This window comes from Microcoleus sp. AT9b-C3, from assembly GCF_036705485.1.
Taxonomy (GTDB): Bacteria; Cyanobacteriota; Cyanobacteriia; order Cyanobacteriales; family Microcoleaceae; genus Microcoleus.
This window is the reverse complement of record NZ_JAUBUR010000008.1, coordinates 1-53,857: the sequence shown is the minus strand read 5'-3', so window position 1 is coordinate 53,857 and position 53,857 is coordinate 1. Positions and strand designations below refer to the sequence as shown.

The 53,857-nt window shown below is 44.9% G+C and carries 40 protein-coding genes; 17 read left to right on the top strand and 23 right to left on the bottom strand.

Annotation, left to right across the window (positions count from 1 at the left end):
• Positions 1-227: 227 nt before the first annotated feature.
• Positions 228-1,337: a 23S rRNA (adenine(2503)-C(2))-methyltransferase RlmN gene (rlmN, locus tag QUB77_RS09795; protein ID WP_333171810.1), complete on the bottom strand. Its 1,110-nt coding sequence runs from the start codon at positions 1,335-1,337 to the stop codon at positions 228-230.
• A gap of 357 nt (positions 1,338-1,694) precedes the next feature.
• Between rlmN and lgt the strand changes: the two genes are divergently transcribed.
• From lgt to QUB77_RS09775, 4 genes are all read left to right on the top strand, one after another.
• The gene (gene lgt / locus QUB77_RS09790) at positions 1,695-2,588 is read left to right on the top strand and encodes a prolipoprotein diacylglyceryl transferase (RefSeq protein ID WP_333171808.1); all 894 of its coding nucleotides are present in this window, start codon (positions 1,695-1,697) and stop codon (positions 2,586-2,588) included.
• Between the two features lie 120 nt (positions 2,589-2,708).
• The gene (cobM, locus tag QUB77_RS09785) at positions 2,709-3,545 is read left to right on the top strand and encodes a precorrin-4 C(11)-methyltransferase (protein ID WP_333171806.1); all 837 of its coding nucleotides are present in this window, start codon (positions 2,709-2,711) and stop codon (positions 3,543-3,545) included.
• Positions 3,546-3,616: 71 nt separating this feature from the next.
• The gene (locus tag QUB77_RS09780; RefSeq protein WP_333171804.1) at positions 3,617-4,453 is read left to right on the top strand and encodes a dienelactone hydrolase family protein; all 837 of its coding nucleotides are present in this window, start codon (positions 3,617-3,619) and stop codon (positions 4,451-4,453) included.
• A gap of 152 nt (positions 4,454-4,605) precedes the next feature.
• Positions 4,606-5,088 carry a flavin reductase family protein gene (locus QUB77_RS09775; RefSeq protein ID WP_333171802.1) on the top strand — a complete coding sequence of 161 codons (483 nt, stop codon included), beginning with the start codon at positions 4,606-4,608 and terminating at the stop codon, positions 5,086-5,088.
• Between the two features lie 242 nt (positions 5,089-5,330).
• Here the strand turns inward: QUB77_RS09775 and QUB77_RS09770 are convergent, their stop codons facing one another.
• Positions 5,331-5,909, bottom strand: a complete 579-nt coding sequence (locus QUB77_RS09770; RefSeq protein WP_445251728.1) for a pyroglutamyl-peptidase I family protein — start codon at positions 5,907-5,909, stop codon at positions 5,331-5,333.
• Between QUB77_RS09770 and hisH the strand changes: the two genes are divergently transcribed.
• Entirely contained in the window at positions 5,899-6,534 is a 636-nt protein-coding gene (hisH, locus tag QUB77_RS09765; RefSeq protein WP_333171800.1) for an imidazole glycerol phosphate synthase subunit HisH, read from the top strand. The genes QUB77_RS09770 and hisH overlap by 11 nt on opposite strands.
• A 408-nt stretch (positions 6,535-6,942) precedes the next feature.
• Here hisH and glgX read toward each other — a convergent pair whose 3' ends face one another.
• The gene (gene glgX / locus QUB77_RS09760; RefSeq protein WP_333171798.1) at positions 6,943-9,141 is read right to left on the bottom strand and encodes a glycogen debranching protein GlgX; all 2,199 of its coding nucleotides are present in this window, start codon (positions 9,139-9,141) and stop codon (positions 6,943-6,945) included.
• A 231-nt stretch (positions 9,142-9,372) separates the two neighbouring features.
• A complete protein-coding gene (treZ, locus tag QUB77_RS09755; RefSeq protein ID WP_333171796.1) occupies positions 9,373-11,196 on the bottom strand; it encodes a malto-oligosyltrehalose trehalohydrolase in 1,824 nt (607 codons plus the stop codon).
• A 394-nt stretch (positions 11,197-11,590) separates the two neighbouring features.
• Between treZ and QUB77_RS09750 the strand changes: the two genes are divergently transcribed.
• The 9 genes from QUB77_RS09750 to hpsP all read left to right on the top strand — a co-directional run bounded on the left by QUB77_RS09750 (position 11,591) and on the right by hpsP (position 20,183).
• Complete coding sequence (locus QUB77_RS09750; protein WP_333171794.1) at positions 11,591-11,815, top strand: hypothetical protein; 225 nt, start codon at positions 11,591-11,593, stop codon at positions 11,813-11,815.
• 230 nt (positions 11,816-12,045) lie between these two features.
• Positions 12,046-12,588 carry a 16S rRNA (guanine(966)-N(2))-methyltransferase RsmD gene (gene rsmD, locus QUB77_RS09745; RefSeq protein WP_333171792.1) on the top strand — a complete coding sequence of 181 codons (543 nt, stop codon included), beginning with the start codon at positions 12,046-12,048 and terminating at the stop codon, positions 12,586-12,588.
• A gap of 256 nt (positions 12,589-12,844) precedes the next feature.
• Positions 12,845-14,305: a phosphoglucosamine mutase gene (gene glmM / locus QUB77_RS09740; RefSeq protein WP_333172116.1), complete on the top strand. Its 1,461-nt coding sequence runs from the start codon at positions 12,845-12,847 to the stop codon at positions 14,303-14,305.
• Between the two features lie 190 nt (positions 14,306-14,495).
• Positions 14,496-16,163, top strand: a complete 1,668-nt coding sequence (locus QUB77_RS09735) for a glycosyltransferase family 39 protein (RefSeq protein ID WP_333171790.1) — start codon at positions 14,496-14,498, stop codon at positions 16,161-16,163.
• A gap of 18 nt (positions 16,164-16,181) precedes the next feature.
• Positions 16,182-17,156 carry a hormogonium polysaccharide biosynthesis glycosyltransferase HpsN gene (gene hpsN, locus QUB77_RS09730; protein WP_333171788.1) on the top strand — a complete coding sequence of 325 codons (975 nt, stop codon included), beginning with the start codon at positions 16,182-16,184 and terminating at the stop codon, positions 17,154-17,156.
• Positions 17,157-17,183: 27 nt separating this feature from the next.
• Positions 17,184-18,353 (top strand): hormogonium polysaccharide biosynthesis glycosyltransferase HpsO, encoded by a 1,170-nt coding sequence (gene hpsO, locus QUB77_RS09725; protein WP_333171786.1) that lies wholly within the window; start codon positions 17,184-17,186, stop codon positions 18,351-18,353.
• A gap of 44 nt (positions 18,354-18,397) precedes the next feature.
• Positions 18,398-18,745, top strand: coding sequence for a hypothetical protein (locus QUB77_RS09720; RefSeq protein WP_333171784.1), 348 nt, complete (start codon positions 18,398-18,400; stop codon positions 18,743-18,745).
• Entirely contained in the window at positions 18,742-18,921 is a 180-nt protein-coding gene (locus tag QUB77_RS09715; RefSeq protein WP_332977946.1) for a hypothetical protein, read from the top strand. The genes QUB77_RS09720 and QUB77_RS09715 overlap by 4 nt, the downstream gene beginning before the upstream one ends.
• Positions 18,922-18,968: 47 nt before the next feature.
• Complete coding sequence (hpsP, locus tag QUB77_RS09710; RefSeq protein WP_333171782.1) at positions 18,969-20,183, top strand: hormogonium polysaccharide biosynthesis glycosyltransferase HpsP; 1,215 nt, start codon at positions 18,969-18,971, stop codon at positions 20,181-20,183.
• A 96-nt stretch (positions 20,184-20,279) separates the two neighbouring features.
• On the opposite strand, the gene QUB77_RS09705 is transcribed toward hpsP, so the two are convergent.
• The 3 genes from QUB77_RS09705 to QUB77_RS09695 form a co-directional block, all read right to left on the bottom strand.
• Complete coding sequence (locus tag QUB77_RS09705) at positions 20,280-20,840, bottom strand: TerD family protein (RefSeq protein WP_333171780.1); 561 nt, start codon at positions 20,838-20,840, stop codon at positions 20,280-20,282.
• Between the two features lie 233 nt (positions 20,841-21,073).
• Positions 21,074-21,499 carry a DUF4359 domain-containing protein gene (locus QUB77_RS09700; protein ID WP_333069643.1) on the bottom strand — a complete coding sequence of 142 codons (426 nt, stop codon included), beginning with the start codon at positions 21,497-21,499 and terminating at the stop codon, positions 21,074-21,076.
• Positions 21,500-21,724: 225 nt separating this feature from the next.
• Positions 21,725-22,690, bottom strand: coding sequence for a M48 family metallopeptidase (locus tag QUB77_RS09695; protein ID WP_333171777.1), 966 nt, complete (start codon positions 22,688-22,690; stop codon positions 21,725-21,727).
• Between the two features lie 266 nt (positions 22,691-22,956).
• Here QUB77_RS09695 and QUB77_RS09690 point away from each other — a divergent pair, with 266 nt between their 5' ends.
• On the top strand, positions 22,957-23,508 hold the full coding sequence (locus tag QUB77_RS09690) for an acireductone dioxygenase (RefSeq protein ID WP_333171775.1): 552 nt from the start codon (positions 22,957-22,959) through the stop codon (positions 23,506-23,508).
• 62 nt (positions 23,509-23,570) lie between these two features.
• On the opposite strand, the gene QUB77_RS09685 is transcribed toward QUB77_RS09690, so the two are convergent.
• A complete protein-coding gene (locus QUB77_RS09685; RefSeq protein ID WP_333171773.1) occupies positions 23,571-25,190 on the bottom strand; it encodes an NAD(P)/FAD-dependent oxidoreductase in 1,620 nt (539 codons plus the stop codon).
• 199 nt (positions 25,191-25,389) lie between these two features.
• Here QUB77_RS09685 and QUB77_RS09680 point away from each other — a divergent pair, with 199 nt between their 5' ends.
• Complete coding sequence (locus QUB77_RS09680) at positions 25,390-25,995, top strand: chorismate lyase (RefSeq protein WP_333171771.1); 606 nt, start codon at positions 25,390-25,392, stop codon at positions 25,993-25,995.
• Between the two features lie 188 nt (positions 25,996-26,183).
• Here the strand turns inward: QUB77_RS09680 and QUB77_RS09675 are convergent, their stop codons facing one another.
• The 6 genes from QUB77_RS09675 to QUB77_RS09650 all read right to left on the bottom strand — a co-directional run bounded on the left by QUB77_RS09675 (position 26,184) and on the right by QUB77_RS09650 (position 41,998).
• Positions 26,184-27,482 (bottom strand): cytochrome P450, encoded by a 1,299-nt coding sequence (locus tag QUB77_RS09675; protein WP_333171769.1) that lies wholly within the window; start codon positions 27,480-27,482, stop codon positions 26,184-26,186.
• Between the two features lie 390 nt (positions 27,483-27,872).
• Positions 27,873-31,757 (bottom strand): GAF domain-containing protein, encoded by a 3,885-nt coding sequence (locus QUB77_RS09670; protein WP_333171767.1) that lies wholly within the window; start codon positions 31,755-31,757, stop codon positions 27,873-27,875.
• Between the two features lie 990 nt (positions 31,758-32,747).
• Entirely contained in the window at positions 32,748-35,921 is a 3,174-nt protein-coding gene (locus QUB77_RS09665) for an ATP-binding protein (protein WP_333171765.1), read from the bottom strand.
• 12 nt (positions 35,922-35,933) lie between these two features.
• The gene (locus tag QUB77_RS09660; protein ID WP_333171763.1) at positions 35,934-37,274 is read right to left on the bottom strand and encodes a response regulator; all 1,341 of its coding nucleotides are present in this window, start codon (positions 37,272-37,274) and stop codon (positions 35,934-35,936) included.
• Positions 37,275-37,316: 42 nt separating this feature from the next.
• Positions 37,317-39,197: an EAL domain-containing protein gene (locus tag QUB77_RS09655; protein WP_333171761.1), complete on the bottom strand. Its 1,881-nt coding sequence runs from the start codon at positions 39,195-39,197 to the stop codon at positions 37,317-37,319.
• Positions 39,194-41,998: an ATP-binding protein gene (locus QUB77_RS09650; RefSeq protein WP_333171759.1), complete on the bottom strand. Its 2,805-nt coding sequence runs from the start codon at positions 41,996-41,998 to the stop codon at positions 39,194-39,196. The genes QUB77_RS09655 and QUB77_RS09650 overlap by 4 nt, the downstream gene beginning before the upstream one ends.
• Positions 41,999-42,762: 764 nt before the next feature.
• On the opposite strand from QUB77_RS09650, the gene QUB77_RS09645 reads away from it, so the two are divergent.
• On the top strand, positions 42,763-42,987 hold the full coding sequence (locus QUB77_RS09645) for a hypothetical protein (RefSeq protein WP_333171757.1): 225 nt from the start codon (positions 42,763-42,765) through the stop codon (positions 42,985-42,987).
• 364 nt (positions 42,988-43,351) lie between these two features.
• On the opposite strand, the gene QUB77_RS09640 is transcribed toward QUB77_RS09645, so the two are convergent.
• The 9 genes from QUB77_RS09640 to QUB77_RS09600 form a co-directional block, all read right to left on the bottom strand.
• Complete coding sequence (locus QUB77_RS09640; protein WP_333171755.1) at positions 43,352-45,400, bottom strand: ABC transporter ATP-binding protein; 2,049 nt, start codon at positions 45,398-45,400, stop codon at positions 43,352-43,354.
• Positions 45,401-45,664: 264 nt separating this feature from the next.
• Complete coding sequence (locus QUB77_RS09635) at positions 45,665-46,174, bottom strand: hypothetical protein (protein ID WP_333171753.1); 510 nt, start codon at positions 46,172-46,174, stop codon at positions 45,665-45,667.
• 476 nt (positions 46,175-46,650) lie between these two features.
• On the bottom strand, positions 46,651-46,917 hold the full coding sequence (locus QUB77_RS09630; protein WP_333171751.1) for a hypothetical protein: 267 nt from the start codon (positions 46,915-46,917) through the stop codon (positions 46,651-46,653).
• Between the two features lie 99 nt (positions 46,918-47,016).
• Positions 47,017-47,454, bottom strand: a complete 438-nt coding sequence (locus QUB77_RS09625) for a DUF3574 domain-containing protein (RefSeq protein ID WP_333171749.1) — start codon at positions 47,452-47,454, stop codon at positions 47,017-47,019.
• A 577-nt stretch (positions 47,455-48,031) separates the two neighbouring features.
• On the bottom strand, positions 48,032-48,379 hold the full coding sequence (locus QUB77_RS09620; RefSeq protein WP_333171747.1) for a hypothetical protein: 348 nt from the start codon (positions 48,377-48,379) through the stop codon (positions 48,032-48,034).
• A gap of 332 nt (positions 48,380-48,711) precedes the next feature.
• Positions 48,712-49,794, bottom strand: a complete 1,083-nt coding sequence (locus tag QUB77_RS09615; RefSeq protein ID WP_333171745.1) for an ABC transporter ATP-binding protein — start codon at positions 49,792-49,794, stop codon at positions 48,712-48,714.
• A 145-nt stretch (positions 49,795-49,939) separates the two neighbouring features.
• Positions 49,940-50,803: a carbohydrate ABC transporter permease gene (locus tag QUB77_RS09610; RefSeq protein WP_333171743.1), complete on the bottom strand. Its 864-nt coding sequence runs from the start codon at positions 50,801-50,803 to the stop codon at positions 49,940-49,942.
• 71 nt (positions 50,804-50,874) lie between these two features.
• Positions 50,875-51,783, bottom strand: coding sequence for a sugar ABC transporter permease (locus QUB77_RS09605; protein WP_333171741.1), 909 nt, complete (start codon positions 51,781-51,783; stop codon positions 50,875-50,877).
• Between the two features lie 345 nt (positions 51,784-52,128).
• Entirely contained in the window at positions 52,129-53,445 is a 1,317-nt protein-coding gene (locus QUB77_RS09600) for an ABC transporter substrate-binding protein (RefSeq protein WP_333171739.1), read from the bottom strand.
• Positions 53,446-53,857: the final 412 nt, after the last annotated feature.

Below are 53,857 nucleotides of genomic sequence, written 5' to 3'. Positions count from 1 at the left end.
AGATCGTAGCTTGTCGATTTTTGATAAAATCATGCAATCTGACGCACCCTACGATAATTTTACCTAACAGCTAGTAGGGTGCGTCAGATCGTAGCTTGTCGATTTTTGATAAAATCATGCAATCTGACGCACCCTACGATAATTTTACCTAACAGCTAGTAGTAGGGTGCGTCAGATCGTAGCTTGTCGATTTTTGATAAAATCATGCAATCTGACGCACCCTACGGCTAAACCTCTGAGGCCCGCAATTGTCCGCAGGCTGCATCTGCTTCTAAGCCGCGAGAATAGCGCACGCTAACTGCAATTTTCTTTTCCTTCAAAGTCGCAACGAAACTATTAATTCGATTGGGAGTCGGTCGCTTATATTCAGCTTCCTGAATCGGATTGTAAGGAATCAAATTGACGTGACACTGAAAACCGCGCAACTGACTTGCTAACTCGGCTGCGTGTTCCGGTAAGTCATTCACACCGGCTAAAAGTACGTATTCAAAACTCAATCTGCGTCCAGTCGATCGCACATATTCACGGCATTCTGCAATTAACTCACCCAAAGGATAAGGGCGGGCGCTAGGAATCAACTCTTCGCGCAATCTTTGATTGGAAGCGTGGAGGCTGACGGCGAGGGTAACTTGCAGTTGATGTTCGGCTAGTTGGCTGATGCGATTGCGAATTCCTACTGTGGAAATGGTGATGTTTCGCTGCCCAATTCCTACGTCTTGATTCAAACACTTGACAGCAGCTACAACATTATCGAAATTCAGCAGGGGTTCGCCCATTCCCATAAATACGATGTGGCTGACTCGGCGGCCGAAATCTTGCTGTACTGTCAAGACTTGATCGACGATTTCGTTTACTTCTAAATTGCGCTTGAAACCGCCTTTCCCAGTAGCGCAAAAGTCGCATCCCATCGCGCAGCCAACTTGCGCTGAGACGCACACAGTCAGCCGTTTATCGGTGGGAATGCCGACTGTTTCAATGATTTGACCGTCTGCCAATTTTAGGAGATACTTTACCGTGGCGTCTGGTGCGACCGATCGATAATGAATGGTCGATCGCCCGATCGGAATTTTAGCAACAGTCTCGCGCCACTGTTTCGAGAATACAGAAATGTCAGAGATCGATCGCGCACCTTTCTCATAAATCCACTGGTACAACTGCTTTCCGCGATAAGCAGGTTGCCCATTTTGCTGCACCCACTCCGTTAACTCAGCCAAACTGGCCCCCAGCAAGGGCGGAATTTTACCCGACTCAACAGCCAAAGCAGCAGTCTTGCGAGACTGATTCGCACCCTTGGAATTACCAGAAGAGTACACCTGAGAAACGGAAGTAGGAGACATAGGTCATTAGAAAATTTAAAGCCACCCTCTATCTTAAAACTTCTCGACCAAAGCTGCCCTTAATCCTCATAAAGAAGACCGGGCGGTTGAAACCGCGTCTCTACAGACAAAACCCGCCTCCGCAGGTTGAAGACCGGGCGGTTAAAATTACTTTGTTTTCTTCAGTCCGCGGAGGCGGACTTCGGTCGTGTAGACGCGGTTTCAACCGCCGTCTGGATGTGTCCGCAACAAAGTGAATTTTCGGCTAAATTCCCCAAATATTGCGTGTAAATGACCGCACCCACCTAAAATAAACTCTGGAGTTTGTGAAAGGGTATGCAAATTTGACAGCTTTCCATCACAATTAATGCAACTTTTATGGTGCTAAATATTCTTGCGTTGCCCTTAGCGTTTCAATTTACATCGCCGGGCCCGATTATCTTTCAACTTGGCCCCGTAGCCATTCGCTGGTACGGGCTGTTGATAGCTTCTGCCGTCTTGATTGGGGTCAGTCTCTCCCAATACTTGGCCCAAAAACGCCGCGTTAACCCGGAATTGCTGGGCGATTTGGCAATTTGGCTGGTTCTGGGCGCTATTCCCTGTGCTCGACTTTATTACGTGGCTTTCGAGTGGCAGCAATACGCCCAGAGGCCAGAGGATATTATTGCGATTTGGAAAGGCGGAATTGCCATTCACGGGGCGATTTTGGGGGGGACGATCGCAGCTTTAATTTTTGCGAAAATTCAGCGAGTTTCTTTTTGGCAATTGGCAGATTTAATCGCGCCATCGGCAATTCTCGGTCAGGCGATCGGACGCTGGGGAAATTTCTTTAACTCGGAAGCTTTTGGCAGTCCTACGGATTTGCCTTGGAAACTCTATATTCCCCCCAACAGCCGCCCGCCCGCCTACGCTAATTTTGAATACTTCCATCCCACATTTCTCTACGAATCTCTGTGGAATTTGACAGTATTTGGGTTGCTTATGACTTTGTTTTTCCGCGATTTGCAGGGAAAAATTCGATTGAAAATTGGTGCTTTATTTTGGATTTATATCGCAGCTTACAGTTCCGGTCGAGTATGGATTGAAGGGTTTCGAACTGATAGTTTGATGTTCGGGCCGCTGCGGGCGGCACAAATGGTAAGCTTGACTGGGATTGTTTTAGGCTTGGGTGGGTTAGCTTGGCTTTATTTACTCGATCGACCTTTACCCGATGTTGTCTCCCCCAATAACGATCGGGCAAAAATCACTCAGAAATTGCCAGAGGATCAATAAAAAACCCCAGAGAGGTTAGTCTCTAGGGTTCAAAACCAGGGTGCATCTACCATCTCTTACTTCCAACCAAAATAGGTACATCCGGAAGCGTTCGTAAATTTAGCAAATTTTTTAGCAGCCATGAGTTTGACAGAGATTGAATCCCTAATTCCAGGGGTATACATTGTAGGTGCAGGGCCGGGAGACCCGGATTTGTTGACTGTTAAGGCTCAAAAATTATTGGCTGCAGCCGATGTCATATTATTTGCTGATTCCCTAGTCCCAGAGCAAATTTTGCAGGGGGTGCGCGCGGATGCTGAAGTGATCCAAACTGCGGATAAGACCCTTGAAGAGATTGTACCTTTGATGGTGGAACGAGTGCGCGACGGGAAAAGCGTCGTCCGCCTCCATTCGGGCGATCCCTGTCTCTACGGGGCTGTCGGCGAACAAATGCAAGCTTTGGCTTCCGAGGGAATTGCTTTTGAGGTAATTCCGGGAATTAGTGCTTTCCAACTTGCGGCAGCTAAACTTAAAATTGAGTTGACAGTTCCGGGAGTTGTGCAGACAATTATTTTGACGCGAATTAGCGGCAGAACCGAAGTACCGGAACGCGAAGAATTGGCGAGTTTAGCGGCTCATCAAGCGAGTTTGTGTCTGTATTTGAGTGCCCGCCATGTCGAACAAGCTCAAGCTAAATTGATGGAACATTACCCATCGGATTTGCCTGTAGCCATTTGTTATCGGTTGGGCTGGCCCGATGAAAAAATTGTGCTAGTTCCCCTTGACAAAATGGCAGTTGCTACCCGCGAAAATAATTTGATCAGAACGACAATGTATGTGATTAGTCCGGCGTTGGGAAAATCAGCAGAAGGACGATCGCGCTTGTACCATCCAGAGCACGATCGGCTTTTTAGACCCTCGAAGGAAGAAGGAAGAAGGAAGAAGGAAGAGGGAAGAGGGAAGAAGGAGCAATTATGAAATAACCAATTACCAATTCCCAATTCCCAATTCCCCAATCTAAAATCTAAAATCTAAAATCTAAAATCGCCATGACTGATTTAACTCGCAGACAATTTATTACTGTCACCGCATTAAGCGCCGGATTTGCCTTAGCAGTTCATCCTATTGCCGCTGCCGTTATCAATACGGATGCTGCAGGTTTAATAGCAGGTGAGGTAAAAATTCCTGTAAAAGACGGCTCAATTCCAGCATACAGAGCCATGCCAGCTAGCGGCAGCAATTTTCCAGTAATTTTAGTAATTCAAGAAATCTTCGGAGTTCACGCCCACCTCCAAGATATTTGTCGCCGTTTGGCCAAATTAGGTTATTTAGCGATCGCCCCAGAAATGTTTGCCCGTCAAGGTGATGTTTCTAAACTCACCGAGGTTCAAGAAATTATTAGTAAAGTTGTCTCGAAAGTTCCTGACGCTCAAGTTATGTCTGATTTAGATGCTACCGTAGAGTGGGCACAAAAGTCAGGAAAAGGCAATACTAATAAGTTGGGAATTACAGGATTTTGCTGGGGTGGCAGAATTGTTTGGCTGTACTCTTCCCACAACCCGAAAGTCAAAGCGGGAGTTGCTTGGTACGGGCGTGTGGTGGGCAATTCTACGGATTTAACTCCCAAACAGCCGATCGACATTGCAGCCAGTTTGAAAGTGCCCGTATTGGGGCTTTACGGCGGCAAAGACACCTCAATTCCCAACGATACAGTCGAGAAAATGCAGGAAGTTCTCAAAACTGGCAGCAGCGGTTCCGAAATCGTGCTTTATCCAGATGCGCCGCACGGTTTTAACGCCGACTATCGCCCCACTTACCGGGAAAAAGAAGCTAAGGATGCTTGGAAACAAATGCAAGATTGGTTTAAAAAGCACGGAGTTTCATAATAGTTGTGGGTTGTTAATTGTCACTTAAAACTGGTGTCAAGTTTGGGCTCGCAAAAGGCAATATTAGCGAATAGCCCTTAAGACAGGTGGGTTTGTGGGCCCGACATTGGTAAACTGAGCGGTGTAGAATTATCGATCGAACAGGTAAGCCCGTGCTAGACGAACAAGCTAAAAAGACCATCTTGCGGAAAATCCCTCACGGATTGTACATCTGCGGTGTCAAAGACGGGGAGGAAGTCAACGGTTTCACCGCTAGCTGGGTGATGCAATCTTCCTTTACCCCTCCCTTAGTTGTCAACTGCGTCAAGCAAGACTCCAAATCCCACGCCATGATCAAAGCTAGCGGTGTCTTTGCTTTGAGTTTCCTAGAAGCAGGGCAAAAAGAGTTAGCCCAGAAATTCTTCAAGCAGCAGCGCCGCGTTGGCAATAAATTTGAGGATGTAGAATTTTATCCCGGCGCGGAAACTGGTTGTCCGATTATCTCGGATTCTCTGGGTTACGTCGAGTGCAAAGTTGTCGGTTCTGTGGAACACGGGGATCACACGGTTTATGTGGGAGAAGTTGTGGCTGCAGGCGTCCACCGAGAAGGCAATCCGTTGCTGCTAGAAAGCACCGGTTGGAATTACGGCGGCTAATGACTTGGCAGTTGGCAGTTGTTAGTAAAAAAAACTAACACTGAGAAACCCGGTTTCTTTAAAAGTCCGGGTTTCTGAATACTAAACAAATTTTTAAGTTAAATTAGACTTACATCTTGTAGTATTGTCAATAACAGGCAAGATGCCTGTTCCACAAAGACTGAGTTTTCTTGTGGGGTGGGCATCCTGCCCGCCCCTCCAAGACTTATTGACAATGGTGCAATATCTCAGATTAAAGCGACCTATTTATTAGCCGCTAGAGTTAGGCGTCGCATAACTAATAAAAAATTGGCGACAATCTTGTCGGTGTTTTCATCAGTTAAAATTGGTACGTGGACGAAAATACATTTAGCGGCTATTTGAGAATCGCAAATATGTTTTAAAACCGCATAATATAGGGCTTCGCATACAAATTTTCCGGCTTCGTGACTGATTTCGGTTGCAGCTAAATCAGCGACTAGCGGTTCGAGATTAACTGCTGTTTTCCGAGTGTCGCGAGCGCAACAAGCGCAAGATTCTACGGTTAATTTTTGCCGACTCTCGGCCATGCCGCAGCAGATAATAGTGTCGGGTTGGAGTTGGTTGATTTGGGCGATCGCCAAATTCGGCGCTTCCTGAAAATCTACTGGTAGTTTTCTCAAAAAAGTTAAGGAATAAGGCAAAAATTGAATTTGCGAAATCTTGGCTAATAAGTCGTCGGAAGAGTTGGATTTCTGATGAGGAAGCCACGTATCAAATGAGGTTAGCAGGATTTTCGCCGTCATATTTGTGCAATAATACTGATATTGATAATATAAGGCAAGTAAGTCAATGTCTGTCATTGCAGTAGTAGACTATGACATGGGCAATCTGCACTCAGTCTGTAAAGGCTTGGAAAATGTGGGTGCAGTGCCAAAAATTACAGATTCTCCTGCTATAATCGAGCAGGCTGATGCGGTGGTTTTGCCGGGAGTTGGTTCGTTTGACCCGGCAATGCAGAATTTACGATCGCACAATTTGATAGAACCGATAAAAAGTGCGATCGCCTCGGGGAAACCCTTTTTAGGCATCTGTTTGGGTTTGCAAATGCTGTTTGACAGTTCCGAAGAAGGTACAGAACCGGGATTGGGAATTATTGCCGGAAAAGTGCGCCGATTTCGATCGGAACCGGGGTTAACCATTCCGCACATGGGATGGAATCAATTAGAATTTACTCAACCCCATTTGCCACTTTGGCAAAATCTTTCATCTCAACCTTGGGTTTATTTAGTGCATTCCTATTATGTCGATCCGGTGGAGTCAACAGTGAAAGCTGCGGTGGTGACACATGGAAGTCAGACAGTGACGGCGGCGATAGCTAAAGATAATCTAATGGCCGTACAATTTCACCCCGAAAAATCTTCCACTACAGGATTGCAAATGCTGTCAAACTTTGTAAGTCAAGTGAGAGCAAAAGTAGCGGCTTAAACTCTGTTAATTTTAGATTTTAGATTTGAGATTTACTCTATAGATAAATCTGGGAGCTTAAACAGTCTAAAATTTGGGAAGTCCACGACTTAAGTCTGGGACTTGTACCTGTTTTTAAGAGGGTCAATTGCTCGTTACTTTCGCTCTGCCTGGTAATGCAGGTGCGGAGGCTCTGCCTCTCTTTACCCCTGGGCTTCGGGAAACAGAGGAGTGTGGCAAATGTATAAATTATTAAATTTTCCTTCCTTAATAACTTAAGCACTTCCTACAGTCCTCTCTTCTGTAAGTTGCGAGATAAAAGGAGGCAGAGCCTCCAGATATATGTTACCAGGCAGAGCGAAAGTAACAAGCAAAAATCCCGATGCTAGCGGATTTGATATCAGCTATTACGGTGAGTGCTTGCCAATCTTATTTGAGACACTTTACAATTACCACCGATCGCGCCGTCACCGGAACAGCTTTCCCCTTGGTATAAATTCGCCCTTGAGATTCAACAAATTTCGGTTCAGCAGTGTCAAGCACAGCAATCCACTGCAAACTTTGAAAGCGAGGGGGAATCATAAAATTGATCGTCTCCCAGTAAGCGTTAAAAAACAACAGAAAACTATCATCAACAATCCGTTCGCCGCGAACATTGGGCGTGGCAATTTCTTTACCATTGAGGAAAATGCCGATCGCCTTAGCATATCCCACTTGCCACTGTTCGTCAGTCATTTCCTTGCCATCGGGGTTAAACCAAGCAATATCGCTAACTTCAGAACCGTGAATGGCGCGCCCTTGGAACCACTTACGCCGGCGAAACACCGGATGTTCGCGCCGCAAGCGGGTTAACTCGCGGGTAAATTCGAGTAGATCGGCGTTTTTGAACTGCAATCCCCAATCCACCCAAGAGATTTCATTATCCTGACAGTAAGCATTATTATTGCCCCCTTGAGTGCGCCCCATTTCGTCTCCAGCAACGATCATGGGGATACCTTGAGACAGCAGTAACGAAGTTAATAAATTCCGCTTTTGTCGTTCTCGCAACGCCTGCACTTGAGAATCGTCGGTTTCCCCGTCCCCAGCACGGGGGTCTGGCGCGGGTGGAAATTCTCCTTCTTCTAGCGGTTCCATCTGTTGGAATTCCACCATCGTACAGTTCCACGATCGATTGTAGTTTTCCCCGTCGCGACTGTCTTCGCCGTTAGCTTCGTTGTGTTTCTCGTTGTATGTGACCAGATCGTGCAGGGTAAACCCGTCGTGGGCGGTGATAAAGTTGATGCTGGCATGGGGTCGCCGTCCGTTAGTTTCGTACAAATCGGAACTTCCGGTAAAGCAGTAGGCAAACTGAGAGAGGGTTTCGTCGGTTCCCCGCCAAAAGTCGCGCATGGTATCGCGGTAGCGAGCGTTCCACTCAGACCACAGCAAGGGAAATTTTCCGACTTGATAGCCGCCTTCGCCAACGTCCCAGGGTTCAGCGATTAACTTCACATCGCACAAAACCGGGTCTTGGTGGATGATGTCGAAAAAGGCGGCAAAAGTATCAACCCGATCGGTTTCGCGTGCTAAAACCGTCGCCAAATCGAAGCGGAACCCATCGACGTGCATTTCCAACACCCAATACCGCAAGCTGTCCATAATCAGCTTCAACACTTGGGGATGGCAGATGTTGAGGGAGTTGCCACAACCGCTAAAATCCATGTAATAGCGGCGATTGTCTTCCACTAGGCGGTAGTAAACGGCGTTGTCGATGCCGCGAAACGAGACGGTCGGGCCCATGTGGTTGCCCTCTCCGGTGTGGTTGTAGACCACATCGATAATCACCTCAATGCCAGCAGCGTGAAGGGCTTTGACCATTTCCTTAAATTCATTCACCTGTTCGCCGGTGTCGCCGCTGGCGCTGTAGCGCGAGTAAGGTGCGAAATAGTTAATCGAGTCGTAACCCCAGTAGTTACGCAGTCCCTTGGCTTCTAGAAAGCCCGGACAGCCGATGAATTGGTGGACGGGGAGGAGTTCGACAGCGGTAATTCCCAAGGATTTGAGATGGTCGATGGCGGCGGGATGGGCGAGTCCGGCGTAGGTTCCCCGCAAGGGTTCGGGAATGTCGGGATGCAGTTGGGTAAAGCCTTTAACGTGTATCTCGTAGATGATGGTTTTGTGCCAAGAAAGTTGTGGCTGAGTGTCGCCTTCCCAGTCGAAGGATTCATCGATGACGACGGCTTTGGGGATTAAATGAGAATCGTCTAATGCGCTGTAGGATAAGTCTTCGGCTTCGTCGTCCCAGTCATAGCCGAAGAGTTCCCGTCCGTGATCCACAGATCCGGCGAGTGCTTTGGCGTAGGGATCGATCAGGAGTTTGGCGGGGTTGAAGCGATGTCCCGCAGCGGGATCGTAAGGCCCGTGGACGCGAAAGCCGTATTGCTGACCGGGTTTGATGCCGGGAATGTAGCAGTGCCAAATGAAGTTGTAGACTTCCGTCAGCGGCACTCGGGTTTCCCACCCTTTTTCGTCGAACAAGCACAATTCGACTGCTTTCGCGTTTTCGGAAAATAGGGCAAAATTGGTGCCTTTACCATCCCATGTTGAACCCAAGGGATAGGGTTTACCGGGCCAAACTTTTAATTCCATAGAACCTTAAGTTGTAATTTTATTGATTGAACAATCATTAGACTTGTAGTAAAAAGCCTGTCATATCTTGGACGATCGATTACCATAACAAAAACCCTTCGTAGTGGGGACGACCGTCCGTCCAAAAGCGGACGGTCGTCCCCACGCGCGATCCTTGCTTATGGCGATCGATCGGACATGATATCAATGCTCGGCAAGATTCCTGGTGTTTACAGACTTTTTAGGATAAAACTATTCAACTTGATACAGAATAAAGCTTTGATGCCGAAGGCTGACTTCGGCTTGCCCTGTAAGTTTTTCGGGCAAAGTCGAACCGTCCCCCAACCACTGAGGATCGGATGAGTCTAAGACTTTTTGCCAGTTTCCTTCTGGCAGCACAAGTTTAGTTTTTTGTGTGGTATCGCTGAAATTGAAGATTGCTAAGACTTGACTGTCGTCAACGCTTCTGATCAGGGTAATGATTTTTTCACCGTCAAAACTGTTGATATCAATGCTTTGGCGATCGCGACACTTTAAGGCAGGAATTTCTTGGCGAAGTTTAATCAGAGTTCGATACAAATCTAACAACACTTTATGCTTGCCTTCGCGCCGTTTTTCCCAATTAAGTTTAGATTGCAAAAATGTTGTCTTGTCTTGTACGTCCGGCGGTTCTCCTGTGTGGTGAAATTCTTTGAACTCGGCTTTTCTTCCCTGGCGAACCGACTCGACTAAATCTGGATCGCCGTGGCTGACAAAATACAGAAATGGCGCTTCTTCGCCGTACTCTTCCCCCATAAATAATAAAGGAATGTAAGGAGAAAGCAATACCATACCTGCCGCCAATTTGAGTGCTTCAAACGACACCAAATGTGAAAGCCGCTCGCCTAACATTCTGTTGCCCACTTGGTCGTGATTTTGGCAACAAACGACGAATTGAGCCGGGTCAAAATTTCCCGCCGGACTGCCGTGGTAGCGCTGCCGAAATTCCGAATACTCTCCTGCATAAGCAAATCCTTCTTGCAAGACTTTCACTAAGGTTCTGAACTCGCGAAAATCTTGATAATAACCTCGGTCTTCCTTGGTAATCAGGCTGTGCAAACAGTGGTGAAAATCATCGCACCATTGGGCATTGATATCGTAGCCGCCTTTGCTGGGAGGATGGATAATCCGAACGTCGTTTAGGTCGCTTTCAGCAATTAAATAAAACGATCGACCTTGCTGTTGGGACAATTCTCCGGTTTTTTCGGCTAACTCGGCTAAAAAGTGCTTGGCGGAGAAGTCGTAAATCGCGTGAATGGCATCCAACCTCAGCGCATCAATGTGACAATCCCGAAACCAGTAGAGGGCATTTTCGATAAAGAAATTGCGAACGCCATCGCTGCCCGCATCATCAAAGTTGATGGCGTTTCCCCAAGGGGTACGATATTTATCGGTAAAGTAGGGGGCAAAATTCGAGGTATAGTTGCCTTCCGGGCCTAGGTGATTATAGACGACATCTAGGACAACGGCAAAGCCTTTTTGGTGGCAAGCATCGACTAGGGTTTTCAAGCCGTTAATGCCACCGTAGGAGGATTGAACGGCAAAGGGATATACGCCATCGTAACCCCAATTGCGATCGCCCGGAAACTGCGCCACGGGCATAATTTCGATCGCGTTAACTCCCAATTCTTTCAAGTCATCGAGACGGCCAATCATTGCCTCGAATGTTCCTTCTTCGGTAAACGTGCCTACGTGTACCTCGTACATAATATAGTCGGGCAGAGCAATCCCTTGCCAATCGGCATCGTTCCAAACAAATGCGCTTTGATCGACTACTTCTGAGGGGTTGTGAACGCCTTGGGGTTGACTGTAAGATGCCGGATCTGGTCGCGTTGTCTTTCCATCTAGTTGATAGGTATAAAGCGTACCGGGAGATACTCCTTGGGCTGTGACTTTCCAATATCCTCTCCCTTTTTTTTCCATGGAGATTAGTTGTGGTTTTGGTGCTGTGATTTGGACTGCTACATCTTGTAGCAAGGGGGCCCATACCGTAAATTCACAGCGATTATTTCCTAGATACGTTGCGCCAATTCTCATATTTATTGATTGATTCCATGTAACATCATATTTTTGATCCAACTTAACGATTCTATTTTTTTCATCAACTACTCGATCGTTTTTTGGATGCCAGCCGCAGGCGTTATCCTCGAAGTATGTTCTCAGATCGGGATCGTCTATCCCAATTTGCTTCGATTTTTCAGACCTTCCCTGCTGGCTTGACAGAAGTATAACAGTAAGCTGGCTGTTTGCCAAGCGATAGTCGATATTATCCCCTGTCTCAAGAGAGCGTTATCACTTCAAGAAACCCTAGATTAGAGCGAGTTTCAGCAAATTTGAGATGGGTAGTTAGCTTTTTTCCAGCCCTAGTTTTATTTTTTAGCTGGATACACCATGACTTTAGCGACACGAGCATCCGCCAAATGTATGATATTTGGCAGACAAAACGGCGATCGTCTTCTATAATTACCGACGGTCAGGGAGCATCAAGCCAGCTTTTATATCGTTTCCGATAGCATCGGAATTATATATTTTAATCATTGATAGTGCTGTAATATCTCGCGATCAACTTCGCGAGATATTACAGCACGCTCATAATTCCGATGCTACGGGATTTGATATTATAGGGCATCCCCGCTGGCGATCGATCGCAGACTAGGCTTCGCGCGGACGATCGCGACTATTGTACAGCTCGCGATCGAGACGATCGCACTCTTAATGCTTTCCTGAGAGGCTCCCCAATTTATACAGATATTTTTGGCCCGTGCGAACTCGCGAAAGCACTCAAAGAAAAAATACTTTTTGCAAAGCCGGAGATGCAGCCTTGCATTCAAACTTGGTTTGGCGAATCAAATTAAGTATAAAATACTGTGACAAATTGGGTGTTAAATGAGCTTGAGAATCTGTGGCAACCGTCAAATCAAAACTCTGCCTGGACTGGCAACTCGTCCTACGCCTTCGCGAGTCAGAGAAGCTTTATTTAATATTTGGCAAGGGACTATCGCAGATTGCAGATGGCTTGATATTTGTACCGGCAGCGGTTCGATGGGTGCAGAAGCTTTGTGTCGGCAAGCGGCGAGTGTCACCGGTATCGAACAGTCGGCGAAAGCTTGTGCGATTATCCGCGAAAACTGGGAGCAAGTAGCAGACTCGTCCCAAACATTTCAAATATTGCGGGGAAACGCGACGGCGAAATTGGCGGTGCTAGCGGGGCAGCAGTTCGATCGCATTTACTTCGATCCGCCCTACGCCAGCGACTTGTACGAACCTGTGTTAAACACGATCGCCAGCCAAGAAATGCTAGCACTCCTCGGCGAAATGGCCGTCGAACACAGCCCGGAGCGATCGGTACCACCGATTTCCGGTCTAGAAATTTGCCGCCAGAAAATATACGGCAATACAGCATTAACTTTCTACACACGCAGTGCCTGACAGGCTCAAACAGCAGCAGCGTCACGCCTGGAGGCTGAAAGAAACCGGGTTTCATGGCGTTGGCGCGCCCGGTACTAAAAGTTTTTCCCTTGGGTACAATACAAATTTTTCCGATGAAGTTAAGCTTTGTGCGTAGGTTGTCAGAGCAAGTTGCTTCAGCAATTGACGAAATAAATGGAGTTTAGGCTGAAAATAAAGACTTTCAGTTGTAACATGAACCCAAAGTGTGAGTGTGAATATTCCTAAAGGAGTGAATATGGTTCAGACACCTTCGCGCCCTCGTGGCAGCGAGTTTCCGGCTGCTAACTCGGTACAGCCAGTCAAACGCGATACGATTCTGGTGGGAGATAGCCTCCCCCTGCCAAATACCAAACTCTTCGGCACAGACGGCATTCGCGGGAAAGTTGGAGAATTGCTGAATGCACCCCTAGCCCTGCAAGTGGGCTTCTGGGCTGGACAAGTTCTACGCCAAAATTCCCCCAACCAGGGGCCTGTGATTTTGGGGCAAGACAGCAGGAATTCCAGCGATATGCTGGCAATGGCACTGTCAGCGGGTTTGACGGCCGCCGGTTTAGAAGTGTGGAATTTGGGCTTGTGTCCCACTCCCTGCGTTGCTTATCTGGCAAGCGTTTCGGAGTCGGTCGGCGGAGTGATGATTTCGGCTTCTCACAATCCCCCAGAAGACAACGGCATTAAGTTTTTCGGCTCAAACGGCTCGAAGCTGTCGCAGCAGTTACAGGAACAAATCGAAGCGGGAATCCGGGGGGCAAAGGTTCCAATTGCTAGTTTGGGTTGGGGACACCACTACCATCGAGCTGAGTTGGTTAAAGATTATGCCACTTCGCTCTGTGATTCGCTGCAACAGATGAATTTGGAGGGAATGCGGATTGTTTTGGATTTGGCTTGGGGGGCGGCCGCGGGTTTGGGGCCGGCGGTGTTCGCGCAAATGGGGGCGGATGTGATCTGTTTGCACGACTCTCCTGATGGATCTCGCATTAATGTTAACTGCGGTTCTACTCATCTCGACAGTTTGCAAGCGGCTGTTTTGGAACACAATGCCGATTTGGGATTTGCTTTTGACGGCGATGCCGATCGAGTTTTGGGTGTTGACAACCAAGGTCGAACGATTGACGGCGATTACATTCTTTATCTGTGGGGTCGGCAGTTGCGCGACTCCGAACAGTTACCATCCAATTTAATTATTTCTACTGTAATGGCTAATCTGGGCTTTGAGCGAGCTTGGGAAGAATTGGGCGGCAAACTAACTAGAACCAACGTCGGAGATCAGTACGTTCACGCTGAAATGCAGCGCACTGGTGCGATGTTGGGCGGCGAACAGTCTGGACACATTCTTTGTCCGCATTATGGTGTCAGCGGCGACGGTTTGCTGACAGCTTTGCATTTGGCTTCGCTGGTGCGCCAGTCCGGGCAATCTTTGGCACAATTGGTAAGTGGCAGTTTCCAAACTTATCCACAGTTGTTGCGAAATATTCGGGTGGAGGATCGCGAAAAACGCCTGAAATGGCAGGAGTGCGAGGCAATGCAAAAGGCGATCGAACGTGCTACAACAGCAATGGGAGAACAGGGACGGGTTTTGGTTCGCGCTTCGGGCACTGAACCGCTAATTCGAGTTATGGTGGAAGCTGCCAGCGCCGAATTGGCTAATTTCTGGACTGAAAATTTAGTTTTAGCCGTTCAGCAACACATAGCTATCTGATGGAAAGGGGGAATTAATCAGAAGGAAGAAGGAAGAAGGAAGAAGGAAGAAGGAAGAAGGAAGAAGGAAGAAGGAAGAAGCCTCTAGATAAATATAGGGGCTAGTGAAACCAATTTCTCATTCTTTATTCCCTCTTGCTTATTCCCTCTGTCCTAAACCCTTCTTTCTTCATTTCCCCATTTCTGATTGTATGAACACCAAATCAATTCAAAATGGGCGGCTGCATCGAAATTCGTTAAAATTTTTAATTGTCGTCATATTAATAACGGGCATATGGTTTCGCTTTACTAATCTGGAGCGCAAAGTTTACTCGTTCGACGAATCTATAACCTCGCTGCGAATTTCTGGCTACACTTGGACGGAAATGGTGCAGCAAGATTTTCAAGGCAACACAATTAGCGTCGCAGATTTGCAGCGGAAATACCAGCAGATAAATCCCGAAAAAACTTGGTGGGATACTGTTAAAGGTTTAGCTACAGAAGAACCTCAACTGTCGCCGCTGTATTTTATTTTAGTCAAGTTTTGGGTGCAGTTGTTCGGCCCGCAAGTGGCGACTGTCAGAAGTCTTTCCGCTTTGATTATTTTGTTAGTTTTTCCCAGCATTTATTGGCTGTGCTGGGAATTATTTCGCTCTGCGTCTGTGGGATGGATGGCTGTTACAATTGTTGCTGTTTCACCCTTTCACGTCTTGTACGCGCAAGAGGCAAGACCCTACATGATGTTTGCAGTCCTGGTTTTGCTGTCGAATGCAATTCTGCTGCGGGCGTTAGCGAAGCCCGCCCCTACGGGGGCTACGCCAACGAAGAGGATCGTTCTACAAAATTCTCCCACCACATCTAAATTGAGCAAGGCTGTTTGGTCTATTTATGCGATCGCCCTTACTTTCGGACTCTATTCTAGTTTATTATTTTTTTTAGTAGTATTCGCCCACGGCATCTATGTAATTATCACAGAAAATTGTCGTTTTAGCAAAACATTAATTGCTTATTTACTAGCTTCAGTGGCAGCAATAATGATTTTTGCTCCTTGGATTGGGATATTACTTTATAACTCGGAAAAAATTGACGCAACAGTAGGTTTTCCCCGCTTTTCCCTGCCTTTGATGTCTTCACTTCAACCTTTAATTCTCCTGAACTGCCGAATGTTTATTGACACCCATTGGGCGGGCGGAATTATCAAATTGGGTGCAAGCGGTCTGGCTACAGATTTAATCAGACTGATTGTAGTGGCCGTATTACTGTTAGCGATCGCATATTCACTATACTCGCTCTGCTGCTTAACTGCCAAAGGAGTTTGGCTGTTTGTCTTGACAGCGATCGGAATTACAGCGATAGTATTGATAGTAGTACGAGGCGTTGCCGATCGCTATATGGTTCCCTATATTTTAGCAATCCAGATAGCTGTTGCCTATCTATTCACTACTAAAATTGCAGCCGCCACCAATCCCCGCCAACAAAAACTGTGGCAGCTTGGTTTAATAGCGCTAATATCGAGTGGAATAGTTTCTTGTGTCGTCAGCTCACAGTCGCAACTTTGGTGGAACAAGTATCCTTCTAGCACTAAATATAATCCGCAAGTAGCGGCGATGGTCAATCAAGCGAAAAAACCTTTAGTAATCACTCAGGGAGGCAACAACATCACAGGAAAAATACTGTCTGTCAGCTATCTACTGAAGCCGCAAGTACAGCTTGTGCTGGCAGTTAAACCTGAACAAGTCAAAATTCCTGATGGTTTTAGCGATGTATTTCTCTACCGACCTACAGAAGCATTGCAATTTGAACTAGAAAAAGTGCAAAAATATAACATTACACCAATTGACAAACCCGACGATGGCTGGCTTTGGCGTGTAGAGAAATAAGCAAAGTGGCAACTGCAAATGATGATTTCTGTTGTGATACCTACCTACAACCGCGAGCAACCTCTGCGAGAGACATTGGCTGATGCGATTAGGCAAAATTACCCTAATTTTGAAGTGCTGGTAATCGATCAAACTCGCACCCACGAATCGGAAACTCAAGTTTATTTAGATGAATTGGCAAATGCTGGCAAAATTCGCTGGTTTAGAGTAGATTGGGCGAGTTTGCCTGGTGCTCGAAATTATGCAGTGCGCCGCGCAGTTGGAGAGATTATTTTATTTATTGATGATGATGTACAATTGCCAGAAGGTTTTTTGGCGGCTCACGCTGGCAATTATTTAGAAAAACCCGATGTGGGATGTGTGGCGGGCAGGGTTTTGGACAGAATGAAACTGGATAATTCTGGAGGCGATTTGGCGATTGAATATTTGCCAAGAGAAGCGATGGATGCGGGCATTGCCTGGTATTTTATCGATTTGGTGCATACAGTCAAACCGCAGCAGGTGCTCTCGGCTAGAGGCTGCAATATGTCATTTCGCAGGCAGGTTTTTGCCGAATGCGGGCTGAGGTTTGATGAGCGGTTTGCAGGGAGTGCGGTGCGGGAGGAGTCGGATTTTTGTTTGAGATTGCGATCGACTGGCATGAAAATTTGGTACGATCCTAATGCGTGTTTAGTTCACTTGGGGGAAGAGAGCGGCGGGTGTCACGATGTCAGCACGCGATCGATCGAATATCAAATCACATTTTATCACAATCACTTTCTAATGGGATTGAAAAATTTAACAGCCTTTCAATGCCTGCGATTTTTTGCCAAACTCTTTGACTGCCACGTTTTGGGAAATCCGCCTTGTTATAAAAGCCACTCGCCCATTAAAATTATAACTAGATTTGCTTTTTATATCTTGGGTTTTCTCAGTGCTATAAATACAGTAATTCAATCTCTGTGGAATGATGGACAAAATTACACCCATCAAGACAATATTAACGCTCAATAATTCCCTATTCCTTCCCCCTTCCCCTAAATGAGAATTCTCGTTGCCAGTCACACCTATATTGTGGACATTAACCGGGAAAAATTCAAGATATTAGCAAACCTAGAACCCGATATTGAAGTAACAGTTGTAGTGCCGCAGCGTTGGAAACCTGGAGGCGTACAAAATAAAATTATAGAAACGCAATTTTATCAAAAGGGTTCTTTTAAAGTCATCCCGGTCTCCAACTTTAGTCAAAATAATCAAGGATTGCTAAGCTTTGGTTTTGATTTAATTAAAGTTTTACAAAACTTTAGACCCCAGATAATCCAAGTTGAACAAGGTTCAAAGTCCCTAGCTTGCGCTCAATTAGTTTTATTAAATAAACTGCTCAAATTAAGAGCAAAAAATATAGTTTTTACGTGGTGGAATCTGCCTTATAAATTGAATTTGCCTGTTTCATTATTAGAAAATTACAATCTTCAGCACACGGACGGAATTATTGCAGGCAACCTAGATGGATCTAAAATTTTGCGGCAGCGGGGCTATCAAGGTGCGGTAAAAGTAATGCCACAACTCGGAGTAGATGAAACTTTGTTTCGCCGCACTGGTAAAGACGCTGATTTTTCCGGCAGGTACGGCATTGCACCGACCGATTTTGTGGTAGGATTTGTAGGGAGGTTTGTCGAAGAAAAAGGACTGTTAACTTTAGCTGAGGCCTTGGCAGGCTTGAAAAAAATCCCTTGGAAGTGGCTGCTAGTAGGACAAGGAAAATTGCGGACGTACCTCGCCGGAAAATGTATTGAATGGGGAATTAGCGATCGAATAATCTGGGTAGAAAGCGTTTCCCACGAAGAAATCCCCCCCTACATTAACTTAATGAACTGTTTGGTATTACCCTCGCAAACCAGCTATAAATTCAAAACTTTGACCAGTGTGGGCTGGAAAGAACAATTCGGTCACGTTTTAATTGAAGCGATGGCCTGTCAAATTCCGGTTATCGGTTCCGACTGCGGGGAAATTCCCCACGTCATCGGCGATGCGGGGTTAATATTCCCGGAGGGAAATGCAGGGGTTTTGCGCGAGTGTTTGCAGCAATTGATGGAGCGGCGGGAGTTGGCTGCTGATTTGGGCGATCGGGGTTATCATAGAGCGATGAGCAATTATACTAATAAAGCTTTAGCTGAGCAGTTATTGGAATTCTACAAAGAATTGTTGTAACTTTTAGCTATAATGCAAGTGTTAAATAAAAAAAACTGTGGTAAATGTCTATTCCTCCCGACATACGCTCTTTGGTTAGCGAACTCTATCAGGTACTAGACGATACTGAGCGCCAAGCAACGCTGGGACTTTTTGCGCTTAGAAGAGCAATGTCTCTTTTTCCCCAGAATGAAATACTGATGCAATACTTTTCTTCAATCACTAATTTTCAATTCAACGTAGCAGGTACTCGCTTACAAGCAGAACACATTGTGGGCAATGTATTGATGGCTGGTGTGCCCCATGAAGATGTTCAAAAAGCAGGAGATTATTTAGCAGCCTTGCTAAAGATGGCTCCTGAATCGAGAATTATGATTGACAAAGTAGTTGAGAGATTAGAAGCATTGCCATGAAACAATTACCAGATGAAAGCCTACTCCTAGAAATCCTTGAAATTGTGAAAGCTGCGGAAGCAAAAGCCAGTGAAATGTATGAATTTTCCAAAACAATGGCTCACAATACCCAAATTACAGCAACAAAAAGAGAGGAAGCTGAACAGCTAGACGGGCAACCTTTTGCAGATAATTAAATTTGTAATGGGATGTGTTGGTATGTTGATTTAAATAACTATCCCCGATGCGGATTCTCCAAATTATCCCTTCAATTTCCCTTGTCTACGGTGGGCCAAGTCAAATGGTACTCGGACTTTCTGCGGCTCTTGGTTTCCAAGGTATTGATGTCACCATTATCACCACAGATTCTAACGGAGATATCGGTCAACCTTCCTTAGATGTTCCTCTAAATCAACCAATACAACAAAACGGTTATCAAATTATTTATTTCCGCTGTTCTCCCTGGCGTAGATATAAATTTTCTCTGGGTTTATTGGAGTGGTTGAATGCAAATGCGCGGCAATTTGACCTGGCTCACATTCACGCTCTTTTCTCACCGGTAACTACCCTCGCTGCTACAATTGCTAGATATCACAAGTTGCCATATATTATGCGTCCATGCGGTATGCTTGACCCCGCCGATTTGCAGAAAAAAAAGCGCTTGAAACAGATTTATGCCACGCTTTTAGAACGCCCTAATTTAGCAGGGGCCGCCGCAATTCATTTCACAAGTAAAGAAGAAGCTAAAATCTCAGAAAGATTTGGTTTGAACTGCACAGGCAAGATGCCTGTGCCACGGGATTGGGACTTTACAGGCAAGATGCCTGTGCCACGGGATTTGGTGATTCCATTGGGGGTGACAGGAGGTTTGTTTCCTAAGAGATTGCGGGAATCTCAAGTGCCAATCATCTTATTTATGTCGCGAATTGAACCTAAAAAAGGGCTTGATTTGCTAATTCCAGCATTAGAAAGTATTTTGGCATCGGGCATAGAGTTTCACTTTATTTTAGCTGGTTCCAATCCCCAAGATGCTGATTATGAAACACAAATTAAAAGTCAAATACACAATTCAAGCTTAGCAAAATATACAACAATAACTGGTTTTGTGAGCGGTGATTTAAAAGTTGAACTGTTGACAAAAGCCGACTTATTTGTATTGCCTTCTTATTACGAAAACTTTGGCATTGCTGTAGCAGAAGCGATGGCCGCCGGTGTACCTGTCGCCATTTCCGATCGCATACATATTGCGGAAGACATACAGCAAGCAGAAGCTGGTTGGGTGGGGGCTTTGGAAGTAGGGGCGATCGCCAATTCAATCAAATCAGCACTTCTGAATCCCGAAGAGCGCCAACGGCGGGGATTGAACGGCAAAGAGTATGCCAAAAAGCATTATAACTGGGATGCGATCGCCCGACAAACCATCGATGCTTACCAGGAGATTTTGTCGTCTACTAACTAATGCCACAGCGGTTTACCTCCTGTTTCTTCGCCTGCTGCGAGTTATTGTGCCACTGCTATCAGAATTTGCAGGCGAGATTTTTTCAACGCTGCTACTTTAGCTGCAATACTTGTCAACAAAACTCTGCAATCCTGCCTGATATCCTGCTCCTACCGCTTGAAATCTCCACTCTCCATTCTTTCTATACAAGCGACCAAATTCTACAGCAGTCTCTCGCGAAAAATTCTCTTTTAATTCATAACCAACAAGTTCGTTTTCTGTATCCAAATTGTAAATCTTGATAAAAGCATTTTTGATATTGCTAAAATTTGCATTAATTTTATCGGCTTCGTGAATAGTAACAACAAAATTTATTTCCTCAATTTCAGGATTAACTCTTGTTAAGATAACGCCGTAAATCGTTTTATTCTCTTGACTTCGGTTGTTTTTATCCCGAATCACTTGCAGTACCGAACTGTCACCGGATTGCAGATTATTGTAAAATATCAAATATTTATCGTTAGGTATTTTGCCGTCAGCACCTAGCATAAAGGCAGAGACATCAATCTCGTAGCTTTGTCCTGCCTCTGTCACCTGCCAGCCGAGGGCGATCGCCATTTTTTTTAAACCGGGCGCTTCTTTAGAGATATTAAATCTCTCACCCTTACTTAACTGCATTGCCATCTGCTTATTTGTTAAACATCAAACTTTATAGCGTTCATGTTAATATTAAGTCGGACAATAACTTTTCTTTTTTAATAAAACTTAATATTTTGTCTCTAATAGCGGGTTTCATTAAAAATATGTGCTACCGCTCTCCGAATTTATTGAGATTTACTGAGATAGAATTACGCAAGCAAAAACCGGGCTTTCTACAAAACCCGGTTTCAACAATTGAACTTAATTTGAGTCTAATTTTGAGCATTTTCAGAACTAGGTGGCAGCGTCACAAAATTACCAAAAGCTCCAACCGTTTGATAGCTTTTTTTACCTAATTCAGTTGTGTAAATACTGACCACACCTAAATTTTGACGCTGCGTTGTATTGTCGAGCAAGCTTTCAATCGTGTCACGCTGCGAAGTCAGCAAATTCTTGCAACTGCCGATCAAAGTATCTGTAATGCCGCTCAAAGCTTTCGGCACGCGAGAATCTTTGCACACAGTGCTTTCCAACTCGGTTTGGAGTACGCCGGAAGCATAAGTTAGGTATTTGTCTCTCCCAGGATTTGTAAATGCCATGCCGGCGGCTAGAAGAGTCAGAGCGATCGCGACTTTTCCCACGTTACCGAAAAAATTAGAAGTTGGCTTGTTAGTATTCATTGCGTTATCAATATTCATTTTTTTTAGCCCCGTTGATTTATAAGCTTCTCTTGATTTAAACTACACCTCTTCAGAAACTGATTTCCGAAAGGAGGGGACAGTTTTTAGATTGGAGGCCCGTTGCGAGTAAGTCTCTCACTGGTTTACCTTCCTTTTACGTTTCCCCCTCCCTCACATCCGGTAAATCTTCAACAAAACATTTAGCTGGTTCCCAGGCACAGCCTGGAAACGAGGAATTTAAACTTAGTTTCGCTTTGATTTTTGCCGATCGATCTCCCGCTGCAACTCTTCAATTTGACGGCGCAAAGCCTCCGTCTCGCTGTTAGGCGTTTGCGACTTCACATCAACCGCACCCTCAGCTACAGCCCGCTTGTAATTTCCCAGCTTAATTTGGCGGTATTCCTCGGAACTTGCCCAGTCTCGCAAATACCTCAGCCGTTCCACCGGGAAAGGGTGACTCAGCATCACGCCTTGGCCGCCATTGTAAAGTAAAAATTTATACACTTGGTTGAGATTGTCTCGATCGAGCTCTTGATAGTTGTCAGACTGCCGGATAAATTCTTGCAAACTGCATTGGTCAGCATATTTACTACTAACTCCCGCAAGTTTCATCATCGTCTTCATCACACTGTTCAACTCATCCGTCACCAACAAAGCCGCCCGATCCGCAGACAATTCAGCCTTGCGCCGCCACTCGTAAAAAGCGAAAATTAAACCGCTACCGACCATATTTCCCAAACCGAAAGTCATCTCGCCAATTGTCGATGCGACGCTCATCGCCCACATCGCCATTTGATTTAAAGTTGGATGGCCGCATTTAATGTGTCCCAACTCGTGAGCCAAGACTACCCGCAGTTCCGCCTCGTCCAACAAGTCTAAAAGACCAGTGTTTAATATTACATAAGGCTGGTTTTTTCCCAGGGCATAGCTGTTAACTGAGGGATTCTGAGAAACAAACAAACCCGGTTCTGGAAAAATATCTAAAGCCTGCACGCACTCCCGAAATATATGATAAATGCTGGCATATTGGCGTGGCCCGACTTGAATGCTATTTCCCATTAGGTAAACGAATTGCGGTCGTTCGTAGACAAATTCTACAAATTTGCTGGCAATTAAGTCAAATCCAGGCACGCTGCGTAACGCTTCCTCAGCTTGGCGATCGAGGGGATGCTGAAATGCTTCGCTAGAAATTCCAGTATAAGTAGGCATGGTTGTTGCAAAAATTACAGTTAAGATATCAGTATTGCCAATCGCTGCGGGTGCTAGCTGGTGGCTGACTTATTAATCTTATCGCGACAAATCTGGAACTATTGTAGAACAGGCATCTTGCCTGTTCAAATCATTAAACTATTGTGGAACAGGCACCTTGCCTGTTCAAATTAGCGTTAAAATTGTGATTCTGGTACAGGTGCGATCGACAAACATCTTTCACAGTGCCTGTGTATCGCCTCACCCAAAAATTGGAACGTGCAAAAATGGCTATCCTGCGACTCGAAAACGGTACAACCTACACTCAACAAAGCGACATTACCCGAGAACTCGCTTCCTTAAACATTCAACTCAACCGCTGGCCCGTGGGTGACAGCGCTGAAATTCAAAATTTGTTAGCTAAAGATGCTCTTGACGACAATCAAAAAGAGCAAGTGCTGCAAGCCCTCGACGGCTACTTTCAACAGTTGTTGGAAAGTGCAGGCTATCAGGATCGCGACTTAATTGTACTGCACCCAGACATTCCCAACCTCGACACCATGCTGTCCAAATTCAACAAGTGCCACATCCACGCCGATGATGAAGTCCGCTATATCGTAGCAGGCGAGGGCATTTTCGGCTTCGTGCGGCCCGACGGCAGCCAAGTCGAACTCACAGTGCAGCCGGAAGAATTTATCAACGTGCCGGCGAATACAGAACACTGGTTTTATTTGACAGCAGCCCGGAAAGTTAAAGCTGTGCGCTATTTTACCACGCAAGAAGGCTGGACGCCTGAGTATACCGATACGGAAATTCGATCGCGTTTAGCTGCTGTTTGAACAGTTGACAGTTGACGGTTAACGGCAATCTTCAAATCATCTAAAAACCCTCAAATCCCGCATCAAATTTTGTGGTTTGAAGATTGCAAAATACTCAAAGCAACCGCCTCCGCCACTTTAATCCCATCAATCCCCGCCGACAGAATTCCACCCGCATATCCTGCACCTTCCCCAGCAGGATAAAGACCTTCTGTATTCAAACTTTGATAATCTTCCCTGCGTTTAATCCGAATCGGTGAAGAAGTGCGCGTTTCCACCCCAGTTAAAACCGCATCATCCATCGCAAATCCTTTAATCTGTTTGTCAAAAGCCGGAAGTGCTTCGCGGATAGCTGCGATCGCATAATCTGGCAAACTTTCGCTCAAATCAGTCATCACAACTCCCGGCGTATAAGACGGCTGCACGCTGCCTAGCGCCGTGGAAGGGCGATTCGCCAAAAAATCACCCACAAGCTGCCCAGGGGCGTTATAAGTGCCACCACCTAACTCAAATGCCCGTTCTTCTAAGCGACGCTGAAACTCAATTCCGGCTAAGGGATGACCCGGATAATCTTCCGGCGTGATACCCACCACAATCCCGCTGTTAGCATTGCGTTCATTGCGAGAATATTGACTCATCCCATTAGTAACAAGTCGCCCCGGTTCTGACGCCGCCGCCACTACCAAACCACCGGGACACATACAGAAACTATATACAGAACGATTGTTTTGGCAATGGTGAACCAGTTTGTAATCGGCGGCACCCAAAAGCTTATGGCCGGCCCGATCGCCAAAACGACAGCGATCGATAATAGTTTGGGGATGTTCCACCCGAAAACCAATAGAAAATGGTTTTGCTTCGATGTAAACCCCGCGCGAAAACAACATTTCAAAAGTATCGCGGGCGCTGTGTCCCACTGCCAGAACTATATAATTACTAGCAATATATTCTCCGCTGGCGAGGGTAAGTCCCTGCACTTTTCCATTTTCGATGTGGATATCTTCTACACGACTTTGAAACCTAATTTCTCCGCCTAATGATTCTATTTGGGCGCGTAGGCTTTGGACAATTCCCACCAATTTGAACGTGCCAATATGCGGTTTATTAATATATAAAATTTCCGGTGAAGCTCCTGCATTCACAAGTTCCATCAACACCTTCCGTCCATAATGCTGAGGATCTTTAACTTGGCTGTAGAGCTTGCCATCGGAAAAAGTACCCGCACCACCTTCGCCAAACTGAGCGTTAGATTCTGGGTTGAATTCTGCTTTTTTCTTCCAAAATCCAAAGGTGTCAACTGTGCGATCGCGCACAGCTTTTCCGCGTTCTAAAAGGATAGGGCGAAACCCCATTTGTGCCAGCATCAGACCCGCAAACATACCGCACGGCCCTGTACCAATCACAATGGGGCGAATCGTCAAATTGCTGGGGGCTTTGGCTACATAGCGATAACTCGTGTCTGGTGTTACCATCACATGAGGATCTTTTTTGAAGCGTTGGAGAAGTTGCTTTTCCTGTGTCGTCTCTACATCGACAATATAGACAAGGAGGATTTCTGCTTTTTTACGAGCATCATAGCTGCGCTTGAAGATGGAATAGCCGAGCAATTCTTCGGGGGGAATTTGCAGCTTTTTGATAATGGCACTGGCGATCGCATCTTCAGGATGATCGAGGGGGAGTTTTATTTCGGTTATTCTTAACATATAGTGGAAGGAAGAAGGAAGAAGGAAGAAGGAAGAAGGAAGAAGGAAGAAGGAAGAATAAAAATCCCGAACAGAAGTATTATAACTATTTAACCGGACATCCTATGGGCGATCGTCCTCGGTCGATCAATTTTTAATTTTTGAGTGGATAATTGAAGAAGCGTTATAATAAACAAAAAATTAAGTTTTGTAAAGACCCTTGACTGCAACATTTACACCCAAAAACAGCCGCACCTGGCACGCTCTCAACCCCCTGTGGCAAGGAGCCGAAGACGCAGTACAGAAGGGTTTACCCCACACCAAGCTCGCACCGGCATGGCAAATACTGCTCCTGGGCGACGGTTCCCCCACCCGTCACCTGCAACTGCTGACAGGGGAGCCCACAGAAGTTGATGTCATCGATATGTCTTTAGTGGGTGAAGACGCAGACGGCGCGCCCCAGCAAATTGTCGCCGTTCCGGGGCCGCGCCTGCGCCGACAAGTGTGGCTGCGGACTGCTTCGGGACAGCGTTTAGCCTATGCGACTTCTTGGTGGGAAGCAAGCCACGTAGACGAATATTTACAAAATAAATCTTTGCCAATTTGGGCTAGTTTAGCGAGACTGCGGACAGAATTGTATCGCGATGTGCAGGGCATTTATTGCGGTAATTCGGCTGCTTTGGAATCAGCGTTTGAAGAGTCGGGGCCTTTTTGGGGACGACACTATTTGTTTTGGCATCACGGAAAGCCATTGACTCTGATTTATGAGGTTTTTTCTCCTTATTTAACTAAGTATTTGGGGGCGATGCAATTGGATGTTGATTGAGGCTGAGATCTTGCACCATTATCAATCAGGCTTTCAGGGCTGGCTCGCGTGCCCAACCCCTACTCCCCACAATAAAATTCATCTCTTGTGGAACAGGCATCTTGTGGCTTTCAGGGCGGGCTCGCGTGCCCAAGCCCTACTCCCCCAATAAAATTCATCTCTTGTCGAACAGGCGGGAAAGCCCGTTCTTAAGAATAGTTTCGCCGAAATTTTACTCGCAAACCGTCGCGGGGATGGGGAGTCGGTACTCGGATTAAATTCAAATCTTGATCCGGTAAAAGTTCCCATTCAAACTCCCGAACAATCTTTGCCGCAAACAACTTCATCTCTAACCGGGCAAATTCTTTGCCCAAACATTCCCGCAAACCTCCACCAAATGGCACGTAACTGAACGGTTTAGCCGATCGCTCGGAGTTAAATCGATCGGGATCGAAGCGATCTGGTTCAGGATAAAGTTGACTATCCTGATGGGTTTGATTAATCTGAGAAAGCACAGTCCAGCCCTTGGGAATTTCATAGCCGCCGAACTCACAAGCATTAATGACTGTCCGAAAAATACCTCCCACTGGTGGAACTAAACGCAGCACTTCTTGCAGCACCTGTTCTAAATAGGTCATTTGTTTGAGTTGTTCCAATGTTAGGGGTTCCGTAGCGGCGAACTGCTGCTGTTCGGTGCGGACTTTTGCCATCACATCGGGATGTTGAGCTAGGAGAAGGCAAAAAGAGGCGATCGCCGAAGTTAAAGTTTCGTGTCCCGCAAACAGCAGCAACAGCACTTGATCTTTTAACTCATCCAAACTCAAACTATTTCCCTCGTCATCGCGAGCAGAAATCAGCAAACTCAAAGCATCATTGCCGCTAGGGGTTCCTTGTTGGCGATCGCGAATAATCTTTTCAAGTTCGGCCAACAGTAACTTTCTGCTAGTTTTCGCTTTGCCAAACTTAGTCCAAGGCACATCTAAAGGAATCGAAAATAAACCGTTAGACCAAGTTTCAAAGTTATGTCCTAGCGCCGTTTCCGAACCCTTTTCAATCCCTACTAACAACTTACCGGCCACATCAAAAGTATAATTTCTCAGTTCAGGATACCAAGTCATGGTTTCCATTTTGACCCATTTTTCCAAATAGCGCTGAGTTATATTTTCCATCGCGCCGATGTAGCCTGCCAAAGATCGTGGCTGAAACGCTTGGTAAAGCAACTTGCGCCGATTTTGGTGGTTAGCACCCGTTTGCAGCGCCAAGGAAAGTGGCCCTAAAAGCGCTTTCGTACTCGGAGGAAAACTCACAACAAAATATTTGTTGTCATTGCTTAGAACAAACAAACTAGCCTCTTTGCCACGCATAAACACGGTAGGCTGTCCGAAAAGGCTGGTTTTGAAAAGGGGCCCGTACTGCTGGTGGCGTTTTTTGGCAAATTGGGAATCTCGCAAAAACTTGAGGCTATCGCCAATTAGGGGTAAACCGAAACTGCCGGGAGGTAATGCCATTTTAGATTTTAGATTTTAGATTTTAGATTTTTAATATCATATCAATTTTAGTTGGAGGGTGGGCAATACGCACCAGACAAATTTCTGGTCAAATAACTTTTCTCTGTTTGTAGCCTGTAGGGTGAGTCTTGAGATTTTAGATTTGAGATTTGAGATTTGAGATTTGAGATTTTAGATTTGAGATTTGAGATTTGAGATTTGAGATTTGAGATTTTTAATATCATATCCATTTGAGTTGTCTCGTGCATATTGTCAACCCGACAAATTTCTGGTCAAATAACTTTTTTCTGTTGGTAGGCTATAGGGTGCGTCAGTCTTAAGGTTAGTACAAAAAAAACGGGTTTTCCAACTGACGAACCTTAGTATTTTCGCCAACAAACCAATTTAATTTTATGTCCTTTTAATCGGAATTTCGATTATAAACTCCGTGCCTTTCCCCACCACCGACAAACACTTAATTTCACCTTTATGTTTTTCGACAATAATTGAATGGGAAATCGCTAAACCCATCCCCGTTCCCGAACCGATCCGTTTGGTAGTATAGAAGGGATCAAATATCCGTTGCTTGACTTTATCGGTGATACCTGCACCGTTATCAGCAATTCTAATCACAGCGAGAGTACCTTCTACCTCTGTACGAATGCGGATAATTCCCGGATTTTCTAGCGGTTCTTGTAACACGTCAATAGCGTTAGCAATAATATTCATAAACACCTGATTCAACAGTCCAGCGTAGCACTCCACGAGTGGCAATTTTCCGTATTCTTTAACGATTTGAATGGCGGGGCGATCGTACTCCGTACCCCCTACGCGATCGGGCTGAACTTTCAGACGGTGTTCTAAAATCATCAATGTGCTGTCGATGCCTTCGTGAATGTTAACCTTTTTCATCTCAGATTCATCAAGGCGAGAGAAATTCCGCAAACTCCGCACGATATCGCGGATGCGAGTTGCTCCCACCTGCATAGAAGAAAGCATTTTCGGCAAGTCGTCTAGCACAAAATCCAGCTCTAAAACTTCTATTTCCTCCTGAATCGCTGGAGAAGGTTCCGGGTATTCATCTCGATACATTTGCAGCAGTTTCATCAGGTTTGTGGTGTATTCTTTGGTGTAGGTAAGATTGCCGAAAATAAAGCTGACCGGGTTATTGATTTCGTGGGCGATTCCTGCTACCATCTGACCGAGACTCGACATTTTTTCTGCCTGCACGAGTTGAGTTTGAGCTTGCTGGAGCTCGCACAGAGTTACTTCGAGTTTGGCAGCCTGTTCTTGCGCTATCCGAGCTGAATCGACGCTTTGACTGTAGAGTTCCGCTTGACTGATGGCGATCGACAATTGATCGCAAATTGCTGATAGCAACTCCACTTCGTCTTTTGTCCACCTGTGCACCTCGTGGCAAGAAGTGCAGCCAACAACTCCAGTTAAACCCCCTGCACTCTTAACCGGCAAATCCAAAACAGACTTGTAACCCACCTGCAAAAAGAATTCCCTTTCTACTGGATCGCTGAAAGTTGCAACATCATCTATTTGATAGATTTCCAAATTAGCTATCTTTTGCGCCAGTGTCCCCGTTACCTCAGCAGGGTAATAACCCAAAAGCGAGAACAAGTCATCATTTTTAGCTTCGTGGACGATATCCCAAGCGGGCGTCTGGGCATCGGGCGTATACCACATAAATAGACAGCGATCGAGTTGCAGCAAGTCGCGAATTTGCCGCACAGTTGTTGCCAAGATAGTATCTAAATCTAGAGAAGCGCGGATTTGACTGCCTAGCTGGTTGAGCAATTTTTGCTGCATTGCTGCTGCTTTTGATTCGGCGGCGGCGAGGCGAGATTTTTCGTAAAGTTCGGCTTGATTAATGGCGATCGCCAATTGAGTTCCTACTGCCATTAACAGTTCCACTTCTTCGTCTCTCCACCGCCGCACCCCGCTGCAAGAACCGCAGAGGATCGCGCCAATTTGACCCGACTGTGTTTGAAGGGGAATGTCCAGCAGAGAATTGAGTCCTACAGACATTAAAAATTCCCGTTCTGCTGGATCGGTTAATGCCTCAACATCGTCGATCCGAATTATTTCCAAATTGGCAATCCGCTCACCGATAGAAGCAGTTGGCTCGACAGGATATAAACCCAAACGCGAGGGCAAATCGGCATTCTTTGCCTCGTATATCACATTCCAAACCGGTGGCGAAGCGTCGGGTAAATACCAGATAAACTGACAGCGATCGAGTAGGAGCAACTCGCGAATTTGCTGCACAGTTGTCGCCAAAATAGTATCTAAATCTAGAGATTCGCGGATATTGCTAGCTAGCTGGTTCACCAGTGCTTCCTGCTCCGCTAACTTGCGGAATCTCGCTTCCGACTTTTGCAACTGTCTTTGAGATTCTTTTTGTTTGGTAACGTCCAAACCCAAACCGATCAAGCCGATCGCGTTACCCGAATCATCTTTTACCTTAGTTTTAATTGTCTCCAAATAATGTTCTTTACCATCAGCAAGCTGCATCGCTTCTTCAGCATAACAGGGAATATCTTGGCTCCACGCTTGCGCGTCAGATTCCATGCACGTAGCAGATGCTTCTAATCCCAAAACTTCGGAATAGTGAGATGCTGCTAAAAATCTTGATTCAGGTATAGCCACATCTTCGCAGAAAGTTTTGTTAATTAATAACATCCGCCCGCTAGCATTTGTCAGCCATACCCAGATCGGAGCGTTGTCAATAATTGCCCTCAAAGTTTGCTGTTGTCTGGCGAGAGCTTCTTCTGTTTGTTTGCGCTTAATTCCCAGGGCGATCGTATCGGCACTTGACGCCAAAGCAATCAGCATTGATTCGTTCAACTCCTGGCGAGCAAACATCGCGATTACTCCCAGCAACTGATTGTCAACAATTAGCGGATATCCAGCAAAAGCCACCATTCCTTCTCGTGAAGCCCATTTTTTGTCCTGAATTCGGGGATCTTCTTTCACACAATTAGTGATGTGAGGTTGTCGCTCCAGGGCGATTAAACCAATCTTGAACTCGCCGACAGCAATGCGACTGTGAGCGCCGTCAATATGAGTATATATCCCCGCGCTTGCTTGCAGTTGCAATACATTTCCGTCTTCATTCAATGTCCAAATCCGAGCAAAGGCAACATCCAAATGGCGCACAACTGCATCGGCGCAATATTGCAAAGTTGTACGCAAACCCTGGTTTTGAGTTAGAACAATTCCCACATCTGCTGTGAATAAAGAAAGTTTCAATTGTTCTGCTAAAGCTTGTTCTGCTATTTTGCGCTCTGTAATGTCGGTAGCAGCACCGAGACGCTGCTTAATTTTTCCCTCCTCTGTTCTGCTAAATACAATATTCCGGCTGACTAACCAGTGCCAACAATTATGTTTGTCGCGCACCCGATATTCGTACTCAATAACTTCGCCGTCGGGAGCATTTTCTAATTGCTGAAAATATCCGGGAAATTTAGCTAAGTCGTCAGGGTGGATGATGGTGGGCAGTAGATTGCTGCCCATATTTTCAACTTCTTCGGCGGTATAGCCGAGGATGTCAGTGATTTCGCGGTTGCTGTAGACATTTCGCTGCTCGGTTTGGTCGTAAACAAAGAGAAGATTCGGACTGGTATTGGCAATTCGCTCAACAAAACGCTGACTCTCTTGCAGCGCTGCTTCTGCTTGTTTGTGAGCGGTAATGTCGCGGCCGACACCATACATCAATTCTTCCTCCCAGAAACGGCTACCAGTCCAGGCTATCCATTTGTAAGAACCGTTCCGACAGCGCCAGCGGTTTTCAAACCCAACGGTATTATTCCCCGCAGCAAGACTTTCAGCTTCTTTTAAAGTAGCTTCGCGATCGTCTGGATGCACGAATTCGAGGAAGAGTTGGCCAATCATTTCTCCTGGGGAATAGCCGAGTATTTTTTCTGCTGCTGGGTTGATCAGTGTTACATAACCGTCAAAACTAAGGACGCACAGCAGATCTAGCGAGAGGCTAAAAAAGCGATCGCCCGCGTTAGGTCGGCTGGAGGGGCGATCGTTACCTGCAGCAGCGGCATTCCACCGCGCCGATATCGCCAAAAGCACAATATTTGCTACTCCCAACATTGCAATTTCCCGTTTGATTCCGTACAAATCATAGCCGTTACTTGCTACCCACAAGCAGTTGAATAAAAACAGCACAATTATCAAAGATAAAAATAAACTATTCGGCCTATTTTCAGCTATGTTGAACTTTTCCTGACGCGGATTTTTTGCTGATTGCTGCTGTTTTCTCGGTCCTGATAACATAATTTTTCTCAAGAACTGTTCTTGCAAAATAAACCCACTTTTTATTTTCGCTCTTGCTTGTATTTGAAATAATCTTTATTCTTTGAAGGTTTATATTTTGGTACTATTAAAACCCGCTGAAGATGTTTAAATACTACTGTTGTATAGTTTGACTTATTTGCGAAATCTATGGGTTTTAAAATTGGGGTATATCTAAGCACAAAATATAGAGAGTCAAGTGTATTTACGGAGTTAGCGAGCCATCTATTTTTAGCTGGGTGCGTATTTTCTCACCAGACAGACCTAGAGGGATTTATCTCTAATATTGCACTAGCTGTTGCTGTTTGTCATTAGACATTTGGCCTAATATAGCAGTAGTCCTAAAATCCTGCCGGGCTAAGTAAATTTAATATTACCCAAATATCATCAATTTCAAATGAAGAATACCTTTTGATATCGATTCCGGTTTGCTACCCCCTTCATGATTCGGCGATTGAAAGAGACTGTTGACTCTGTATGAGGGGTAAAACCCCTCATACAGAGTCAGAATCAATAGCGAGAATGATTGTGTAATCACGCACTACATTAGACATAGGAGTGAAAAGCCAGCTTGGAACAGGCTAGGAGGGCCTGTGAAGCGAGAATTATTCCAGAGGGCTATTAAATCATCTATTATGACTCTTCACCCGCGCGACTAATCATCGATTCGAGAAATGACAACATACAGCCTATTCCATGTATATGTAGTACACACAATCTTGCGATCGCCTGCTGTAGGGTGCGTCGCCCCCCGTCTGGCGAGCAAGTTTTATCCAATATCTCGCAGCGACCAACCCTACAGATTAACTTACACAATTGTCACAGAACCATTGAATTGTAGGGTTCGTCAGACCTTAGATTATAGCTAGAAACAAGGGTTTTGCTACTGACGCACCCTACTATACGATACCCCTTGCGTAAGTCCTGACAATATCTAATAGTCCCTTGCTTAGAATGACAGAAGAGCTGTAATTAATCCTTTTGCTTGTATTGACTAATAAAAGACTTTAGCTGTTTTTCTTGAAACTTTTGAGCAAATTCACACAACTGATCGGCAAAAGGAATAAAATTGGCATCCAAATTTTTTAAATGTTCGGCTTCTTTGATAATCGCTTTCAAATTGCCTTTCATAATTAAATCATAGAAAATCTCAATTGCTTCTAAGGGTGGAGGAACTATAGCCACAGCCGGGGATAAGGCGCTATCTCGTTTAATATTTTTGGCAGGGGGAGGAAAGACTTCAACTAACTGTTTGTAGAGCCAAGATAGCCCTAAATGCCTCTGCAACAATCCAAACAAATCAGAAGCTTCTACAGGTTTGGGCAGAAAAGCGTCAGCCCCTGCATCCAAACTATTGTACTGGTCAGTTTCAAACACTGAAGCTGAGGAGACAATTATTACCATATCTTTCAATTCAGGCGATTCGCGCAGATGGCGCATCAACTCAAAACCATCCATTTTTGGCATCGCTAAATCTGTGATAATCGCGTCCGGCATTAACTCGCCAGCTTGTTCTAAACCTTCAATTCCGTTGACAGCTTCAACAACTATAAAGCCAATTGGCTTGAGCAAATTGACAATCACAGAGCGGTTTTCCCACCTGTCATCTACTACGAGAATTTTCCGTTTGCTACCTGTAAAGCCGACTATAGTTCCTGTTGGCTGTAGTTTTGGTACTACCTCTCCATCGGTGGCCGAAGGTAAACTCAAATCAAACCAGAATTGGCTACCAGCCTGCGACTTGCTACTGACTCTGATGCTACTTCCCATCATTTCCATAATTTTCAAGCTAATTGCTAATCCTAAGCCTGTTCCTTCTGCCATGCGGCGAGTATCACCTACTTGTTCAAAAGGTTGAAATATTTTCTGCATTTGTTCGCTCGTCATTCCCACGCCAGTATCTTCTATTTGAAAGCGGATTTTGTTGATAGCTGTAAGTGCGATCGCATTTGATTCAACAGCTACCGACTCTACCACCTCTACCTTAAAAGTAACGCCGCCTGCGTCAGTAAATTTGACAGCATTACCAAGGAGATTAACTAACACTTGTCGCAAGCGTTTTTCATCAGCCTCAACTATACTGGGGAGTGCAGCATCAAATTGGCATTCTAAAGAAATGCCTTTCTGTTCAGATTTAATGCGGCTGATTTCGCTGACTACCTGAAGAAATTGTAGCAAATAGAAATTCGTGGGATACAGTTCCATTTTCCTAGCTTCAATTTTGGAGAGGTCTAAAATATCGTTAATTAGAGTCAGCAAGTGCGATCCGCACTGGTAAATGATGTTAATCTCAGTAAGTTGTTTTGGGGTTAAACTGCTATCTCGCTGGAGGATTTGAGCATAACCCAAAATACCGTTGAGAGGAGTTCGTAGTTCGTGGCTCATGTTAGCGAGAAATTCACTTTTAGCTTGGTTGGCGCTATCAGCAGCAACTTTAGCTTCTTGCAGCGCTACTTCTGTAATTTTGCGGTCTGTAATGTCTTGAAAAGTTCCTTTTAATTTGATAGGTATGCCATTTTTGTAGTGAGGTTGACCGAGAACATGAACCCACCGCTGATTTTTTTTAGCGCTGAGGAACTGCAACTCTAGATCGAAAGGTTCTTTATTTGCGATCGCGCTTTCGAGTGCTTGTTCCAAAATCTGTAGAGACTCAGATGGATAAAAAGTCTTTGCCCCTGCAACAGTTAACTGGAAATCTGAATCAACTTCATAGAGGTGGTAAACTTCTTCTGTCCAAGTCAATTCTTCAGTTTCTAGATTCACTTCCCAGCCTCCAACTTTTGCTAAGTGCTGGGTTTGGTTGAGTAGAGCTTCGCTTTCTCGCAGTGCGGCTGTCCGATCTTCAACTCGCTGTTCTAAATCTTCGTTGGTTTTTTCAAGGGCAGTAAAAGACTCTTGCAATTGCTGTGCCATAAGATTAAATGACTGAGCTAAAATATCCAGTTCCCCAATCGCTTCAGCCTCAAGTTTGTGGTTTAATTTTCCACTCGCAATAGCTTTACTTGCATTCCTCAAACGTAGAATCGGATCGGCTATCCAGCCAGAGGTAAAAATTCCGAGGGTGAGAGCCAGCACTAATGCTAAAAGGCACAAGAAAATGGTAGTTTGGGTGTTGGCATTAATTTTATTCATGAAGTCCGCTTCGGGGACGGCAACTACAATTAGCCAGTCAATGCCGCGACCGTCTTTAAATGGTGTTACCTGTAGAAATTGCTGCTTGCCACCCCAGTCAAACGTGAGTTGCTGGTTAGTATTAATTTTGCTCAAGTCGCCAAATTTATCTATCAAATATTGGGATGAAATCCGAATCAAAGGCACGCTACTTTCAGTCGCTTTCATCCGCTTCTCAACCTTCCCATCCTTACTAACTAAAAATGGCTTTTCCGACGTTGAGGAAGCTACAATCAGTCCAGAGCGTTCTATGATGAATGTCTTTCCAGACTTACCAATTTTTAAACTTTGTAGGAAGTTGCGGGTTTGACTGTCAAGTAGCTCCGTACCTAAAACACCTATCAAATTACCAGTTGAGCCATAGACTGGCTGACTAGCAGTAATTCCCAAATTATGACTTCCGAATACAAGAAAAGGATCGATCCATCTGGGTTTTCCTGCTGCAACCGCTGCTTTATACCAGGGTCGATTTCGCGCGTCAAAAGCAGGAATGATTTTTTCCAGCTTTTTGCGATTGCCAAAGCTATCTGTAGAGTACCAGACTAACTTGCCACTAACAAATCTTTCTGTTGTGTAAATATATAATTTCTCATTCTCTTGACGCTGGACTACAACTATTCCTCCGAGAGGATTGCCAAAATAAATAGCACTTACTGAATCAAAAACTTGAAGCTGATGCCACAAATGACGCTCCAACCCTCTCTGATTCTGCACGTCCAACAAGTTAACCTTAATAGTAGCCGCGATGCTTTGATTGACTTGATGAGCGTTAGTAAGGTAAGTTCGCAGGTTCTGCTCAATGCGAGCGCTAATTTCACTCCGCAACTGAGTAGCAACATCATTAACCGCTTTCTGCCCGTTGCGTAAAGAAAGCCATCCCGTTAACCCTACAGCCGCGAGAATTTGCAGTAGGAATGGCCCTACTAGAACGAGGTGTAGCGGTAGTTTTCGGGAGCTAGAGGTAGTTGGGCGCATAATAGAATACGACTATAGATTAGGACTTTGTAACGGCTGATGTATGGGAATTTCCACAGTGAACTTCGTACCCTCACCGAGTGTTGAATTGCAAGTTAGTTTACCGCCATGTTTCTCAACCACAATTTGATAACTAATATTCAATCCCAAGCCTGTACCTTTACCTGCGGGTTTGGTTGTAAAGAAAGCTTCAAATAGTTGAGAATTTACTATCTCTTCGATCCCCGTACCGTTATCAGCAATGTAAATTTTTACTGAGTTATCATTAGCTAATTCTGTGCTAATTGTAATCTTACAATTAGCGTATTGGGGGAATTTAAAATTTACTATTTTATCTTCCAAGGCATCGATCGCGTTGGCAATCAAATTCATAAAAACTTGATTTAGCTGTCCGGGATAGCATTCCACTAGCGGTAAGTTGCCGTATTCTTTAATTACGTGAATTTCTGGGCGATCGCCACAAGCTTTGAGCCTGTGCCGCAAAATTAACAAGGTACTATCTAACCCTTCGTGAATATTTACTGCTACCTTAGTTGACGTATCCGTTCGCGAAAAGTTTCGCAAAGATACACTAATATTGCTAATTCTATCTGCTCCTACCTTCATAGAAGTAATCATATTTGGCAGGTCTTCTAGCAGATAATCTAGCTCGATTTCTTCAGCATGAGCGGCAATCTGAGGTACTGGATTAGGATAATGTTGCTGATAGACTTCTAAATGGCTGAGCAAGTCTCTGATATAGTCAGAAGCGTGGTTGAGATTGCCGAAAATAAAACTGACGGGATTGTTAATTTCGTGAGCCACCCCAGCTACTAACTGCCCCAAACTAGACATTTTTTCAGTTTGCACTAATTGGACTTGAGCTTGTTTTAAATCCTTCAAAGCATGAGATAATTCAGCCGTTCGCTCTTGTACGCGCTGCTCTAGTTCCTGATTTTGCTTTTCAACTTTTTTAGTCAAATAATTCAATTTTAAGTGCAGTTGAATGCGAGCTAATACCTCTTCTTGCTGAAACGGCTTAGTTATGTAATCTACTGCTCCTAAAGACAGACCTTTAACCTTATCAACTGCCTCAGACAAAGCACTCATAAAAATCACGGGGATGTCAGCACTTACGGGGTTTGCTTTCAGGCGATCGCAAGTTTCAAACCCATCTATCCCCGGCATCATTATATCTAACAAAATTAAATCTGGGAGTGCATACCCCACCTTTTCTATAGCGCTTTCTCCATCTTGCGCTACCCAAACTTCAAAGGACGCATCATCCAACAAATCATAAAGTATCCCTAAGTTATTTGAGTTGTCATCGACGATTAAGATAATATCTTTTTTTTCTTCAGAGTCGGCGCTCATTTCTTGTTCTTCCTGTATTAACTAATAAAGGATAAGTCTTAATTAAGCCGTTAAGGGTGGTAGCATAATTGAAGGTAACAGTCTAGCATTGTTTAACAATAGTTGCGTTGCCGTTTGGCTGTCTACAGGCTTAGAGAATAGATAGCCCTGACCGTGTTCGCACCCTAGAAAACGCAATTTTTCCAACTGTTCTAACGTTTCTATCCCCTCTGCTACTACATCCATACCGAAGCTGTGAGCGAGGGTGATAATGGTTTCCACAATTTCATCGCTTTTCCCAGCAATAATGCGGCTAACAAAAGAACGGTCAATTTTTAAAGTATCAATAGGAAACTCGTGCAGACGGCTTAAAGAAGAATAGCCCGTCCCAAAGTCGTCGATGCACAACTTAATACCGTGATTTTTTAGTTGCTTCAGTATTGTTGCTTCATAGGTAGATGCTTCTAAAAAGCAGCTTTCAGTAATTTCTAGTTTCAAGCAGCAACTTGAAACGCCAATATCTTCGACAATTTCCTGCATCCTCTCCACTAGATTAACTTGCTTTAACTGAATTGGCGAAACATTTACATTCACTCTCAAAGCAACAGCGTGGGGAAACTGCTGCTGCCATAACTGGAGTTGACGGCAAGCCTCCTGAAAAACCCACCAGCCAAGAGAGTTGATCGCACCAATTTCTTCAGCAAGGGGAATAAATTTTGCAGGGGGAACTAATTCGCCAGAAGCGCGATGCCAGCGCACCAATGCTTCAAAGCCCAAAAGATGACCTGTAGAGAGCGATAAAATCGGCTGGTAGTAAAGGCGAAACTCTTCTAATTCTATTGCTTTTCGCAGGTCGTTTTCAAGCTGCAAGCGCATTGCAGCCTGAGTTTGGAGTGATTTTGTCAATACTTCATAACGTCCTTTGCCTTGACTTTTAGCGTGATACATTGCGACATCGGCATCTTTGAGTACATCCGTGGCCCGATCGTAACCCATTGTACTGAAGGTGATGCCAATACTAGCGCCTGTGAATATTTCATATTTGTCAACAGTGAATGGTTTCCTTAAGTTTTCGAGGATGCGATCTGCTGCACTTATTGCTTCGCAGATATCTGTAATATCTTCGAGCAATATGATAAATTCATCGCCTCCCAAACGCGCAATTGTATCAGTTTCTGATAGGCAATTTTGCAGCATTTTGGCGACATTTTTCAGCAAGTCATCTCCTACTAAGTGTCCTAAGCTGTCATTAACAACTTTAAAACGGTCTAGGTCGATAAACAACACTGCATACAAGTAGTCAGAACTCAAATTAGCCAACTCAATTACGCGATTTAGGCGCTGGATAAAATAACCTCGGTTAGGCAGATATGTCAGAGAGTCGTGAAAAGCATCGTAGCGCAATTTTTCTTCTTTTGCTAACAACTCTAAATAAGCTCCTTGCAATTCATTTAACGCACTTTTTAGTTCAGCCGTCCGTTTTTCTACACGATCTTCTAACTGAGAAGTCAGCTCGATCAACAGCGAGTTTTTTTCTTCCATTGTCTTAGTCAAACAGCTCATTTTTAAGTGTAGCCTCAGCCTGACTAATATTTCTTCCTGCTGACATGGTTTAATGATGTAATCGACAGCACCTAAAGACAGACCTTTGACTTTATCAACTGTTTCGGAAAGGGCGCTCATAAAAATTACGGGTATGTCCTTTCTTGCAGGATTGGCTTTCAGCAGTCTGCAAGTTTCAAATCCATCCAGCAACGGCATCATTATATCTAATAAAATGATATCTGGTACTCCATATTCGACTTTTTGTAAAGCACTTTCTCCATCGGCTGCTACCCAGACTTCAAATCCAACTTGCTCTAAATAATCGGAGAGTACCGCTAAATTAGTGGGGTTGTCATCTACAACCAAAACTATATTTTTTTGCTCGAATTCAAGGATCATGACTTAGCTCTCCTATATTGGTTAATGAATTCTTTCAGTGCTTTTTCTTGAAATCCTTTAGATAATTCCCGTAGCTTGTTAGCAAAAGGTGCGAATTTTTCATCCATTTGTTCTATGGCCGATCGCTTAATAATTCCTTGGAGGTGTCCTTTCATTGCTAAATCGTATAAAGCTTCAATTTCTGGTGGCGGAGGAGCCCCCAGGGAAAGTGAAGGTAAAGGCGAAGGCGAATAATTAACTGCTGCTTTTTCTTGTTCATAAGTCCATTCTATTTGCCAATGTTTCTCTAACTTCTCTAGCGAGATTTCTGCTTGTAGTGGCTTGGGCAGAAAATCGTCGCATCCAGCTTGTAAACTTTGATATTTGTCTGCTTCAAATACACTAGCAGATGTGACTATTATTACTATATTTTTTAAATCTGCGATCGCGCGAATCCGCCGGAGCATTTCAAAACTATCTAGCACTGGCATCACTAAGTCAGTGATAATTAAATCCGGTTGGCACTTGGCTTTTTCCCAACCGTCTTTACCATTTGTTGCTTCTATAATTTTAAAACCAATTGGCGAGAGCAGGTTAGTAAGAACCGAGCGATTTTCCCACTTGTCGTCTACTATTAAAATTGTCGGCTGCCTCCCGGTAATGCCTGCGATATTTCTGCGGTTCGTAGTGGGGGAAAATGCAGCCAATTCTGGAATTTCCAGCAAGTCTAAATCAACTAGAAAAATGCTCCCAATTCCCGGCTGACTTTTGACTTTGATGGTGCTGCCCATCATTTGGACTATCTTCTGGCTGATTGCTAGTCCCAATCCGCTACCTTCACTGTTTCCAGAGGTTTTGTTCACTTGCTCGAAGGGCAAAAATATGTTTTCTAATTGATCGGAGCTAATGCCAATGCCTGTGTCTTCAATTTGAAAGCGAATTTTTGTAAGTGGTGTTGGTAATTGGTGATGTTCCCCCCGCTCCTCGTCATTTTCTATTATTTGTACGTGAAAAATTACGCTACCAGAGTCAGTAAATTTGATGGCATTGCTGATTAAATTAATTAGTATTTGTCGTAGGCGTTTCTCGTCAGCGCGGATGGCGATGGGAAGTGCGATCGCAGGTTGGTAAGTAAATGCAATTCCCTTTTGTTCTGCTTTAACGCGGCATATTTCTACTACGCCGAACAGGAAAGAAGGAAAATGAAAAGCAGTCATCTGAAGTTCCATTTTCTGAGCTTCAATTTTGGAAATGTCTAAAATGTCGTTAATTAAAGTAAGCAAGTGTGAGCCGCACTGATAAATGATGCGGAGACCGTCTTTAACTTTATCATCTGTCGTATTTGAGCGTTGCAGAATTTGAGCATAACCTAAAATGCCGTTGAGGGGAGTGCGAAGTTCGTGGCTCATGTTAGCGATAAATTCGCTTTTGGCGCGGTTGGCTGCGTCGGCTGCTATTTTGGATTCTTTTAATTCTGCCCTCCGCTGTTCTACTCTCGTTTCTAAGTCGCTATTTGCTGTTTCTAAGGCGGTAAAATATTCTTGCAATTGCTGTGCCATTAGGTTAAAAGAGTTTGCCAGTGTATCGAATTCAGCGATGTCTTTTACTTCTAGTTTTTGGTTTAGTTCTCCGCTAGCTATCTGTTTGCTGACCTCGGATAGCTGTAGGATTGGTCTGGTAATCCAGCGGGATGTCAAGAGTCCAATAATGCTGGCTATTACTAAGGCTAAAATGCAGAGTAAAATGGTCGTCTTAGTATTGGCATTAATGCGTTCCATAAAGTCTGATTCTGGAACAACTATGACTATCAGAAAGTCAAGACCACGATCTGAGATGGGCGTTACTTCTAAAAAATGCCTGTTTCCATTAATTTTAAAGATGTCAAGTTTTGTAGCTTTTTTTATTTGGGTGAGGTTGCTAATTTTTTTTGCCAATAAGTGCTGCATTGTAGCGCGAATTAAAGCTTCGCTGCTTTCAGTTGCTTTGAGTCTTTTGACTGGGGAGCCGTCGGTACTTTGTCTAACTGCCTTTTCCTGTGTTGAAGATGCAACTATTTCTCCCGATGGTTCTACAATAAAAACTATGCCTGATTGACTGATTTTTAAACTGCGAAGAAATTTACTGATCTCGAAAATTACTAGGGATACTCCTACATATCCTATGGATTTTCCCGATTTGTTGTATAGAGGAAGTATGGCATCTGTGGTGACTTTGGGGCGGGGTGCAAGCCATACATATAGGGGAGTCCAAGTAGCCTGGTTCGCTGCTACGCCCATCTGATAATAAACTTCTTTTTGAAGCTGGAAGTTGGGAGCTGCTGACAACAGAGCGGTGCGATCGCCTTGATTATTGGTAGCATAGTTGTTAAAGCTGAATTTCCCGTCGCTTGACTTTTCTATCGCACCGATGTTGAAAGTGCCGTCAGACCTCTGCTCCGCACCGATAAAATCTCCGCCCTCGTTCATATAGTAGATGTAATTCACTGAACGGAAGCGCTGAATTTGTTGCCAAAAGTGGCGCTCCATGCTGCGGAAGTCTTGTGGATTTAATTGACCGAGACGGATAGCATCGGCGTTGATTTGATCGATCAAATGAGGGGTTTCTAAATAGGTATTTAGGTGTGGCTGAATCCGAGCTGTGATTTCTCCGTACAACTGTGCAGCTAAGTCATTAACTGCTTGCTGTCCGTTGCGGAGTGACAGCCATCCAGTTAGCCCCACTGCTGCGAAAATTTGCAGGAGAAATGGTATCACTAGGATGAGGCGGAGTGATAATAAACGTCCTTTTTTTGAGCGGGGACGGTTGAGAGCTGGCGGTGTCATGAATTAATAGAAAAGGGCGGACGGAGACTGTAACAGAAGCTACAGTTTTTTACCCTGGTTGTGTCGCTCGAGGGGGTGGGGTAAACTCTGCGTTCTCTCGATCTGTCAGTTTTACTTAGTTTACTCTTTAGATTATACTAAAAATTTGCATTTTCAATATTAGGTAGTATAAGCTGTTACGCATTTAAACGACTAAGGAACTCTTTTATGGTGCGTCATTCGCGAACACTTACGCGCTAATGAGGGAAACGCTTATGTACGCTCCGCACCCTACAATCTTCCTTTAAATGTCGAACAGCTTACTTTTTTTCCTAACAAGGAAGGGAATTCCTCGGCGAAGAATTCTGGGCGGTTAAAACCGCGCACCAACGCTAACGCGCAACCAAAGGCAGCATCCCGATTTTTCATGGCTTTCGGAAAAAGACCTCTCCCCCCAACCCTAGTACGGAAGGGCGCTGGGGGGTTAGGTCTTTTTCAAAAATGGGATACTCCCCACCAAAGTCCGCCGGCGCGGACTGAATTCTGGGCGATTGAAAGAGACTGTTGGCGAATGTATGAGGGGTTTTACCCCTCATACAGAGTCAGAATCAATAGCGAGAAGGATTGTGTAATCACGCACTACATTAGACATAGGAGTGAAAAGCCAGCTTTGAACAAGCTAGGAGGGCCTATTCCACAATAATTATTCCAGAGGTATAATAGACCTTTCCAGAAAAGCAAGTCTGGAACAGGCAGGAAAGCCTGTTCCACAATAATTATTGGAGATGTCTAATGTACTCATTCCACCACAGAAGCCCGTCTTTTCGGAACTTGTGATGAATGGTTTGCGTTACGCTCGTTACATGGCTCTTGCCAAGACTTGTCTACAATATATTGTGACTGCTGCTGCGATGAATCTGTCAAGAATGTGGGCAATAGGGCGCAAGATTCCGATTGGCTTGACGAGTGTTTCTAGTTTTTGGGATCTTTTTATCTCTGGCGGATCGTAGTTCTTTTGTCCTGATTATGGGATGTTTGGTTTCACCCTTTTTTAATTAGCCAACATTCTTATAACTTACGCATGGGGGCCCAGAAACCGGGTTGTTTTACATAATCTGCGGGTGACAACGCGTATTTTCGTAAAAAAACCCGGTTTCTTTAGTCGGAGTGCGTAAATGCTGAGTCTCTTGAAATCGCAACTACACAAACTTTCGTCTCAGCAGAGGGGGACTAAGAAATAACGGGGATATTTAAGCCGGATTTGGTCTGATTTGTGAAGGTAAAATTAAAAAAAATATTTCGTATAACTTGTAACAAATAATGTAACAGCAGGCAAGTTATAAATGCTTGCCAAAAAAGGCAGAATGATACAAATCAAGCGTGTTGCGACTCATCGGCAGGAGATACGGGGTGCTGTGCTAATTCAGCAGACGCCTCACGCCCTAATTGCTGTTGCCGAATTCGCTCCAAATTCCCTGCAGGAATAGCAGCTATAAGTTGTCGCGTGTAAGCTTGCTGCGGTTGGCGGTAAATGCGCTCGGCAGTGCCAATTTCCTCGATTTTACCTTTGTTCATGACGATCGCGCGATCGCTCATAAACTTGACCACGCTCAAATCGTGAGAAATAAAAATATAAGTCAGTCCAAACTCTGTTTGCAACTCCTTCAGCAAATTTAAAACTTGCGCCTGCACCGACACATCTAATGCCGAAACCGACTCATCACAAATAATAAACTTAGGATTCAAAGCCAAAGCTCTAGCAATACAAATTCGCTGCCGCTGTCCCCCGGAGAACTCGTGAGGGTAGCGCCGCATAAAATCGGGATTTAAACCCACTCTATCCAACAAATAAGCCGCGCGATCGCGCTGTTCTTTCTGGTTCTTACCAAAGCGGTGAATCACCATCGGTTCCATCACCGCATCCCCAACATTTAGGCGCGGATCGAGAGAACTAAAAGGATCTTGAAAAATAATTTGCATATCGCGCCGCAGCCAGCGCAATTTGCGATCGTACTCTTTTTTCATCCGATAATTAGCCATCCACTGCGATGCCGAACTACTTTTGGCAGGAGGCGTAATTTCTTGACCTTCAAAAAATACTTTACCGCTAGCGATCGGAATTAATTGCAGCAAAGCTCTCGCCAAAGTTGATTTGCCGCAGCCAGACTCGCCCACCAAACCCAAAGTCTCGCCCGGATAAACCTCAAAAGAAATATCGTTTACCGCCATAAACAAGCGTTGAGTTTCGCCAAACATCCCCTTCACGGGAAAACCGACGCGCAAGTTATTAACAGCTAGCAAAGGGCCGGAAATATGCGGCAACCGAGGCGGTTTTCCTGTTACAAAAGCGGGATTTCCCCCGCTGCTGTCGCCGTCTAAATCGGCATTTTTCTCGACAATTACCAATTCGCCACTAGCATTTGTAGTGACATCCATAAAATCGGAAACTGTCGGCAAGCGGCGCAGTTGCCGATCGAGAGTTGGGCGGCAAGCTAATAAACCTTTTGTGTAAGGATGTTGGGGGTTGCTGAAAATTTGTTCGATCGCACCGCACTCAACAATCTTGCCTCGGTACATCACCGCCACGGTATCGCCAATTTCAGCAATGACGCCCAAATCGTGGGTAATAAAAATCATTGCCATGCCTCTAGAGTCCCGCAACTCCCGCAGCAAAGCTAAGATTGTTGCCTGCACGGTTACGTCCAAAGCCGTGGTCGGTTCATCAGCAATTAATAAAGTTGGATTGCAAGAAATGGCCATTGCAATCATCACGCGCTGGATTTGACCGCCTGAGAGTTCGTGGGGATAGCGATCGAGCATAGCTTGTTTTTGGCCGTTGACGAGCTGCATCAAATCGCGATCGTCGTCCATAACTGCTTGATTCCCCGCAGCAGTCCGAGAGTGCTCTTGCCGCAAAGCCAAACACCGCTGCCTGAGCTCATCGTCGCCCGGTAGCAGCTTCACCTCTTGCAGCAGAGAAGCAGCTTGGCGCCGTGCTTCTGTCTGCGACACCTGTTGGTGCAAACAAATTGCTTCTGTGAGTTGAAATCCGATCGTATAAACGGGATTTAGCGAACTCATCGGCTCTTGAAAAATCGTCGCAATCTGGCTGCCCCGGTATGTTTGTTTTTCCGTGTCCGGCATTTCCAGCAGATTCACAGGCCCATTGCTAGCGCCGTCTTTTGTCGGAGAAAACCAAATTTCGCCATCGATTTTCGTTGACGAACTCGACAGCAGACCCATAACAGCGAGGGAAGTTACCGATTTTCCCGACCCCGACTCTCCCACGATGCCCAGAGTTTGCCCTCGCTTGACCTCAAAGGAAATGCCGTCAACCGCTTTGACGGTTGCAGACGCATCGCCTGCGTCCGCAGATTGAAATTGAACCCGCAGGTTGCGAACTTCTAGGACGGTTTCACTCATGGAAGTCTATGGCAAAAATTAAAGGGAGATTAAGTGGATTGTAGCAGGGCCTGTGGAAGGCAGAAGGCACGGAGAAAGTTTTAAGATTGCTTCGTTCCTCGCGAAGCGTGGCAATCTGAAAACTCAGAGCTAGTTATAGCGAATCTCAATCAGGTGAGGTACTCGTCGGCTTTCTTACCAATTCCGCAATCGAAAATCGAAAATCCCAATCAGTACCTCACTCAATTGACAATTGCGATAAGTGCCTTCTGCCTGCAATTTTCCTCAAAAACCTATGACTTGAGTGTCAGCAGGCAGTGAAGTGGCCTCGGAAACCTTTTTAAACACGGTTGCCTGCTCGTTTAAGGAATTAGGTCTGGCCTGTCCTGGATTAGTGCCTTGCAACTGAAGGCGCATTTGACCTTCGGGAGTCAACTCAAAAACAGTCTCAACGGTTTCTGTGCTGCTGAGGCCGACATCAAGGTGCATCGGTTTTTCACCGAGATTAACTTTGTACCTCATTTCTTTGGCGCGGGCAGGTCCGTCGGGACCTTTAGCCATGAGAAACAATTTGCCTTCTGGGGCAAAGACGAAGGTGAAAGACTGACCGGAGGGGACTGTGCCTTGCCATTGGCCTAGAAGTTGCGTGTCGATGTTGCTCGTGGCCGGGGCTGTAGCTTCAGCAATTGTTGGTGCTGCTGCGGATGCTGGGCCGACTGAGGCGTTGAAGCTAATGAGGATGCCCAAGCAAAGGCTACCTGCGATCGCTTTACCAATCATTTTTGAATTAGACATGAGACCGATCTAAAAATTGGTTATTGGTTTTGTACACTGTAGCGGTAAAACCGTACATTAGTGTAGTTTAAATCTCTTTTAGGGATACATATAGGTTGAGGTTCAAACCTGCAACGCAGTTGTCATCCCCGGACTAAAGGTTTTCCTGAGCTTGTTGAAGGATCATTCGATTTGAGATTTGAGATTTGAGATGCTTTCGATTGACCCCACGGATAAATTTGGGGGCTTGAGGATTTGAGATTTGAGATGCTTTCGATTGATTCCACGGATAAATCACGTGGCGGGTACCACCTTTGAAATTCGCTTGTCACGGGGCTTTCAGTTTTTTTTATTGTAAAATCCAATACAAATCCGGCTTAAGCTGCACAGTTCGCTGTTCTGAGTAGATTGTTTTTAACTCAAAACAGCTAATTGACTATGGCGTTCGATCGCCCTCCAAGAGAATTCTGCCGAGCGATCGCATTAATAGTCTGTCATTAATTTTTTTCAGTATCGGATTCGACTTGTTCTGTCGGAGATTCCGGCGCGGGTTGCTGTGGATTTTGCGAGCGTTTCATGCGCTCCAATGCCTCTGCGTAAGACCAAGCCACGCTCACAAGAAAAGCTTTCGCCATGCCGGACAAATTTTTTGTTTCCTCGCTTGCAGGCGCTTCAGCTTTTTGGTTGCCGTCGTTCATCATATTTTTGTTTTCTCCCGGGCAGGTTTTTTGAGCGATTTTTTGCAGTGTGCGATCGATACCCACAAATTATGATTTTTCTTGCACCCGCACCCTACTTATCTTTGAGGATATGACCTTGATTACCACGAATAATATCATAAATACGCTGATTGGATGACCGCATCAGAAAGAAACCTTAACTTCGCTGGTTGCCCGCAGCACAGACTCTTGCAGGAAAGTGCGCTTGTAAGTTGCGATAATTTCATTAATAGCTTGATTTTTTTCAGGACTACTTTCATAAATTAAAATAACTATTTTAGAGTTTTCTCTAATCACAATTCCCGCTCTGTTGAGAAACTGCCCGGAGCCGTCTAATACGGTTAGCCCTTCCCGAAAGCGAGGGGTAATAACTGCCGTGACAAACTCCTGCCATTCGGATTCAGAAATTGTCTCGCCTCCCGGTTTTGTTAAGCCAAAATACAGTTCATCTTTGAGGAGATTTGTTTGCTTGGCATTAGTATCTGAAGTTTCGGGAAGTTGAGCGCGGGCAATTGTTGCCGGACAAACAGGCAGGATGAACAGCAGGCCGGTCAAGCAAAGACTGTTAAGATGTTTATTCATCAGGAATTATACGGAACTTCTATATGTAGGGTGCAACCTAAGCGTTTTACCGCTTATTTATTAGTCTAAAGCGAAAGGGACGAAAGTTTGTGTAGTTTGACCTCGAACTCGCATTATAGGAGCGATCGAAGCCACATAAGAGTTTGAGTTCAAAACCAGTTTTAACTCACATCTAACACCATTTTTATGAATAGCCTTTCCCGCCTGTTCCACTCATAGTTCAATTTTATTGTGGGTAGTTGCTTCTAGCTCTGTCTTGAAATTGTAATTGAGAATCCTGCAAGATCTCATTTTTAACCACCGAGTCTGCTCAAGGGGTTTTTAACGAGAACTTGATTTAATGTAACATAAAATGCTTCCAACTCAAAAACCCAGTTTCACATGAGAAACTGGGTTTTTGAGCGTCTGTTCTAGTTTATTTATGCTCGACTACTTGATTGCGTCTGTCGTATTAAGTAGCTCAACCTATTTAAACGTCAAACTTTTCAGGTGTTCAGAAACCCGGAAGGGCGAGCACTCTTGGCTGCGCCCCGAAAGCAATCAGGTTTCTCAGTGTTATATTTTTTAGGTGGAGCTACTAATCCTTTAATTCGCGGATACTTCTCTTAGCAGTGTCTTGATACATCTCCCCCATTTCTTTCACGGCTGCTCCTGCCTCTTGGCCAATCTTCTGAGCTCGTTCGCCGGGAGACTCTGAGGTTTCGCGAGCTTCTTGCCTCCATTCCCGTGTTGTTTGGGGTCTTTCAGGATTGTTGAGCTCAGAGTTTGAGCTTGCTTGCGTGCCAAAACCTTTGTTAGTGCGTCCCGAATCAACAGTGGTTGTCAGAACCAGAAAACCGACTAGGACAACACTCAAAAAACTCTTAATTTGAAAGCCCTTAAGCAGGGAACTGATGCGAGCAATGGCTGTGGAAATCAAATTCATCTCAATAATACTCCCTAAGTTGATTGGTGATAATTTTCAACATTTTTCATCTAATTGACACGCTCCAAAATTAGCAGTTAATTCGAGGTAAAGCCAATTTAGCTTTAACTTCTGATTAACCACCTAAATAGAGTTATAGGTTAGCGATAAAATCTGGTAAACACGCAACCTATGTGTCAGCCAATTAGCTTTTTCACACATTAATATCACCTTAACAGCCGCACAATACTTCTACCTCTAACTAAAGTCATAACTTAGTTATAAGCAAAAAAAATATTTTTCAGCACAGGGTTAGAGAATTTTTAATCAATCATGCTATGCAGGGCAAATTATTAGTGCAAGCGATCGCCCGTTTTTACGTCAAACCAGTGCAGCAACTGAGGCCCAAAAACCAGCTCTACAATTTGGGAATTCCAGTGGCGGTCATTTGGCAGCAAAGCCCGCACCGTTACTGAGTCCACACCTTTAACTCGGACGCTAACTAAATTTTGCATTCCCAAGTTTTCCACTAAATAAACCTCACCTTTAATTGCCTCTGAGTTCGGCATATTGCCGGCCTCTGCATCTGCAAAGCCGACGTGTTCAGGGCGAATTCCTAACACAATTTCTGGCGGCACAGTCGGCATATTTGGAAGTGGAACTCCCGACTCGCCCAACATAGCAAAATTGCCCTGGCATTTAAGCACGAGCAAATTCATTTGCGGGCTGCCCACAAAACCGGCTACAAACTGATTTGCCGGACGAGTATAAATTAAGTGTGGTGGGTCTAGCTGCTGCACGCTGCCGCTGTTGAGAACTGCGACTTTGGTAGAAAGCGTCATTGCTTCGGTTTGGTCGTGAGTTACGTACACTACAGGAGCTTTTTGGGAGGAAAATAATTGTTTGAGTTCGGCCCTAACTTTTTCCCGCAATAATGCGTCGAGATTGCTCAAAGGTTCGTCGAGCAAAAATACTTCCGGTTGGCGCACTAATGCGCGGCCGAGGGCTACTCGCTGTCGCTGTCCGCCTGATAGTTTTCCGGGTTTGCGATCGATTAATTCCGTCAATCCTAGGGATGCTGCAACTTCCGTCACTAACCGATTGATTTCGCTGGAGGAGATTTTGCGAAGTTTGAGGCTCGATGCCATATTCTCGTATACTGTCATGTGCGGATAAAGCGCGTAACTTTGAAAAACCATTGCAATATCGCGATCGCCCGGTCTGAGATAAGTGACATCGCGATCGCCAATTCTAATCTCGCCCCTAGTCGGCTGTTCCAACCCTGCAATTAACCTGAGTGTAGTAGATTTGCCGCACCCCGACGGCCCCAGCAAAGTCAGAAATTCTCCTTCGCTGACATCCAAACTAATGTCTTTTACGGGAACTACTTTAGGGCTGTAGGTTTTATTGAGGTTTTTTAGTTGCAATTTTGCCATGATTTTAATGGGTAATTGGGAATTGGTAAGAAGAGCACGACACGGATAAACACGGATACACGGATTAATCTTTTGTTGCTTGTTTGACTACTGACTACTGACTACTCTCCAATCTAAAATCTAAAATCTAAAATCTAAAATCGATCTATCCTTTTACCGCCCCGGCTGTTAAACCTTGAACGATGCGGCGCTGGAATACTAAAACCAGCAAAACCAAGGGCAAAGTTCCCAAAACAGTAGCTGCGGCGATCGGGCCGTAAGGAATCTCAAATACTGACACCCCGCTGAGTTGAGCCGTTGCCACGGGAATTGTTTTTAGAGATTCGCGAGTCATAAATGTTAGTGCAAAAATAAACTCGTTCCAAGCTGAAATAAATGTCAAAATTCCCGTTGTGACTAAAGCTGGAAATGTCATCGGTAGCACGATTTGCCACAGCATTTGGAAAGTGTTGTATCCGTCAACTTTAGCCGCATCTTCCAAATCTTTGGGCAACTGTTGAAAGAAACTCCGCATTACCAAAATTGTCAGCGGCAGATTGATCGCAGTGTAAGGAATAATTAATGCTAAATAATTATTGCCTAAATCCAAAGCTTTGACAATTTCCAGCAGTCCCAAAAATAGCAGCACCGCCGGAAATAGCGTTACAATCGTCACAGTTGCCAGAATGATTCTCTCGCCCCACAGCCGCAACCGGGCTAAAGCGTAAGCTGCGGGAGCGCCTACTGCTAAACACAGTAATGTTGAAGTAATGGAAACAAAAGCGCTATTTAAAATGTAAAGTCCAAAGGGGCGACGCTGGAACAGCGACAGGTAATGCTCGAAAGTAATTCGTTTGGGAATGTAGACGTTGGGAATCGCCGAAATATCTGCATTTACTTTGAAAGAAGTTAGCACCTGCCAGATAATAGGCGCGAGGAAATATGCGACGGTTAATATCGCCGAGATTGGCAAGATTAATTGCCGGATGTCAAAGGTTTTTTTGGTGGGCTGTTCGCGGGCGATCGACATAATTTATACCAAGGAAATAAAAGTGCAACAGTTGGTTATCTAAAATCCAAAATCTAAAATCTAAAATCGTCTTAGTTTCCTCCTGCTGCATTGGTGCGGGCTCTCGATAACAGGTAAGCGGCGATCGCAACTGCTGCCACTAACATCAAAAAAGTACACACCACCAAAGCCGCCCCATACCCAAAGTCTAAATACCTCATCACCGTGCTGTAAATGTAGATAGAAACCGTTTCCGTTGCCCCCGCAGGCCCCCCTCCCGTCATCACCTGAATCAAGTCAAAAATGCCGAAAGACTGGGCAAATCGAAACAGCAAAGCAATCACAATCTGCGGCATCAGCAGGGGCACGGTAACTTGACGGAAACTCTGCCAGCTACTCGCGCCGTCAATGGCGTGTGCTTCGTACAAATCACCCGGAATTGACTGCAATCCTGCTAGTAAAAGCAAGCTGACAAAGGGCGTCGTTTTCCACACATCTGCTGTAATTACTGCCATCATTGCCAAAGTCGGATCTCCCAGCCAGCTAATGCTATTTTGAATCAATCCTAATCGCCTCAAAATGTCGTTAATTACGCCGTATTGGTCGTTAAAAATCCACGCCCAAGCTACTCCCATCAATGCAGTGGGCAGCGCCCAAGGCAGCAAGGAGATTGTGCGAACAATGCCGCGCCCTGCGAAGGATTGATTTAAGACTAAGGCAATTCCCATACCGAGAATTAATTCCAGCAAAACAGAGACGACTGTAAATACAGTGGTGTTGCCTAAAGTTTGCCAGAAACGCCCGTCGCCTAACATTCGACTGTAGTTAGCAAAACCGGAAAAAACCAGTTTTAATTCTGTACCGAGGTTTTGGGTGAATAAACTCAGCCAAAAAGCGCGTAATATTGGGTAAGCAAATACTAGCATCAGAATTATCAAAGCTGGTGCTACTAATATCCATCCAGTTTTTTGTCCGCGCTGTCGCATTTTGTCTAATTGCATATTTTTAATCCCTAATTTATCCCTCATTTACGGTTGGTCGTAATACCAATTTTCACAACTCTTACAACATTATTCGTAGGGTGTGTCGCCCTCGAAACTGCCTTGCATAAACAGCGACAATATCACAGCGACGCACCTTACGCCTTTAGGACTGTCAACTGTCAACTGTCAACTGTTTATTTCAAATGTTCCTCCAACATAATTGTTGGGTTTGTGTACTGCGAACTATGGCACAGGTGCGTCGCTATGAGATTATCGATTTTTATTGATGGATTTTGAATGGCGACGCACCCTACGGCTTTAGGACTGTCAACTGTCAACTGTCAACTGTCAACTGTCAACTGTTCAAGAAGCTTTGGCTGGTTTCAAACTGCCTAATAAATTGCGAGTTTCGCTAGCTGCTGCTTTCATTGCTTGTTCTGCACTCATTCTCCCGGTAAAAGCTGAACTCAAATAGCGCTGCAAAATATCAGAAGCTTGAGCGTATTGTGCCAGGGGCGGCCGCAAAGCTGGCCGTTCTACTACTTTTAGCAGTTGCGGGTAGTGGGGATATTTGGCGACTATTTCTTTGTTGGTAAACAGCGATTTATAACTGGGAATTAAACCAGTTTCTAAAATAAATTTGCGCTGGGTTTCCTCGCTGGTAAGATACTGAATTGCTTTCCAGGCTTGTTCTGGATGTTTTGAGGTTTTGGCAATTCCCCAGCCCCAGCCGCCCAAGCAGGAACCGCCTGTTTTACCCGTACTGCTGAGCATAGGCTCGATCGCAATTTTGCCTCTAACATTCGATCCTTCGGCATTTGCCAGCTTCCAAACATACGGCCAGTTTCGCAAAAACAGCGCTTTGCCATTTTGAAACAAAAGCCTGGTTTCTTCTTCGCCGTAGGTGGTGACACCCGGAGGAGAAATGCCAGAGGCGATCGTATTTTTGAGAAATTCCACTGCTTTAATTGCCTCCGGTTTATCTAACCCAACTTCAAAAGTTTCAGGGTTTGCCCAGAAGCCACCGAAACCGGAGAGCACTTCGACAAACATCGCAGATACTCCCTCGTATTGTTTGCCTTGCCACAGATAACCCCAAGTTGCTTTTCCCTGTTTCTGCAAGTTTTGAGAGATTTTTACCATCTCTTCAAAGGTTTTCGGCGCTGGAATTTTCGCTTGTTCTAAAATGTCTTTGCGGTAGTAAAGCATTCCGGCATCGGAAGCGTGGGGAATTCGGTAAAGTTTGCCCCGATACCGCCCACCTTCGACGTTACCTTGAATGAATTTTGATAGTTGTTCCGGGGCAATTCTGTCTGTCAAATCGCTTACCCAACCTGCGGCTGCAAATTTGGGAACCCAGACAATATCCATGTTAATGATGTCGTAGGGCGACTCGCCTAAAAGAAAGGCAGATGTATAAAGATTTTCTATGAGGTTGGTGTCAAAAGGCCCTTCTATGAGGTTGATGCGAATGTCGGGGTTTTTCTGTTCAAATTCTTTGACAAAGGGTCTCCAGTTAACAATGTCTTGGCCTTGCATTAACATGGTGAGCACGACTGGCTGTTGAGTCAGTGCCGGCAGAATAAATAAAAGCAAGACGGCGGTTAATGTGGCAGCGAATAAGGCTAAAAGACGGGGGCGCTTCTGGCTTCGTTGCGACAGGGAATTTATTTTTTGCATGGGCTTTTGAGAAATGGCGGTGCGATCGCCTTCTTTCTCTCATAACTCGCTTTCTTTTGTTTCGCTGGATTTACCGAGTTTGTGCAATAAAAATTTAAGTAAACTTTAGCTTACTTAATAATGCTTGAGTGAAGAGTGCAAATTTTGATTTAACTGATTAGATGGCGAGTTAAATCAACATCTATCTACAGATAGATATTAAACCTATTACAAAAATCATCAACTATCTTGAGATTATCTGCGTTTATCTGTGTTTATCTGCCCGTAATCAGCGGTTGATCCTTCAATCAAAGATTTATGCAATTCAAGTCAATTGAGAACATTTAAATAAATAATTCTTCCTTCTTCCTTCTTCCTTCTTCCTTCTTCCTTCTTCCTTCTTCCTTCTTCCTTCTTCCTTCTTCCTTCTTCC

What these genes read in the sequence shown, in the direction of transcription:
- QUB77_RS09780 (WP_333171804.1), top strand. Translation starts at nt 3,617, where the DNA reads ATGACTGATTTAACTCGCAGACAATTTATTACTGTCACCGCATTAAGC.
- QUB77_RS09685 (WP_333171773.1), bottom strand. Translation starts at nt 25,190, where the DNA reads ATGTTAAGAATAACCGAAATAAAACTCCCCCTCGATCATCCTGAAGAT.
- QUB77_RS09650 (WP_333171759.1), bottom strand. Translation starts at nt 41,998, where the DNA reads ATGACACCGCCAGCTCTCAACCGTCCCCGCTCAAAAAAAGGACGTTTA.
- QUB77_RS09615 (WP_333171745.1), bottom strand. Translation starts at nt 49,794, where the DNA reads ATGGCAAAATTGCAACTAAAAAACCTCAATAAAACCTACAGCCCTAAA.
- QUB77_RS09735 (WP_333171790.1), top strand. Translation starts at nt 14,496, where the DNA reads ATGAACACCAAATCAATTCAAAATGGGCGGCTGCATCGAAATTCGTTA.
- QUB77_RS09610 (WP_333171743.1), bottom strand. Translation starts at nt 50,803, where the DNA reads ATGTCGATCGCCCGCGAACAGCCCACCAAAAAAACCTTTGACATCCGG.
- QUB77_RS09695 (WP_333171777.1), bottom strand. Translation starts at nt 22,690, where the DNA reads ATGCCTACTTATACTGGAATTTCTAGCGAAGCATTTCAGCATCCCCTC.
- QUB77_RS09705 (WP_333171780.1), bottom strand. Translation starts at nt 20,840, where the DNA reads ATGCAGTTAAGTAAGGGTGAGAGATTTAATATCTCTAAAGAAGCGCCC.
- hpsP (WP_333171782.1), top strand. Translation starts at nt 18,969, where the DNA reads ATGCGGATTCTCCAAATTATCCCTTCAATTTCCCTTGTCTACGGTGGG.
- QUB77_RS09720 (WP_333171784.1), top strand. Translation starts at nt 18,398, where the DNA reads ATGTCTATTCCTCCCGACATACGCTCTTTGGTTAGCGAACTCTATCAG.
- QUB77_RS09665 (WP_333171765.1), bottom strand. Translation starts at nt 35,921, where the DNA reads ATGCGCCCAACTACCTCTAGCTCCCGAAAACTACCGCTACACCTCGTT.
- hpsO (WP_333171786.1), top strand. Translation starts at nt 17,184, where the DNA reads ATGAGAATTCTCGTTGCCAGTCACACCTATATTGTGGACATTAACCGG.
- QUB77_RS09605 (WP_333171741.1), bottom strand. Translation starts at nt 51,783, where the DNA reads ATGCAATTAGACAAAATGCGACAGCGCGGACAAAAAACTGGATGGATA.
- lgt (WP_333171808.1), top strand. Translation starts at nt 1,695, where the DNA reads ATGGTGCTAAATATTCTTGCGTTGCCCTTAGCGTTTCAATTTACATCG.
- QUB77_RS09645 (WP_333171757.1), top strand. Translation starts at nt 42,763, where the DNA reads ATGTCTAATGTACTCATTCCACCACAGAAGCCCGTCTTTTCGGAACTT.
- hisH (WP_333171800.1), top strand. Translation starts at nt 5,899, where the DNA reads ATGTCTGTCATTGCAGTAGTAGACTATGACATGGGCAATCTGCACTCA.
- QUB77_RS09675 (WP_333171769.1), bottom strand. Translation starts at nt 27,482, where the DNA reads ATGGCATTACCTCCCGGCAGTTTCGGTTTACCCCTAATTGGCGATAGC.
- QUB77_RS09640 (WP_333171755.1), bottom strand. Translation starts at nt 45,400, where the DNA reads ATGAGTGAAACCGTCCTAGAAGTTCGCAACCTGCGGGTTCAATTTCAA.
- QUB77_RS09655 (WP_333171761.1), bottom strand. Translation starts at nt 39,197, where the DNA reads ATGATCCTTGAATTCGAGCAAAAAAATATAGTTTTGGTTGTAGATGAC.
- treZ (WP_333171796.1), bottom strand. Translation starts at nt 11,196, where the DNA reads ATGAGAATTGGCGCAACGTATCTAGGAAATAATCGCTGTGAATTTACG.
- QUB77_RS09620 (WP_333171747.1), bottom strand. Translation starts at nt 48,379, where the DNA reads ATGAATTTGATTTCCACAGCCATTGCTCGCATCAGTTCCCTGCTTAAG.
- hpsN (WP_333171788.1), top strand. Translation starts at nt 16,182, where the DNA reads ATGATGATTTCTGTTGTGATACCTACCTACAACCGCGAGCAACCTCTG.
- QUB77_RS09635 (WP_333171753.1), bottom strand. Translation starts at nt 46,174, where the DNA reads ATGTCTAATTCAAAAATGATTGGTAAAGCGATCGCAGGTAGCCTTTGC.
- QUB77_RS09770 (WP_445251728.1), bottom strand. Translation starts at nt 5,909, where the DNA reads ATGACAGACATTGACTTACTTGCCTTATATTATCAATATCAGTATTAT.
- QUB77_RS09715 (WP_332977946.1), top strand. Translation starts at nt 18,742, where the DNA reads ATGAAACAATTACCAGATGAAAGCCTACTCCTAGAAATCCTTGAAATT.
- rsmD (WP_333171792.1), top strand. Translation starts at nt 12,046, where the DNA reads ATGAGCTTGAGAATCTGTGGCAACCGTCAAATCAAAACTCTGCCTGGA.
- QUB77_RS09660 (WP_333171763.1), bottom strand. Translation starts at nt 37,274, where the DNA reads ATGAGCGCCGACTCTGAAGAAAAAAAAGATATTATCTTAATCGTCGAT.
- QUB77_RS09700 (WP_333069643.1), bottom strand. Translation starts at nt 21,499, where the DNA reads ATGAATATTGATAACGCAATGAATACTAACAAGCCAACTTCTAATTTT.
- QUB77_RS09625 (WP_333171749.1), bottom strand. Translation starts at nt 47,454, where the DNA reads ATGAATAAACATCTTAACAGTCTTTGCTTGACCGGCCTGCTGTTCATC.
- QUB77_RS09600 (WP_333171739.1), bottom strand. Translation starts at nt 53,445, where the DNA reads ATGCAAAAAATAAATTCCCTGTCGCAACGAAGCCAGAAGCGCCCCCGT.
- QUB77_RS09670 (WP_333171767.1), bottom strand. Translation starts at nt 31,757, where the DNA reads ATGTTATCAGGACCGAGAAAACAGCAGCAATCAGCAAAAAATCCGCGT.
- glmM (WP_333172116.1), top strand. Translation starts at nt 12,845, where the DNA reads ATGGTTCAGACACCTTCGCGCCCTCGTGGCAGCGAGTTTCCGGCTGCT.
- glgX (WP_333171798.1), bottom strand. Translation starts at nt 9,141, where the DNA reads ATGGAATTAAAAGTTTGGCCCGGTAAACCCTATCCCTTGGGTTCAACA.
- cobM (WP_333171806.1), top strand. Translation starts at nt 2,709, where the DNA reads ATGAGTTTGACAGAGATTGAATCCCTAATTCCAGGGGTATACATTGTA.
- rlmN (WP_333171810.1), bottom strand. Translation starts at nt 1,337, where the DNA reads ATGTCTCCTACTTCCGTTTCTCAGGTGTACTCTTCTGGTAATTCCAAG.
- QUB77_RS09690 (WP_333171775.1), top strand. Translation starts at nt 22,957, where the DNA reads ATGGCTATCCTGCGACTCGAAAACGGTACAACCTACACTCAACAAAGC.